This window comes from Lutibacter sp., from assembly GCF_030692605.1.
Classification (GTDB): Bacteria; Bacteroidota; Bacteroidia; order Flavobacteriales; family Flavobacteriaceae; genus Lutibacter.
Map to the genome: position 1 here is coordinate 1 of NZ_JAUYUD010000084.1, position 53,453 is coordinate 53,453.

The window sequence follows — 53,453 nt, forward strand, 5'->3', positions numbered from 1 at the left end:
TCTGCTTTGAAACTAATAAACATGAATAATGTTTCTCTAATACTAATTTTACACATTCAAGTTTAAATGTGTAATCATATTTCACTTTTCTTTCCATAAAAATACCCCCAAATAGTGTCTAACTTTTTGGGGGCAGTCTACTTGAGGTTGCTTTTTTTTATTGCTTATTAGTTTCTTTAATTGTACTCCCTTTTTTTATTGCTTTATGATTTTCATAGCAAAGTAGCACGGCTTCAATTAGTTGCAAATCGCTAGCTGCATTTATAAAATAGTCGGAGTAGTTGCATTCATTCAATAATTCATTCAGTTCATCAGGTGTCATATCTAAATATTCCATCATAATTTCCCGATTAAAATTAGTTTCTAACATGGTTCTTAAAGCTCCATCTTCTTTTAACTTTTTTAACTTTCTTAATTGTTGTGGCTTTTTTCCAAACAAATTATAAACATAGTCAATTGGTTGAAAAAGTGCCGCAATTGGCGAACTAAATTCTTTTCGTTTACTTGCTCCAACTTCGTATGTTTGAGGTAAACCATTGATATGAATTCTAGCATATTTGTCTTGAGGAACATTTTTGGCATCTATCTCTAAAACACCAATTAGTTTATGCGATTTAACAACAATTTCTCTAATTTGCTCTGCTTTCTCGTGCAAAGCAATCACTAATTCATTTCCTTTTAAGAGATCGTTCGTAATTTTTAATTTAATAGATTGAAATCCCAAATAGGATATATAAATGGTGTCATTTGCTTTTGTTGTTAATTCAAACCTCCCTTCATCATCAGTTACAGTACCTATTACTGAATTTAAATTGAACAAATGGGCACCCTTTAAGGTTTCATTTGTACCATGGTTAACAACTTGACCCTTTAAAAAAATAGCCAATTTAATGACCGTCTTTCCAGTATCTTTAACTTTAGTTTCTTGTGAAAAACTCTTGAATGAAATTAAAAATAAAACAATAATTAATAGTTTCTTTTGCATATGCAATTATAGGTATTTAATGCGAAAATAAAAGTTAAATAAATCAAAAGAAAGACGCTACATTCAAATTTTTTAAATTCATAATTTTATGTACATTTAAAAAAAATAAACAGAATGAAATTACTTACCTCTCTTTTGATTTTTGCAATTACACTTCAAATATCAGCCCAAACTATTTCAAAAACAGAAAAAAAGATTTTATCTACTGTTGAAAAAAATAATGCTGAAGCAATTTCTTTTTTAGAAACTGTTGTAAACATCAATAGTGGATCTTTAAATCCTGAGGGTGTTAAAAAAGTTGGAATGGTTTTTAAAGATGCTTTTCAATCTATTAATTTTAATACAAATTGGATTGAAATGCCCACAGAAATGAATAGATCAGGGCATTTATTTGCTGAAACTAGGGGAACTAAAGGCAAAAAACTGTTATTAATAGGCCATTTAGATACTGTTTTTGAAGAAGATAGTCCTTTTCAAAAGTATGAAAAATTGAATGACAGTATTGCAATTGGTCCTGGGGTAAATGATATGAAAGGTGGTAACATTATTATTTTATATGCCTTAAGAGCCTTGCAAGAAAATGGGTTACTCAAAAATGCACAAATAATTGTGGCTTATACAGGTGATGAAGAAAGCACTGGAGATCCAATTTCTATAAGTAGGAAAGAATTAATAGATGCGGCGAAAAGAAGTGATATTGCCTTGGGCTTTGAAACTTCAACTGGATTTAACTACGCTACAGTTGCCAGAAGGGGATCATCGGATTGGAAAGTTGAAGTTGAAGGAGTTCAAGCTCATTCTTCTGGTATTTTTAATGAACGGATTGGGGCCGGTGCAATATTTGAATTATCAAGGATTTTAAATGCGTTTTATACAGAAGTAAAAGGAGAAGAGTTTTTAACTTTTAACCCTGGTATTTTAGTTGGTGGTACTGTTGCAGAAATCGACTCTAAAACGAGTAATGCATTTGCTTCTGGAAAAGCAAATGTTGTGGCTCAAAAAGCAATGGTTGAAGGTGGATTGCGTTTTATTTCGGAAGAACAAAAGCAAAATGCTCGTATTAAAATGCGAGAAATCACTACTCAAAATTTACCACAAACAAGTGCTACTATTTCTTTTATGGATAGTTATCCAGCTATGGCGCCAACCGAAGGAAATTATCAATTGCTAAAAACATTGAATAAAGTTAGTTTAGATTTAAATCAGGGTGAAGTTATTGCGTATGATCCGGGAAAAAGAGGAGCGGCCGATACTTCTTTTGTTGCAGAATATGTTGATTGTTTGGATGGACTTGGAGCTATGGGAAATGGTGCGCATACACCAAAAGAAACAATTAATTTAAAAACGTTTGAGGCACTTACCAAAAGAACAGCTCTTTTTATTTACCGACTTATAAATCAATAAAGATTTTATTTAAAAAAAGGTTGTTCTAATTTTAAGTAACTTTGCAAAATGGTTAAAGAAATTCAAATTAGAGTAACACTTTTAGAAGAAAAAACTTCGGGAATTTTAAATTTAAAAGCTGCCGAGTTTTTAAACCTAAATTTGAATGAAATAAATGCTGTTAAAGTATTGAGAAAATCGTTAGATGCCAGAAAGGCAACTATTTATTTTAATTACAAACTTGCAGTTTATATTCAAGAAAATTTACCAGAATCTTCTACCTATAATTTTGATTATAAAGATGTTTCTCAGGCAAAACCTGTTCATATTATAGGTTTTGGACCTGCTGGAATGTTTGCTGCGCTACGCTGTTTAGAATTAGGTTTTAAGCCTATTATTTTAGAAAGAGGGAAAAACGTAAAGGATAGAAGACGTGATTTAAGAGCAATAAATCAATTTCATATTGTTGATGAAGATTCAAATTATTGTTTTGGTGAAGGAGGTGCGGGAACGTATTCTGACGGAAAATTATATACCCGAAGTTTAAAAAGAGGCGATGTGCGAAAAATATTTGAAAGTTTAGTGCATCATGGTGCCACAGAACAAATTTTAGTAGATGCTCATCCACACATTGGAACAAATAAACTACCAAAAGTGGTTCAAAATATTAGAGAAACTATTTTAAAATTTGGAGGTGAAATTCATTTTGAAAGCAGGGTGGTCGATTTTAAAATTAAAAGCAGTAAGTTAACTTCATTAGAATTGAAAAATGGTAATGAAATTCCTGTTGAAAAGGTAATTTTAGCAACAGGGCATTCAGCACGAGATATTTACTATTTATTACACCGTAAAAACATTGCGTTAGAAGCAAAATCTTATGCAATGGGGGTTCGAGTTGAACATCCGCAACATATCATAGATTCCATTCAATATCATTGTCAAGATCAAAGAAATGAGCTATTACCAGCGGCTTCTTATAGTTTGGTTCAACAGGTAAATAATAGAGGTGTCTATTCATTTTGCATGTGTCCAGGCGGGTTTATTGTTCCTTCAGCAACTGCCCCTGGAGAGGTTGTTGTAAACGGCATGTCTCCATCTAAAAGAAATAGCCTTTATGCTAATTCTGGAATTGTGGTTGAAATTAATGTAGAAGAGGATCTAAAAAATTACAATCATTTTGGAGTATTAAAAGGATTAGAGTTTCAAAAAGACATGGAAAAATTGGCTTTTAATTCAGGAGGTCGAAGTCAGGTTGCGCCCGCTCAGAGATTAACAGATTTTGTGGATGGAAAATTATCAAATACATTAAACTCAACATCGTATCAGCCAGGATTGAATTCTGCACCATTACATTCCTTACTGCCTAAAATTATAGGTGGAAGATTGCGAAAGGGTTTTGTTGCGTTTGGAGAAAAAATGAAAGGATATTATACAGAAGAAGCCAATGTGGTTGGAGTAGAGTCTCGTACTTCATCACCAGTTAAAATACCAAGAACATCGCATTTTCAACATCCTGAAATAATTGGATTGTTCCCATGTGGAGAAGGTGGAGGGTACGCTGGAGGAATTGTTTCGGCTGCTATGGATGGTGAACGTTGTGCTGAAGCTGCAATATTGAATTATTAATTTAAAATTAAATTAAAATGGGATTAAATAATAATGATATTTTTAAAAAATTGAGAGTTGCACATAAATTAAGAGATGAAGATATAGTAAATATATGTGCCTTGGTCGATTTTAAGATTTCTAAGAGTGAATTAAACGCTATGTTTAGAAGTGAAGATCATCCAAAATATATGGAATGTGGAGATCAAATGTTAAGAAATTTTTTAAATGGCTTAATAGTTCATTTAAGGGGACCAATGCCTCCAAAAAAGCAATAGCATTTTAAAGTTAAGATTTTATATTTTTTAACAATCTAAACTGTTGAAATTGAATCCAATTAAATTACTGTATATAAACTCATAATTTAATAGTTGTTTTAACTTTTTATTTGATATAATTTTATTTTCTCTACTTGAGTTTTTATTAAATATTGGAACTGGCAACTCTATATCAACACTTGCTTTTGTATAAAAATCTCGTCTAGTAGGATGCATATCAGCACAAGCATTAAAAGTTTCCCCCCAAACTCCATTTTTAATTATTTTTGAAATTATTACAATGCAATCGTCTCTATGAATCATATTTACAAATCCATCAGGATTTGGAATAGCATTTCCATTTTTAAAAAAGTTACCTGGTTTTCTATCGTAGCCAAATAATCCTGCAAAACGGATAATGGTTGTAGTAAAATTGGCGTTCACTATAAAAAGTTGTTCAATTAGTGCCAAATTAGAATTATTAGTTTGAAAATATTCAGTTATAATTTTAGTTGAATTGTTGTAAACCGAAGTTGAACTAATAAAAATGACCTTTTTTATGCTTGAATTTTCAATAATAGAAATAAGGTTTTTAAAACTTCCTATATTTTTTGATGGAATATTTATGATAAGGATTTCAGCTTTAAAAAAAGTGTAATCAATGTTTAAGTCGTTTTCAACATTAATTAAAAAAGGATTCCCAATTTTTTCAATTTCATTCAGTTTAGATGGAGTAGTGGTTGATGCATTAATTGCATAACCAACTGAATTTAAAAGTACAGCAAGAGGTTTTCCTACCCAACCATAACCAAGAATGCTTATTGTATGAGCCAAATTTTATTGTTTTTAGTATTAAAATTACACAGAACCTAAAATTACTTACTATTTAAATAAATTGGAAGTAACTTGTTAAGACCAAAATCTATTCTTGTTTGGCAATCTTTTAAATCACCTTCAAATTTAAATTTTTTAGGAACTCCTAAACAATAAATTCCTTTTCTGTTGGCCATTCTTTCCAATTTATAAAATGCTTTATCCGATAAATTGTTATATAAAGGATCTAAAACGACACATTGTTCGTTTGTTCCTTGTGCCTCATCCCATCGAACTGCTTCAATTCCAGTAATTTTTGAGGGTGAAAAATAGACATTTCTTAAGAATGGAAAAGTAGCTTCAAAAACTGAAAGAGACCCTTTTTGACCAAATAAAATGAGTTCTTTATTTCGAACTATGAAGATCTGAATAAACCTATTTTCTAATTTTGAAAATTGATCAATTGCAATTGCTGCAATTCCAATCCACTTTATATCATGTCCTTGTTTAAGACGTTCATTATCAAACCATACATAAAAATCTCTAATTTGGCTAACGGTACTATATTTTAAGAAGCCGTTTTCTTGAGATAAATTGAATTGATTTGCCCTATTCCATATTGTAGAATTATTAATTCTATCCTTTTTTAACCAACAACCTTGATCTAATATTATTTTGTTAGTTTCGTTTTGGTATGTTTTTAAATTTTTCCATTCTTGAGAAAAAACAAAAGAAAAATTTAAAACAATAAAAAAGACACTAATTTCAATTTTATTTTTTTTCAACAGAAGTTTTTTTTTGTGCGCGTGACTGGATTCGAACCAGCACATTCTAAGCGAACACCAGCCCCTCAAGCTGGCGCGTCTACCAATTCCGCCACACGCGCATAGGTGTGCAAACAAAAAAAGTTAAGCAATTTGCTCAACTTTCCTTAGTGACCGGGCTGGGGCTCGAACCCAGGACCACCTCCTTAAAAGGGAGGTGCTCTACCAACTGAGCTACCAGGTCATTTCTTTCTCTTAGCGAGTGCAAATATACTATCATATATTAAAAATACAAGTTTTTTTGTATTGTTTTTTGACCGATATTTGTATACTCTTTTAAAATAACAACCCTACAAATATGAAAATAGTTTTATTAGGTTATATGGCAAGCGGAAAATCGGTTGTTGGTGAGAAGTTAGCTCAAGCGTTAAAATTAGACTATATAGATTTGGATTCATTTATTGAAACTAATGAAGGAATGTCTATTTCTGAAATATTTAGCGAAAAAGGAGAAATTTATTTTAGAATTAGGGAGGGAGAATATTTACAAATATTATTAAACACAGTCAATAACACAGTGATATCTATCGGTGGGGGCACACCTTGTTATGGTAAAAATATTGAATTTATAAAAGAACAATCTTTATCATTTTACCTCAAAGCAAGTGTAAGCACTATATTTAATCGAGTAAAAAAAGAGATTTCAAAACGCCCTTTGATAGCTGATTTTACAGATCCTGAATTATTAAAAGAATATATCGCAAAACATTTATTTGAACGAAATAACTATTATCAAAAAGCAGATTTTACCGTTTCTGTTGATAAAAAAACTATTGATGAAATCTGTTTAGAAATAAAAGAACGTATACCTAATTAAGCTCTGCAAACGATTTCCCTTCGTGTAAAACAACATTAACGTGTTCTAAAAGAGATGTTGATAGAGAAATTCCTTTATAATCTGCTTTTACCGGATATTTTTTATGATTTCTATTTATCAAAACGGCTGTTTTAAATCGTTTTAATGGAACCTCTAAAAAATGTTTTATGCTGTAAATAAGTGTAGTCCCTGAATTTAGCACATCATCTACTAAAACCAACGATTTATTTTTATACTGAACATCTGAAAGACTTGTACTTACGGGTTTTAAAGGATTTTTTTTATCAATATATACTTCACATAAAACTACTTTTAAAGGAGAAATTTCTTCAAGAATCCTTGCTATTTTAGATGCAAAAATAAAACCATTACCATTAACGCCTGCAATAATAATCTCCCTTTCATTGTAATTATTTTCATACAATTGATATGCAATTCTTTTTGTTTTATTATTAATTTGTTCGTTGGTTAAAATAATTGATTGCTCCATATAAAATATATTTTTATCAAAGATAAAAAATCGATGATTGATTTTAGATAAGTTTAATTTTTAATTTCTTTTTGCAATTAAAAAAAGTTCATTTCCATCTCTAGGTTTAATTGAATTATAACATTTTTCAAACGTCAAAATTTTAAACTGGTTGTTAAATAGTTGAAGGTACTCAATTAAGCTTCCGCCAAACGGAGGCCCTTCATCTGTCAGCTTAAAATCAAAAAATAAACCAACCAATTTTCCTTTATTATTCAATAAATCAAATATTTTAGTCACATATTTTTCTCTAAATGAAGGGTTTAATGCACAAAAAAAAGTTTGTTCAATAATTAAATCGTATGTTTTATAATGTTCGAAAAAATCTTGTTGAATCAATTTCTTTTCAGGGAAATCTGGAGTTCTATCCCTGAAATTATCCAATGGTTGTTTGGCTATGTCAATTATAGTGACATTTTTAAATCCTTGTTGAAATAAATATTCAGCTTCATAACTATTTCCAGCACCTGGAATTAGTATTTCGATATCCTTATCGGTAAGTTGATCTATATATGCTTGCAGCGGCGTTGAAATTGCACCAATATCCCAACCCGCTTGACCTGATTCATATTTTTCTTCCCAATACCTTTTATTAAATGAATCCAACATAATTTAAATGGATTTTAAAAAACCACCATCAATTGGAATGTTTGCTCCTGTAATATAAGATGCCGCATTTGAGGCTAAAAACGAAGCTAAAAAGCCAAATTCTTTTGGTTCACCTAGCCTTTTCATAGGAATTTGATTGATAAGTTGAGCAAGTTGTTCTTCTGGGGTAATATTATTTTTAATAGCTTGAAATTCATTTAATTGTTGAATACGCTCTGTATCAAAAATTCCAGTAAATATATTGTTAACCGTTATTCCATATGGTGCAACTGCGCTAGATAATGTCTTAGCCCAAGCCACAACTGCTGCCCGTATAGTATTGCTTAAAACCAGATGAGCTAATGGTTCTTTTACGGATATTGAAGTTGCATTAATAATTCTACCATAATTAGTTAATTTCATTTGCTCAATAGCAAGCATAGTAGCAAAGCAAGTCGTTTTAAAAAGTAAATCAAATGCTTTTTGGTAATCTTCTATAGTTTTTTCTAAAGCTCCACCTGCATCTGGCCCATTGGTATTATTTACCAAAATATCAACTTTATTTGTTAAAAAATAGGTTGATAATGTATTCTGAAATGCCTCAAAATCATAAAAATCAACAACAAGGTACTTATGCTTTTGATTTTGCTGTATGTTCAGTTCTTTTAAGGTTTGACTAAGCTTTCCTTCATTTCTGGCCATTAACGTAACAGTAGCACCACACTCCGCCATTTGTAAAGCAATTGCTTTACCTAAACCTTGAGTGCTTCCCCCAATTAATACATTTTTAGTTGTTAAATCAATTTTCATCATCACTATATTCTTCTATATCTCTTCGATCTTTTTTGGTTGGTCTGCCACTTCCTTTTTTTCTATAAAAATCTTTAGAATATTTTAATAATTCCATTTTATCAAACTCTTCTTGTGGTGTTATATCTTTTCGGTACAAATCAACTAATTTAGCTCCAACTCGGCTACCAGGAAAGTCAATTATTTCAATGTGATAATTTATTTGATCTTTTCTTATAACAAGTTTTTCTCCTTTATTTACAGACTTAGATGGTTTTAAATTATCTCCATTCAGTTTAATATGTCCTTTTTTACAAGCTTCTGTAGCAATAGTTCTTGTTTTAAAATAACGAATGCACCACAAAAATTTATCAACTCTCATATAATAACGTTAAAATTCAATTTTTATCTTTTTTCAAAGGTAGTAAAATAGTATCTTGCGGCCTTAAAATTTAATTAAATGAAATTTAAGAATTTTGGATTATTAATATTGTTAGGTATCGCAATTTTTGCCTGTAAAAAAGATGATGTAAAAGTCAATTTTGATGCAGCACAGCAAGCAATTGAAGACGATGCTGCCTTAGTAAAATATTTAGAAACACACTATTTAAATGCTGTTGATGGAGGAATATGGACTATTAAAAATGGTGAGACTCCTTTAATGAGTCAAGTGCAAGTTCAAAATATTACAAAAGATGATATTGATTATAAATTATATTTTTTAAAACAAAGTGAAGGGGTTAGTTTTTCTCCAACCAGAGCGGATTCTGTATTAACAACTTATTCAGGAATGTTATTAGATAGCACCGTTTTCGACTCTAGTTCTAACAGATTATGGTTGTCTCTAACCAATGTAATTGATGGTTGGAGCTATGGTTTTGTTAACTTTAAGGGTGGAACAAAGGTTATAAGACCTGATGAATCATTTTATTATGAAAATTATGGAAAAGGAATTTTATTCATCCCTTCAGGATTGGCTTATGGAAATTCTTTTCAAAGTATAATCCCACAAAATTCGCCATTAATTTTTCAAATTACTTTGAGAGATGTAAATAAAGCTGATCACGATAATGATACCATTTTATCAATTTTAGAAGATAGAGATGGCGATGGAAATGTTAAAAATGATGATACCGACAAGGATGGAATTCCAAATTATTTAGACGCCGATGATGATGGAGATGGAAGGCTTACTAAAAATGAAGACGCCAATGGAGATGGAAATCTTGAAAATGACGACACCGATAATGATGGCATTCCAAACTATTTAGATAAAGATAATTAGCATAAAAAAACTCGCAATTTGCGAGTTTTTTTATGCTATAAATTTTGGTGATTCCTCCATCCAGATCCACTTCTATTTCGTTTTTCAGAACCATTTATTTTTAAAAGATTTATGTGCAAGCTTATGGATAATTGACTTGAATTATATTCAAGCAAATGAGCGACATTGGTACCATAAATCGATCTTACAATATCAACTCGTTGAAAATCAACGGGGCTAATACCATACTGATAGCGAAAATCAACACCAAATCTTCCAAAATCTACTAACAAACCTATTCCAACATCAAACGATGATTTATTAAAAACAATAGGGTATTCAACTCCTTCAAGTTCCATATCAGATACAACACTAAAAATTGGACCCGCATAAATCCATATCGGATCATATAGTCTAACACCCAATAATATAGGGATATCTACCTTTGAAGAATTCCAATTTGCAATTTTTTGAGACAATGGATAACTATTTTTTGCTGTTGTAAAATTCATTTCTGATCTGATAAAAATTTTATCAAATTTTATGTTTAAAAAAAGTCCAAAATGATTTCCTAAATCTTTATCTGCCTGATAATAAAAATCTTCAGTTGGAATAACATTATTACCACCACCATTAGCCGTGCCAATATGGTATAATTCACCAATAGCATTATAATTTATTCCACCTTTTAATCCAACAACAAATTCCTGTGCGGTTAATGAAATATGAAACAACAACAAACAACAAAATAATCCAGTAATTTTTTTCATAAGAATATTTTTTTGAATTTTAGCATGTTAAATATAAGAACTTTAAATTAAAATGAAACTAAAATGAATAATAGTAACATAAAAAATCCCTCACAAAGGAGGGATTTATATTGTTTTTTAAAAATAAAATCTATGATGCTTTCTTTTTGTTGGTAAAGCTATACGATAAACTAAAAATCAATTGTTCTGGTCTAGAGTCTAAAGTAAAGGTTCTATTCTGAATATTATTATCAATAAATTCTACTTCATTTGAGTTAAAAGATCGTTCATAACGTACATCAACTCCAAATTTACCAAAATCTAATGAAGCTCCTAAATTTAATCCTATTGTATAGTCACGCTCCATTTTATTAAATGTAAGTCCGTTAATATCATTATCTAAAATATATTGAAATGAAGGACCTGCGAATACTTTTAAAGGTCCTAACAAATTTATTCCAATCAAGACGGGAACATCAATTTTAGACATGTCATAATCTTCAACAGAAGTGCTATTTAACTCATATTCACTAGTGGTTTTTGTATATACAAATTCTGGTCTTAAATAGATGGAACCTAAATTTATTTTTCCATAAAAACCGATATTATAACCCGTTTTTTGACCACCTTTATTGTCAATAATAGTTTCAGTTGCATCCTTAAACTCACCATTCGAATTGTAGGTTAAACCAGCCTTAATTCCAAAATCGTTTTGAGAATTTGCATTTATAAAGGCGAGGGACAATACTAAACCTAAAAATAGATTTCTTAATTTCATTTTAATTTCATTTAAAGTTACTTTTAGATAACGCAGTATAAATATCTTTATTTTCTAGCAATAACTTTTTTAACAGCTTCAACAATTGCTTTATCGGTTAATCCATATTTTTCCATTAATTGTGCTGGTGTACCAGACTCTCCAAAGCTATCGTTTACGGCCACAAATTCTTGAGGGACTAATTTATTTTGAACTAAAGTTCGAGAAATACTTTCTCCTAAACCACCAATAATATTATGCTCTTCTGCAGTTACTACACAACCTGTTTTTGAAACTGATTTTAAAATTGCCTTTTCGTCTAAAGGTTTAATGGTATGAATATTAATTACCTCGGCGCTAATACCCATGGCTTCTAATTGTTCGCTTGCTTGCAATGCTTCCCATACTAAATGACCTGTAGCTACAATGGTAACATCGGTTCCTTCAGTTAATTGAATAGCTTTTCCAATTTTAAATTTTTCGTTCTCTGGCATAAATACAGGAACAACTGGTCTACCGAAACGTAAATAAACAGGTCCGTGATGTGCTGCAATAGCAATGGTTGCGGCTTTAGTTTGGTTATAATCACATGTATTAATTACGGTCATTCCAGGAAGCATTTTCATTAACCCAATATCTTCTAATATTTGATGTGTTGCACCATCTTCACCCAATGTTAAACCTGCGTGAGAAGCACATATTTTTACATTTTTATCAGAATAAGCAATAGATTGGCGAATTTGGTCATACACTCGTCCAGTTGAAAAGTTAGCAAATGTACCCGTAAACGGTATTTTTCCGCCTATTGTTAAACCTGCAGCTATTCCCATCATATTTGCTTCTGCAATTCCAATTTGGAAAAATCGTTCAGGGTGATTTTCAATAAATTTTTCCATTTTTAAAGATCCAATTAAATCAGCACACAAGGCAACCACATTTTCATTTGTATCCCCTAATTCTGCTAATCCAGCCCCAAAACCTGATCTTGTATCTTTTTTCTCTGTAAAGGTGTATTTTTTCATTTTTGTTATTTATTAAAAATCGTGTCAAAAGTAATGATAATAGCCGATAAGAGGTTATAATTTTAACAATTCTTCATACAATTTATGAACAGGTAATCCCATAACATTGTAATAACTTCCTTCAATACGTGTAACCCCTATATAGCCAATCCATTCTTGAATCCCGTAACCACCAGCTTTATCTAAGGTGTTGAATTTATCTACATAATATTCAATTTCAGTTGCAGAAAACTCCTTAAAAAAGACCAATGTTTCATCAAAAAAAACATTCTCAATTTTTTTAGTTTTAATACAAATGGACGTAAAAACTTGATGTGACTTTCCCGATAATTGTTGGAGCATTAATTTTGCATGTTCCTTATTAATTGGTTTCTCTAATGCACCATTATCAAACCACACAATGGTATCTGCTGTTATAATAATTTGATTTTCAGTTATTTCATTCTCAAATGCAATTGCTTTTTCTTTAGCCAAATAATTAGTAATTTCTTCTGCCTTTAAATTATTTGAATAATTTTCTTCAATAGATTTAATCTTAATTTTAAAAGGAATGTCTAAAGCTCTAAATAATTCTTGTCTTCTAGGGGAAGCAGTAGCTAATATTATTTCTTGGTTTTTAAATTTATCTTGAAGCATAGTTAAAATGATAAAGGCAATAATATAAGGGAATTGATTCCTAAAAACATAATTACTTTAAGTAAATTACTATAAAAACGAAAATCGGAATTTGTACGAGCAATTGGTAATTTATAACTAATATAAAGTAGAGGTAGCATACATGTACCAATCAAATAAAAACTCGCGGCCTTGTATATTAAGACATATTTATAAATAATAAACATTAAAGCAATAGAAAGAAATAAAGATAAAAAAGAAGCGATTTTTAAAGTTCTTTTTCTACCTATAATAATTGGTAACGTGTTCATATTTAACATATAATCACCTTTTATATCTTGAACATCTTTAACAATTTCTCGAACTAAGTTTATGAAAAAAGCAAAAAAAGCGAGCACACCTAAAATGAATAATTCAAAAACGGAATCGGAAATATAAATTGCTTGTTCCGGAATTAAAAATAGGGGAACTAGAATACTAAAACTTATTAAAAAAGAAATTGCAATATTACCAATAAGTGGAAGTTGTTTTAATTTTTTCGAATAAAAATAAAGAAGAAGTGCGGCTCCAATAAAAATTAATGCAACAGAAGGTTTTTTTAGTTGAAGAGCCAATAGAACACCAAATAAAATACCAATTGTATTTAATATTTTATATATAATTTGGGTGTTTTCGATGGTAAATAAAGTTGTAACTATTAATTTTTTTGGTTTATTAACGACATCCGTTTTAAAATCTTTAAAATCGTTATAAACATAACCTGCAGCCATTATTGATAAAAGTGAAATTATATATAAAACAAAAATTGATGAAGATATAAGGTGTGTGTTCGAAATAGCTTGAAAAAAGACAAAGTTTATAAGTAGCTGGGTGTACCCCATTATCGCCAGGTTTTTCAACCTAATTAGTTGTAAAAAACCAATTACTACTGCCATATTCTAAGCTTAATTGAAATTCTTTTTTATTCTATCTAACTGAACTTTAGACTCTCTCGTTTTAATTGCATCGCGTTTATCATAATTCTTTTTACCCTTACAGAGCGCAATATCTAGCTTTGCCCAACCCTTGTCCGATAAAAATAAACGTAATGGAATAATTGTTAATCCAACGTTTTGAACTTCTTTATATAATTTTTTTAATTCATTTTTATTCAACAAAAGTTTACGTTCGCTCTTAGTTTTGTGATTAAAGGCATGTCCATACAAATACTCTTCAATAGACATGTTAATTACAAATAATTCTCCTGTAGTGTTAAATTCACAAAAACTTTCGGTTATTCTGGCTTTGCTTTCTCTAATAGATTTGATTTCGGTACCCGTAAGTTTTATACCGGCAGTATATCTATCAAGAATTTCGTATTCAAAACGTGCTTTTTTATTTTGTATGTTAATTTTCTTTTGCATATATGTGCAAATGTACTACAAATTCAAAATATAAAATAACGGAATTGTGAATCTATTTTTAGAAGATTTAGTAGTCAATTGTTAATAAAATATCTGTTTTCGAACTTTTTGTAATTGTAATAATATACAAATTAGAATTGTTTAGATCATCTATTTCAGGATATTTTTCACTGCCTAAAATTGTATTTACAAATAGGGGAGTAGTATTGCTATGCCCAACAATAAGCACATTTTTACCTTCGGTTTTTACAATAAAATCCTGGTCATATAAAGAATTTGTATTGTAAAATTGTAGTTCTAAATTTTTACTTAACGCAGTTGGTGATGCTGTTTCAATAGTTCTATTATAATTTGTGGTATAAACCAAGTCAAAATCAACGTTTTTAAATATAGTACTCCATTTTTCTGCTCTAAGTTTTCCTTTATCAGTTAAATGGGGGTTTTTATCAGTTGGATCAGTTCGTTCTTTTTCAGCATGTCTAATAAGATAATAAGTAGTACTTTTAATGTCTTGAACTTGGGCTTGAATTTGTAAAGTTCCTAATACAAGTATACACAGTAAAATTATTTTCTTCATAATTTATGAGTTATAAATAACGAATATATAAAAAGTTTTATCCTTAGTGAGTAATTATTATTTATTTCTAAAAACAATCACATCATCAAAAGCATCTAGCAAAATAGAACTTGTTGCCGTTATTTTTCCTGCAAGAATTTCTTTTGAAAGCGCATTTATAATTTCTTTTTGGATAACTCTTTTTACTGGTCTTGCTCCAAATTGAGGATCGTATCCTTTTTCCGCTAACTTATGAACGGCATCTTCGGTATAATTTAATACTATTTCTTGTGTTTTGAGCAAAGTGATCATTTGTTTCAGCTGCAGTTTAACAATTTGTTTAATTTCCTCCATATTTAATGGGGTAAACATAATTATATCATCTATTCTGTTCAAGAATTCGGGTCTTATAGTTTGTCGTAATAATGCAATAACCTCATCTTTAGTACTTTCTGTAATAAGATCTCTATTTTTCATATTCATCTTTTCAAAACGGTCTTGAATTATATCCGAGCCCATATTCGAAGTCATAATAATAATGGTGTTTCTAAAATCAGCAGTTCTACCCTTATTATCGGTTAACCTTCCCTCGTCCAACACTTGTAGCAAAATATTAAAAGTATCTGGGTGCGCTTTTTCAATTTCATCCAAAAGAATTACAGAATATGGTTTCCTTCTAACTGCTTCGGTAAGCTGGCCGCCTTCATCATAACCTACATAACCAGGGGGAGCACCAATTAATCGACTTACAGAATGACGTTCTTGATACTCACTCATATCAATTCGAGTCAATGAATTTTCATCGTCAAATAGGTAAGTAGCAAGTGCTTTTGCTAACTCTGTTTTACCAACCCCAGTAGTGCCTAAAAACAAAAAGGTTCCTATTGGTTTTTTACCATCTTGAAGCCCTGCTCTGGAACGTCTTACGGCATCGGCAACAGCTTCAATAGCTTCTTGTTGACCAATTACAGTTTTGTGCAACTCATCTTCTAAATGTAATAGTTTTTCTCGATCGCTTTGCAGCATTTTTGTAACAGGTATTCCAGTCCACTTAGCTACAACTTCTGCAATATCTTCTCTTGTAACTTCTTCTTTAATCAATGCTGTAGCTGAATTTGAACTTAATTCTAACTGAAATTTCTCTAAAATTTCTTGTTCAGCCTTTATTTTACCGTAGCGTAATTCAGCAACTTTACCATAATCTCCATCTCGTTCTGCTCTTTCGGCTTCCATTTTATAATTTTCGATGATTTCTTTACTTTTTTGGATGGCATCTACCAATTCTTTTTCACTATTCCATTTTGCATGTATAGTATTTCGTTCATCCTTTAAATTTGCAACTTCTTTTTTAAGAAAGTTTAATTTTTTTTCATCGTTCTCACGCTTAATTGCCTCAATTTCTATTTCTAATTGCATTATTTTTCGATCCAAGACATCCAATTCTTCTGGTTTCGAATTTATTTCCATACGTAATTTAGCAGCAGCCTCATCCATTAAATCAATGGCTTTATCTGGCAAAAAACGATTTGTGATATAGCGTTGAGACAGTTCTACCGCAGCAATAATTGCATCGTCTTTAATTTGAACTTTATGATGATGTTCGTATTTATCTTTTATTCCACGTAAAATAGAAATGGCACTTTCTGTATCTGGCTCATCAACTAAAACTTTTTGAAACCGACGTTCCAATGCCTTGTCTTTTTCAAAATATTTTTGATATTCATCTAAGGTTGTTGCTCCAATAGCCCTCAGTTCACCGCGTGCAAGTGCTGGTTTTAGAATATTTGCAGCATCCATAGCTCCCTGACCGCCACCAGCACCAATTAACGTATGGATTTCATCAATAAATAGAACAATTTCACCATTGGCAGAAGTAACCTCTTTTATCACTGCTTTTAAACGTTCTTCAAATTCTCCTTTATACTTGGCTCCTGCAATAAGAGCTCCCATATCCAATGAAAAGATTTGCTTATCTCTTAAATTTTCAGGGATATCTCCTTTTATAATTCTATGCGCTAATCCTTCTGCAATAGCGGTTTTCCCAGTGCCAGGTTCTCCAACAAGCATTGGATTATTTTTTGTTCTACGCGATAATATTTGCAAAATTCTTCTTATTTCATCATCACGCCCAATTACAGGATCTAATTTGCCGTTTTTTGCCAACTGATTTAAATTACGGGCATATTTATTTAATGAATTATACGTTTCTTCAGGATTTTGAGAAGTAATAGTACTACCTTTTCTAAGCTCATCAATTGCTGCTTTTATACTTTTCTCAGTAACTCCAATATCTTTTAAAACTTGTGATGTAGTGTCTTTGTTATTAAAAATGCTTATAAGCATATGTTCAATTGAAACATATTCATCATTCATTTTTTTTGCTTCATTTTCAGCATTATTTAGCATTTTTGAAGCATTGCTTGATAACATTATTTCTCCTCCAGTAACTTTTGAATAACTATCTAAAGTTTTGTCATTTATTGCTTTTAGTAGGTCAAAATTAACCCCTAATTTTTTAAAAATAAAAGGAGCTACGTTTTCATCTACTTCAAAAATCCCTTTCAAAATATGTGAATTTTCTATTTGTTGATGACCATAACTTTGTGCAATTTGTTGTGCTTTCTGAATGGCTTCCTGCGATTTTATGGTAAATTTATTTAGATTCATTACGCTATTTTTTATAGTATTTATTAGTAAATTCGCAAAATGGATGCCAATTGACTTTTGGAAGAAAAGTCAGTCATTTTGACTTTAAAATTAGGGCTTTTTAGACATTTTGTCTTTAATTAATTAAATATCAACTACTTTATGGGAATTTTTAATCAATTTTTAAGTCGAAAATCTAAAGTGGAACAAATTGTTCTACCTTGGAATATTTTAAATGAATTAAATCAATTAGAGGAGATTATCAACATTTCACATTCTAAACCTGTTGCTATTTTTAAACATAGTACGCGTTGTGGAATAAGCAGAATGGTGCTTAGAAATTTTGAAAAATCATTTCATATTCCAACTGATATTCTGGAAATTTATTATTTGGATTTACTTGAGTACAGAGAAATATCGAATGCTGTCGCGGCTACTTTTCAAATAAGACATCAATCGCCACAACTACTTATTTTGAAAAATGGGGTAACGGTTTATACTGCCTCACACAATGATATTCAGGCGGCAGATTTGATGAATTTTGTTTAAAATTATTTAAATTTATTATTTTGAATAATGCTTTTAAGTTGTTGTTTTAAATCTTCTCCTGTGTCATAAATCATTTGTTCGTTTGAAGGAAAAGGAATAAATCTGTTATTAAGAAGTAAAATATGACTTTCCTCTAACGCATTTTTGTCACCTCTAAAAGTTCCATACGTGTTTTCAAAAATAAATTCACTTCTTAAAGGAAATGATTCTAATAATTGGTTTGACTCTAAATCTATAAATGATATTTTTCCTATTACTTGAGCAGTTTTAAATTGGGTGTTTTCGTAAAAAGTACTTTTTATTGTTTTAAAGTTATCAACTTTTATTTTATTTCCTAAACTGTCTTTTATGGTATTTCCTTTTTGGTCGAGCAAATATTTCCATCCATCTTTCACTTGTTTTTCCTGTACAACTATACGTTCTTTAATCTGCTCAGGAGACACGTTAATATCTTGAAAATCAATTAATAAATTGTAATCATGTTTAACATTTGTTTGCTCGTTTGAATGATAAACTGTCCAAAACGAATTTAATTTAAAGGTATCAATATTAAGCAAATCATCTTGGAGCTTTTGAGGTATAAATTTATTGGTACTATTTTTCAGTTCAACAATTATAAAATCGGTTCCTTTAAAATGAGCTTCGCTCATTAATTCCAGCACATTTTTGTAATTAGGTTTTAAGCCGTTTAAATAGTTTAAATCGGAATAGGCTTTCCTCAATTCTATTTTTTTGTTAGAATTCTTAACAATGTTTACAGAGTTTTGATATAAATAATTTGAAAGCTGTTCTTTACTTTGAATAATTTTAGTATCGTAATTACTAAAGCTAAATGGTATTTGTTTGTTGTTTTTTAGATTAATCAAAGGCAATAAAGGTCTTATTTTTTCTTGACGTATATTAAGATTGGCATACGTATTATAAATTTTTTCAAAATTAGCAGGATTTCCTTCTTTTTCTAAAAATGAAATTAAATTTAAATCAACTTCTTCAGCTTTATCAAAAGCTTCTTTTAGCATAAAAACAAATGGTTGATTATTTTTCTTCAGTTTATCATTTCGCAATTGCTTTAAAGCAGTTTCAATTGCTTCATTGTAGTTTCCAAAATTAATTGCTTTTTGAGTTTTTTTAACACTATTACAACTAACAGCAACAACTAGACAGATAATAAGAGCTAATAAAGTTTGTTTCATGATGTATGATTTAAATCAAAAAAAACTCTAATTTCTTAGAGTTTCAATTTTAGTTTTATTATTTTTTTCGATTAAATGTTGGTAAAATTTTAGTTGTACATTCTCCAAATCCAATAGAAGCTTCTTTATTTTGACAATATCCTCTAATAATAACCTTATCGTTATCATCAAAGAAAAGTCTAGTTGAACCATCTTTTAAAGTAATTGCATTTTTACTTCCCCAAGTTAACTCTAACATGGAGCCATAACTTTCCTTTGTTGGTCCAGAAATAGTGCCGCTACCCATTAAATCACCAGCTTTAACATTACATCCATTGCTTGTATGATGGGTTAATTGTTGACCCATTGTCCAATATAAATGTTTAAAGTTAGTCTCACTCAATAAATTAGCGTCCCCATTTTTAGTTTCTAAAAAGGCTTGCAATTTTATATCAAAACTATTGCCATTTTTTTTATGTTTTAAATAGGAAAGTGGTTCAGGAGTTTGCACTGGACCTTCACATTTAAAAGGTTCCAAAGCATCCATTGTAACAATCCAAGGAGAAATGGTGGAAGCAAAACTTTTACCTAAAAATGGTCCTAATGGTGCATATTCCCATTTTTGAATGTCTCTTGCGCTCCAATCATTAAATAGTACCATTCCAAAAATATATTCGTTTGCCTCTTCTATCGCAATAGGTTCGCCTAAATTATTTACATCAGTAGTAATAAAAGCCATTTCAATTTCCATATCTAGTTTTTGAGTTGGTCCAAAAACAGGACTCTCAGAGCTGCTATTCATCATTTGACCACTTGGTCTTCTAATAGAAGTTCCAGAAACAACAATGGAGGAAGCTCTTCCGTGGTATCCAATTGGCATATGTAACCAGTTAGGCATTAACGCATTATCTTTGCCTCTAAAAATTTCACCCACATTGGTTGCATGTTCTTTACTTGAATAAAAATCGGTGTAATCTCCTACATAAATAGGTAATAACATTTCAATTTCATTCATATCAAAAATGATAATTCCTCTATGAGCCATATTATCTCTTAAAATAGGATTTTCAGCATCAAAAACTTCGGAAATTCTGTTTCGAACTAATCTCCAGGTTTTTCTTCCATCAGAAATAAAATCATTTAAGGAATCCTGCATAAATATATCGTCAGTTAAAGGAATACCATTAAAATAACCTAACTGATGAAAAGCTCCAAGATCAATTGCATATTCTCCTATTCTTGTTCCAATTGTAATGATATCGTCTTTTGTAATAAAAACTCCAAAAGGAATGTTTTGAATTGGAAAATCACTTCCTTTATCAATATCCAACCAAGTTTTTTTACTAGGATTATTAGCTAAAATTTTCATTAACTTTTTTGTTTTTTACCGTTATTAAATATTCTTATCAAATATAGAAGTTTATTGCTAATTGCAAAATGAAATTACTATTTTTGAGCATAATTTAACTTTTAAATAATATTTTATAATGCAACGTGACCAAATTATTTTCGACTTAATTGAAGACGAGAGAGAAAGACAAACAAATGGGTTAGAATTAATAGCTTCAGAAAACTTTGTAAGTGACCAAGTAATGGAAGCAATGGGCTCTGTTTTAACCAATAAATATGCAGAAGGATATCCTAATAAAAGGTATTATGGAGGCTGTGAAATTGTTGATATTGTAGAACAAATAGCAATAGATAGGGCTAAAGAGCTTTTTGGTGCTGAATATGTAAATGTACAGCCACACTCAGGCTCCCAAGCAAACGCAGCTGTTTATCAGGCTGTTTTAAATCCTGGCGATAAAATATTAGGATTTGATTTATCACATGGGGGTCATTTAACACATGGTTCTCCCGTTAATTTTTCTGGAAAATTATATAAAACATCATTTTATGGTGTAGAAAAAGAAACAGGTGTTTTGAATTATGATAAAATTCAAGAAACAGCTACTCTTGAACAACCAAAATTAATTATTGCTGGGGCATCTGCGTATTCTAGAGATATCGATTTTGAGCGTTTCAGAAAAATTGCTGATTCGGTAGGTGCATTATTAATGGCAGATATTTCGCATCCTGCTGGTTTAATTGCTAAAGGAATTTTAAATGATCCAATTCCTCATTGTCATTTTGTGACAACTACAACACATAAAACATTAAGAGGTCCAAGAGGTGGAATTATTATGATTGGGAAAGATTTTGATAACCCATTTGGATTAACATTAAAAAATGGAAATTTAAAAAAGATGTCTTCATTAATAGATTCGGCAGTTTTTCCGGGAAATCAAGGCGGACCTTTAGAGCATGTAATTGCTGCTAAAGCTGTTGCTTTTGGCGAAGCTTTAACAGATAATTTTTTGCATTATCAAATCCAAGTGAAGAAAAATGCAGCCAAAATGGCTGAAGTTTTTGTTGAAAAGGGATATAAAATTATTTCTGATGGAACGGATAATCATTGCATGCTTATTGACTTACGGAATAAAAATATAAGTGGTAAAGATGCTGAAAATGCATTGGTAAAAGCTGATATTACTGTAAATAAAAATATGGTTCCTTTTGACGATAAATCTCCTTTTATTACTTCTGGAATACGAGTTGGAACCGCTGCTGTCACTACTCGGGGCCTCAAGGAAAAAGATATGATTACAATTGTTAATTTAATTGATGAAGTAATTAAAAACTATACCAACGAAGAAGTGTTAGCCTCTATTTCTGAAAAAGTTCATGAAATGATGAGCGATAGACCTTTATTTAAATGGTAGCTTAACTGAAATTAAAAGTGGTCTGAAAGTAAAAAAATCAGACCATTTTTTTTACTTAATCATCCTGTTCATCATCGTCATTTTCTCCTGCTCTTTCAACTATTTTTTGTGGGAGTATTTTTTTAGCTTTAGCGCCCATTTTTCTCAATTTTTCAACACTAACAATTAAATTACCTTTTCCTTCAAATAACTTGTTCATCGCGTTTTTATATTCGGATTTGGCATCATCCATTTTTTTACCAACATTTGTTAAATCGGTAATAAAACCTTCAAATTTATCGTACAAAGCACCAGCCTGACGTGCAATTTCAATGGCATTTCGTTGCTGTTTCTCATTATTCCACATACTGTCAATAGTACGTAAAGTAGCCAAAAGAGTAGTAGGTGTAACAATTACAATATTTTTTTCGAATGCTTTATTATATATTTGATTATCAATATTAATAGCTACTGCAAAAGCAGGTTCGATTGGAATAAAAAGCAACACAAAATCAGGCGATTTCATTTCATATAAATCTTCGTATTTCTTTTCACTAAGTTGTTCAATATGGCGTTTAAGCGAATTTACATGTTCTTTTAAAAAGCGTTCTTTAGCCAAATCATCTTCGGTATTTACAAATTGCTCATAAGCGGTTAATGAAACCTTAGAATCGATTACCATTTTTTTATCATCAGGTAAATGAATTACAATATCTGGTAATACTCTTTTACCTTCAGAAGTTGTAAAACTTTGTTGCACAAAGTATTCTCTATCTTTTTCTAGTCCAGATTTTTCCAAAACGCGTTCTAAAACCAATTCTCCCCAATTCCCTTGAGTTTTACTATCCCCTTTAAGAGCTTTTGTTAAATTAATGGTTTCTTTGCTCATTTGAATATTTAAATCTTTTAACCCAATAATTTGCTGACGTAAAGCGGCATGATAATCTATACTTTCTTTATGCGTTTCTTCAACTTTTTTCTCAAATGTTACAATTTTTTCTTGTAAAGGTGATAAAATAGATTTTAAATTTTCCTTATTTTGTTCTGTAAATTTATTCGATTTTTCTTCCAATATTTTACTTGCTAAAATTTCAAAATCTTTCGTGAATTTTTCTTGTAATTTTTCAACTTCAGCTTTGTTTTCATTTAATTTTTCTTCTAAATTAGAATAGGCCGAAATTTTTTGAGTCAGCCTTAAATCAATTTCGTGTTTTTCAGAAATAAGAAGACTTTTATCATCATTTAATACTTTAATATTGTTTAAGTTAAGTTCTTTTTCTTCAAGTAATAGTTTATTACGTGTTTCCAACTCAGAAGTTATTTTTTGATAACTGTTTTTAGTGATAGTTTTACCTAAAAACCAACCAATAATTGCAGTAATGCTTAAAATAATTCCATTCATAATATAGTGTTCCATAGCTAATTAAAATTTATAATATGATATCCGTTTTGTTGGTATTCAACCAATGTCGTTAATGCAGATAATGCTATTTTTACATCACCTGAAAGCTCTTTTATAGCAAAGTCACTTGCTAAAAATGATTGTCCACAAACAAATAATTCAACATTGTTTTTTTTAAGTTGTTGTAATAAATCCAAATTGGGATTCTCAATTTCAAATTTATCTACATACGCTTCATTGTTTAGTACATTTTTGGTTGCTGAACCATGCAATACAACAGCAACCTTCATATTTTTCAAAAAAATTCCTTGTTGTGCGTGCATATTTAAATATCGTGCAACTGTATTTAGTAAGGAATTTATTCCTTTCCCATTTGAATTGTCAGAATAAATATCGAAAATGACTTTATACTCAATATTTTTTTTCAAAAGTAAATCTGCATTTTCTACTTGATAAACTTTCCCGTAATTCATTAGAATCGGTCCCGCTACTGCTTTAGTTTCCTGAGCAAATAAAACCGATGAAACCAAGAAGACTATTATAAGAAGTAATTTATTCATTTTTAAAAGAATTGTGAGATGAATTTAATTTAATTTGAAAATATAAAATTAAGATAATTATATTTGTCTCCATAACCAGAGTAAATGAATTAAAACTGAGTTATTAACAACACTATGAGATTAATTGCACGATTTATACTTTACACTTTATTTGGATGGAAAGCAGTTGGTAGTTACCCTCGAAATATTAAAAAATTTGTGTTAATTGCTGCACCTCATACACATTGGCAAGATTTTCCGTTGGCAATGTTGTACAAATTTGCTGAAAGTATGCCGGCTAATTTTATTGGAAAAGCTTCGCTTTTTAAACCTCCATTTGGTTTTATATTTAAATGGCTTGGAGGTGAACCGGTTGACAGAAGTAAAAGCACTAATTTGGTACAGACAATTGTTGATGTTTATAACAATAAGGAAAATTTTATTTTGGGAATTTCACCGGAAGGAACCAGAGAAAAAGTTGATAAATGGAAAACTGGTTTTTATTTTATTGCAAAGGGGGCAAATGTGCCAATTGTAATGGCAACCTTAGATTTTAAAAATAAAGAAATTAAAATGTCCGAACCATTTTACCCAACTGATAATATGGAAGATGATTTTGAATTTATGCAAAATTTTTATGTTGGTGTATTGGGTAAAAAGCCAGAAAATTATTAATTATCCTTTATAAAAAGGTAATTTTACTACTGATGCTTTTAAATTTTTGTTTCTAACTTCAATATATATATCAGCACCAAGTTTTGAGTTTTCAATAGTAACATATCCCATTCCAATTGCTTCTTTTAAAGAAGGACTCATAGTGCCAGAGGTTACAACTCCAATTTCTTCATTTTGTAAATTTTTAATTTTATAATCATGCCTCGGAATTCCTTTGTCAATCATTTTAAATGCAATTAATTTTTTGGAAACGCCGTTTTCTTTTTGTTTTAGTAATTCTTCAGAATTGATAAAATCTTTATTAAATTTAGTAATCCAGCCTAAACCGGCTTCAATAGGTGAAGTAGTATCATTTATATCATTTCCATACAAACAGAATCCCATTTCTAAACGAAGTGTATCTCTAGCTGCTAAACCAATTGGTTTAATTCCATATGCTGAACCCGCTTTAAAAACAGCATCCCAAATTTTTTCTGCATCTGAATTATTAAAATAAATTTCAAATCCCCCCGAACCTGTATAACCAGTTGCTGAGACAATAACATTATCAACACCAGCAAAAGTACCTTTTTCAAAAGTATAATATGTCATATTAGCTAAATCTATGGTTGTTAGTGCTTGCAACGATTTAACGGCTAACGGACCCTGGATTGCTAATAAAGCTGTCTTATCAGAATTGTTTGTCATAGCTACTTCTAAATCGTTATGTTTAGAAATCCAATTCCAATCTTTTTCAATATTTGACGCATTTACAACAAGCATAAATTCATCTTCAGCCATTTTATAGACTAATAAATCATCAACTATTCCACCATCATAGTTTGGCATACAGCTATATTGAACTTTTCCAACAGTTAACATAGAAGCATCATTAGAAGTTATTTTTTGAACTAACGCTAACGCTTTTTCACCTTTTAGATAAAATTCTCCCATATGAGAAACGTCAAAAACACCAACAGCTGTTCTAACAGTTTCGTGTTCACTATTTATTCCTTCATATTGTACGGGCATGTTATAACCAGCAAATGGAACCATTTTAGCACCTAATTGTTCATGTATGTGAGTTAATGCAGTGTTTTTCATATAGGTATAAATTTGAAGTGCTAAAATACTAAATTCTCTATAAGTGAAATGGTATTAAGTTATCTTTTTAGTGTAATATATTTTTAATAGAAATCCATTTTCTTTTTTCTATATTTGAATTTCACAGAAGTATTAATTTTAAATTTATGTGTCACCAAATCCAATTTCTATTTTTATTTTGTTTTCTTTTTTTGAATAGTAATGCTCAAAATAAAGAGTTACCAAAAGACTATTTATCTAAAGAATTTCATAAAGGAAGACGTGAACAATTACGAAAAATAATGCCTGCTAAAAGTGTTTCTGTATTTTTTACAAACCCAGTTAGAAATAGAGCGAATGATGTTGATTTTCATTTTCACCAAGATCCAAATTTTTATTATTTAACAGGCTATAGAGAACCTAACTCGGTTTTAATAATATTTAAAAATGATCAAAAAATACAAGGAGAATTAATCAATGAAATTATTTTTGTACAAGAAAAAGATGCATTTGCAGAAATGTGGAATGGTAAAAGACTTGGAATTGAGGGAGTTAATAAAGAACTCGGATTTAATTATGTTTACAATGGTTTTGAATTTATAGATGCTAAAATTGACTTCTCTAATTTTGACCACATTTTAGTATCACCTTTTGAAAATGATGTTAGGGATACAGATAATGAAGCAGATTTATATGATTTAATTGCCACTTTTAAGCAACAAATTTCGATCAATTTGACTCAATCAAAAAAACAAAATTTTGATAAGAATCAAGCAAAATTTAGGAAAACGATTGATACCAAAACCTTCCAATCATTAATGGCAAGTTTGCGTGAAATTAAAACAAAAGAAGAACTATTATTAATAAAAAAAGCTGTAGAAATTTCTGCTATTGGCCAAATAGAAATTATGAAAGCAATGCATCCAGCAATGTCTGAATTAGAAATACAAGGGGTTCACGAATTTGTTTATAAAAAATATGGTGCTGAGTATGAAGGCTATCCATCAATTGTAGGAGCTGGAAATAACGGTTGCATTTTGCATTATGTAGATAATATTAAACCTGTTGTTGGGGATGGAAGTCTTGTTTTAATGGATTTAGGAGCTGAATATCACGGGTATACAGCAGATGTAACGCGTACAATACCTGCAAATGGGAAATTTACTGTAGAACAAAAATTAATTTATGATTTGGTTTTTAAAGCTCAAGAAGCCGGTATTGTATCAATGAAAATTGGGAATAATTTTAATCATCCAAATCAAATAACTAGAACAATAATTAATAATGGACTAGTAGAATTAGGAATTATTAATTCTCAAGATGAAGATCATCTGTATTATCCACATGGCAGTTCGCATCACATAGGTTTAGATGTGCACGATGCTAGTAATTTTGGTCCTTTTGAAGAAAATATGGTTATTACAGTGGAACCTGGAATTTATATTACTGAAGGTAGTAATTGCGATAAAAAATGGTGGGGAATTGCTGTTAGAATTGAAGATGATATATGGATTACCAAAAATGGCCCCATAAATTTATCCGCAATGGCTCCCAGAACTTCTGAGGATATTGAAAAAACAATGCTTTTGCCAAGTGCTTTGGATGCTTTTATTTTACCAAAACTAGATGAAGGTTTTTAAATAAGATCCTTTCTCGGAAGCAGTATTAAGATTCAAATTATGCAAATTCTTGTGTTAATCAGGGATATTATCAAACATCCTTAACCCTTTTCCCTTCCAACGCATAGCTCCAATCGTCAATTAAATCGTCAATATGTTCTATTCCAACTGAAATTCTTAGTAAATTAAAGGGAGTAGGACTCTCTTTTCCCTCAACAGATTTTCGATGTTCAACAAGGCTTTCAACACCACCTAAGCTTGTAGCAGTTGTAAAATATTTTAAATTAGTAGAAACTTTGATTGTTTCAGCTTCAGTTCCTTTAATTAAAACTGACAGCATTGCTCCAAAACCTTTTTGTTGCTTTTTTGCAATTTTATGTTGAGGATGACTTTTTAAACCTGGATAATTAACCTTTTCAATTTTAGGATGGTTTTCTAAAAATTGAGATAAAGCAAATGCATTTTCTGTTTGCTTGGTAATTCTTAAATGCAACGTTTGAATTCCGCGCGCAATCAACCAGCAATCGAATGGAGAAGGCACGGCTCCGTTTAATAATTGAATCGATTTTATTTTTTCAGCTAATTTTGAATTGTTTAATACCACACAACCTCCTAAAACATCGCTATGACCACCAAAATATTTTGTTGTTGAATGAATTACATAATCAGCACCTAAATCTAACGGATTTTGAAAAACAGGAGTTAACCAAGTATTATCAACAGCACATAAAACACTATTTTTATTAGCAATATTAACAATTGCACTAATATCGGTAATTTTTAGTTGAGGATTTGACGGAGATTCAACCCAAATTAACGAAGTGTTTGGTCTTATGGCCTTTTCAACTGCTTTTAAATCAGTCATATCCACTAAATCATAAGTTAAACCCCAAGCTTTAAAAACTTCATCCATTAATCTTTTTACAGCATAATAAATATCATCAGGCAGCAACACGTTATCGCCAGTTTTTAAACTTTGGAATATACTACTTATAGCAGCCATACCTGAAGAAAAAGCAAAAGCATAGTTTCCGTTTTCTAAAATAGCAATACTTTTTTCAACAATTCTTCGATTGGGGTTATCGTTTCTAGCATATAAAAAGTCACTATTATAACTTCCATCTTCATTTCGCTTATAGGTACTTGATAAATAGATCGGAGTACTTACTGAATTAATATCAATAAACTGATTTTCAGTGCTTTTAAGTGCAATTGTTTCAAATTTTGGTTTAAGTTTCATTATACTGTGTTATTACTGAATTAATTGAATATAATTTCCACACGTGTCATCAAAAATAGCTTCCATTCCCAAATCTTGTTTGGTAGAAGGTTTAATAAATTTAACTCCTAAATTTATCAATCGTTGATATTCATTTTCAATATTTTTAGTACTGAAAGTAATTATTGGTAATTTTTTAGCGTAAACTTTAGTTTGAAATGGTGCGTAAATTTCATTATCGACGGGCTCAAGTAAAATGGATGGTCCGTTAACTTCATCTTTTTTATAAATTATAGCTAAATAATGTTCAGGCATGTATAATTTTTTGTCAAAATTTAAAACTTTGGAATAAAAATCAAATGCTTTAGCTACATCCAATACTGGAATACTAGTCATAGAAAGTTTCATTTAATCATTTTTTATTTTAGTTTTATATTTAAACAATACTTCTTCTTCATTACCCAATTTATCTTTAAAAATAACATAAATATTTAATTCTGTATTTGAAATTTTTTCAAACGTAAAATCGTTGAAATAAACTTTAGTTGGCTCAACTTTAACTAATTGAAAAACTTCAGATTCATCTTTTTCTTCCCAACCACTTAAATTATTATTAAAGTGTTTAATTCTAAAAATCAATGTTTCATTTTCTTCAGAAATGGTCATTATTTCATAAAACTGTACTTTTCCATCAACGACTAGCTTAAAAACACCCATCATTGAATCTCCATGAGGAGGCATCCAAATTTCTTCTAAATTACCACCCAATTGTTGTCCTTCCCAATTGCCAGCAATCCAAGAAACATCATTTAAAGTAGTTTTTGGAGAACCAATTTCAGAATTATATTTTAGCGTATTTTGGGAATTACCAAAATTTATGGAAACAAATAATAAAAAAACTATAAAATTTTTCATTGAGTACCGATTGAAAATCGCATAGCTAATTTATTGTTTTTAATTGAAATTACAATTTAAGAAGTAAGTAAATGTTGCTTTAATTGGTTGTAATTGTCAATTTTAAAAGCAATTTTCTCTTTATCAATTACTTCCTTAATTTGTTTTGGCAATTCAATTTTTATATTTAATACGGGTTCTATTACATCCAAAAATTTAACAGGATGAGCCGTTTCTAAGAAAATGCCACATGTATTTTGACTAATTTCATATTTTTTTAAACCCAAATAGCCAACAGCTCCATGAGGGTCAGCAATATAGTTAGAGGTTTTCATAATTTCTTTCATTGCCTCAATGGTTTCATCATCTGTAAATGAATAGGAGGAAAGTTGTTTTCTTAATTCCACAATATTGTTATTAAATAATTCTAAAATACGCACAAAATTACTTGGATCACCAACATCCATAGCATTTGAAATAGTTTGTTTTGAAGGTTTAGCAATGTAATTACCTGTTTCTAAATAATTTGGAAAAACATCATTTACATTGGTTGAAGCTATAAATTGTTTAACCGGTAAACCTAATTTTTGAGCCATTAATCCAGCGCAAATATTCCCAAAATTTCCACTTGGAACAGAAAATACTATATTTAAATTATTATTTTTAAGCTGTTTATATGCGAAAAAGAAATAAAACATTTGTGGCAACCAGCGAGCAACATTTATTGAATTTGCCGAAGTTAAATTCAAAACTTTTGTAAGCTCATCATCTAAAAAAGCCGTTTTTACCATTGCCTGGCAATCGTCGAACGTACCGTTAACTTCTAAAGCTGTTATATTTTTCCCTAATGTGGTTAATTGTTTTTCTTGAACATCACTTACTTTACCACTTGGATATAAAATTACAACATCTACACCTTCAACATTTAAAAACCCGCTAGCCACAGCGCCACCTGTGTCACCCGAAGTAGCAACTAAAACAGTTACCTTTTGTGTATCATCTTGCTTATTAAAATAACCTAAACAACGCGCCATAAATCGTGCGCCAACATCTTTAAAAGCCATTGTAGGACCGTGGAAAAGTTCTAAAGTGAATATATTTTCATCAATATGGACTAATGGGAAATCAAAATTAATAGTTTCTTCAATTATCTTTTTTAAATCTTTTTCAGGTATTTCACCTTTTATAAACTGTTTTATTACTTCGTAAGCAATTTCCTCATTGGTAAAATAACCAATGTTCTTAAAAAAACCAATAGGCAATTTCTTAATTTTTGATGGAAAATAAAGGCCTTTATCAGGAGCCAAACCTTTTACAACGGCTTGTTTAAAGGATACTTTAGGTACTATTTTGTTAGTGCTGTAATATTTCATAACTATTTAATTATTTTTATTCCTTCTGAATTAATTTTTGAACTGTAAACATCAAAAGGAATTCCTGTTTTTTTGTAATTTTCTTTTAACGCTAACGCAACGGTTTTTGCGACATTTTCTCCTTTGCAAAGTGCAAAAATAGAAGGTCCCGATCCCGAAATTCCACAACCTAAAGCACCTGCATTTAATGCTGATTCTTTAACTTTATAATAATTTGGAATTAGCGTTGCTCTTATTGGTTCAACAATAAAATCTTCTAACGACCTGCCTATTAACTCATAATCTTCAGTATACAATCCGCTTATTAATCCACCTACGTTTCCCCATTGTTTTACAGCATCTTTTAATAAAACTGTCGGACTCAATATGGCCCTAGCATCTACCGTTTTTATTTCGATATGCGGATGAATAACTGTTACAAATAATTCTTTAGGAGTATTAATTTGTATAATATCTAAAGGATTATAACTTCTTACGAGCGTAAAACCACCAAAAAGGGCAGGAGCAACGTTATCTGCATGCAGCGTACCACTTGCTAATTTTTCACCTTCCATAGCAAATTTGACTAATTGAGTTTTGTTAAAAGGTTTTCCTAGTAACTCATTAATTCCCCAAACTGCTCCAGCTGCACTTGCAGCACTACTACCAATTCCACTACCTGGCTTAATGTTTTTATAGATTTCTATTTCAAAACCAAATGAAGTTTCCATCTCGTTTAAAAGAGCTAATGCAGCAACACCAGCAACATTTTTTGTAGTTTCTAAGGGTAATTTTTGACCTACAATTTTTGTTATTCGAACTCCTGGCTCATTAATTTTTTTAATGATCATTTCATCGCCAATATTGTCTAATGCCAATCCTAATACGTCAAAACCACATGAAATATTGGCAATAGTAGCAGGTGAAAATATTTTTATTGAGTTCATAATTAATTATTTCCAATTCTTATAATATCTGCAAATAATCCTGATGCTGTAACATCTGCTCCAGCACCTGCACCTTTAATAATTAAAGGTTGCTCATTATAGCGATTAGTGAAAAATAATACAATATTATCTTTTCCCTGTAGGTTATAAAACGGATGATCTGGCGAAACTTCTTGTAAACCTACTTTTGCTTTTCCATTTTCATATTGAGCTACGTATTTTAACTGACAATTATTTTTAATAGCTTTTGCATAAATAGCATTAAAATGTTTTGCCTCCAATTTAAGCGTTTCCAAAAAAGATGTAGGTGAATTTGCATTTTTACTAGATTCTGGTAAAAATGATTCATTTACAATACTTTCCAATTCAATTTTTTCTCCACTTTCTCTAGCTAAAATTAATATTTTTCGCATTACATCCAATCCACTTAGATCTATTCTTGGATCTGGTTCTGTATATCCTTCAATTCCCGCTTGGTTTACAACGTCATAAAAAGAGGTATCCGCATTAAAGTTATTAAAAATAAAGTTTAAACTCCCCGATAAAACTGCTTGTATTTTAGTAACCTTATCGCCCGAAGCAATTAAATTTTTTAAGGTATCGATAATAGGTAGTCCTGCACCCACATTGGTTTCAAATAAAAATGGGGCATTGTATTCTCTTGCTAATTTTTTTAATTTACTATAATGGCCATAATTAGAAGAACATGCAATTTTGTTACAAGTAACCACAGCAATGCTTTCTTTTAAATAATCGCCATATAAATTTGCAACAGCCTCATTTGCAGTATTATCTACAAAAACACTATTTATAAAATTAAGTGATGTTACTTTATTATGAAATAAATTAAAATCTAGATTTTCACCTTTTAACAAAGATTTTTTCCAACTTCTTAAATCAATTCCATCTTCATTAAAAATCATTTTTTTTGAATTGGTTAAAGCAATCACTTTTACTTGTAAATTAAAATTAGTCAATAAATAATCTTGTTGCTTAAATATTTGTTCAATTAATTTATTACCCACGTTACCAACACCAACAATAAATAAATTTAGTTGTTTTGTCTGATTTTCAAAAAATGCGGCGTGTAAACTATTTAGTGCTTTTTTAACATCTTTAGCAGCAATTACTGCTGAAATATTCCGCTCCGATGCACCCTGAGCAATGGCTCTAATGTTTACATTGTTTCGCCCTAAAGTACTAAACATTTTACCGCTTATGCCTTGATGACTTTTCATTTGATCGCCAATTAAGGCAATTATGGCGTTGTTTTTCTCAACTAAAAGCGGCTCAACTCTTTTTTTCTCTATTTCGTAACTAAACTCCGCATCCACTGCAATTTTTGCCTTTTCACTATCTTCATTGGTAACTGCCATGCATATAGAATGTTCGGATGAAGCTTGGGTAATAAGCGCTATATTTATATTTTGAACAGATAACGCCTCAAATAATCGTTTTGAAATTCCTGGAATACCAATCATTCCACTTCCTTCTAAGGTAATAAGTGCACTATTTTCTATATGACTTATTCCAATGATAGAATTTGACGATGCTACATTTTTATCAATGGTTGTTCCACTGTGGGTAGGATTGAAAGTATTCTTAATTTTAATTGGAATATTTTTATTGAAAACAGGCTGAATAGTAGGTGGATACAAAACTTTGGCGCCAAAATGAGATAGTTCCATGGCTTCTTGATACGAAATATTTTGTATAGGAAACGCCTGTTTAACAAGTTGTGGATTTGCGGTATACATTCCGTTTACATCGGTCCAAATTTCCAAAACAGATGCATTTAATGCCGCAGCCATAATCGCCGCAGAATAATCTGAGCCTCCACGACCTAAGGTTGTAATTTCACCTTCATCACTTTTAGAAACAAAACCGGGTAATAGTACAATTTGATTCTTGTTTTCTTTAAAAAAAGATTGAATAGAAGTATTTGTCTTTTTGAAATTAACCGTAGCTTTTGAATAATTATTATTAGTACTAATTAAATCTCTCGCATCTTTATAAACAGCATCTAAATTGCTAGAAATAAATGCTTCTGAAATAATATAAGCAGCTAAAAGTTCTCCGAAACTCACAATTTTAGCTGTGGTTTTTGCAGATAATTCGTTGACCAAATAAATTCCTTCTAATATTTTATCAAGTTCTTTTAAGCTGATACTGATTTCAATTAAAATTTCAACACCTCTTTTACTTGAAAACAATTCTTCAACAATTTGAACATGCCTTTTCTTAATTAATTTGAACACATTTTTATATTCTAAATCTGATTTTGAAGCAAGTTGTGCTGCATTTAGAAGCAAATCGGTAATACCACCAAAAGCAGAAACAATAATAACTACTTTATTTTTTGATGAATTTTCTTTAACAATTAATTGTACTTGCTTAATATTTTGAGCGGTGGCCACTGAAGAACCTCCAAATTTTAAAACTTTCATAATATTTACTTAGTAAAATGATTAAATAATAATGAACTGACTCGTAGTTCTCTAATTAAAGAATACGATATAACGAACGGATAATATAATAGCTAAAACCCCTAAAGGGTAATTGTAGAAGTTGTAAATGTAGTTGTGCCAAAAATCATACTCACATCATAATGAGATGATGTATTAATAAATCTAATATGATTTTTACCTTTTTGCATTGGACAAATTAACTATAAAAAAATAAGATTAAAAAATTAAAAATCATTAATTTGGTATTTTATCTAAATTATTAAATATATAACATTAAAAAATTAAAAATCTAATCATTAAAATCAATTAAGATTTGATTTTTTATTAAATCCTCAAAATTTTCTTGAGTTCTAACTAAATAATCGCCGCCATTATACACTAATACTTCTGCTGGTCTAAATCTTGAATTATAATTAGATGCCATTGAAAAACAATAAGCTCCAGCATTTTTAAAACGTAGAACATCGCCTTCTCTAATTTCACTTATTCTTCGGTTTGATGCAAAAGTATCTGTTTCACAGATATAACCAACCACGGAGTAATAGCGTTCTCTTCCTTCAGCGTTACTTATATTATCAATCTGATGATACGAATCGTAAAACATTGGTCTAATTAAATGATTAAACCCACTGTCAATACTTGCGAAAACCGTTGATGTTGTTTGTTTTACTACATTAACATGAGCTAAAAACTGACCCGATTCACTTACTAAAAACTTGCCTGGTTCAAACATTAATGTTAGCTCTTTGCCATATTCTTTACAAAATTCATTGAATCTTTCCGACAATTTTTCCCCTAATTCTTCAATGTTTGTGGAAATATCTCCTTCAGTATATGGAACTTTAAATCCGCTTCCAAAATCAATGAAATCTAAGTTTTCAAATTCCTTAGCAGCATTAAATAAAATTTCGGTTGCCGCTAAAAACACATCAATATCTAAAATATCAGAACCAGTGTGCATATGAACACCATTAATTCTCATCCCAGTATTTTGAACAATTCGTTTAATTAAAGGAACCTGATAAATTGAAATTCCGAATTTAGAATCGATATGCCCTACAGAAATTTTTCTATTTCCACCAGCCATTATGTGCGGATTTATTCTAACACACACAGGAACAGATGGGTATAGATGCCCAAATTGCTCCAAAATAGATATATTGTCAATATTAATTTGAACACCTAATTTCGAAACTTCTTCAATTTCTTTTAATGATACTCCATTTGGAGTAAAAATAATGGATGAAGGATCAAATCCGGCTTTTAAACCGAGTAGAACTTCTTGAATAGAAACTGTATCGATTCCAGATTTTAATTTTTTGAAAAATTTCAAAATACTTAAATTAGAATTTGCCTTTACAGCATAATTAATTTTTAAACTTTTAACAGTGGCAAAAGAATTTATAATTCTGTTGTATTGAGAGCTAATTTTTTCAGTATCATAAACATATAAAGGACTTCCGTATTTTTCGGTTAGTGAAACTAATAATTGATTATCCATTCATTTATTTTTTTTGAAGGTTCAAAAGTATAAAACCAAGATTGGTTTAAAAATATAATTGTTAATAATAACAAAATTTAACAGATTGTTATTTTTATGTTACTTAAAACTAATAAAAAGGAGGATAGTTACATATATTCTCCTTTATATTTCATAACATTAAAAAGATGCTATTTAGATTTTTCAGCCGTTAGAGAAGCAATTTTTACAATTACATCAGTTGCCAGTTGCAACGATTCTGCTGCAACATATTCATACCGTCCGTGAAAATTATGTCCGCCAGCAAATATATTTGGACAAGGTAATCCTTTGTACGACAGTTGTGATCCGTCAGTACCACCTCTAATTGCTTTAATAATAGGTTTTAAGCCAAGTTGTTTCATAGCTTCTTCAGCAATATCAACAATATGCATTACAGGCTCAATTTTTTCGCGCATATTATAATATTGATCTTTAATTTCAACTTCAATCAGGTTGCTACCAAACTTTAAATTTAAATTGTCAGCAATTTTTTGAAATAACACCTTTCTCTCTTCAAATAATTTTCTGTCGTGATCTCTTATAATATACTGAAGTTCTGTTTTTTCAACTTCACCCTTCATAGTGTGTATGTGATAAAAGCCTTCATAACCCTCAGTTTCTTGAGGAATTTCATGTTGAGGTAAATTTCTCATAAACTCATTGGCTATTAGCATTGAGTTGATCATTTTCCCTTTAGCGTATCCAGGATGTACAATTTTTCCATTTATAATAACTTTAGCACCTGCAGCATTAAAATTTTCATATTCTAATTCACCAACCTGACTTCCATCCATCGTATATGCCCATTCAGCTCCAAATTTTTCTACATCAAATTTGTGTGCTCCTTTACCAACTTCTTCATCGGGAGTAAAGCAAATTCTAATTTTACCGTGCTTAATTTCTGGATTATTTACTAAAAATTCCATTGCCGAAACAATTTCAGTAATTCCAGCTTTATCATCGGCTCCTAATAGGGTAGTGCCATCTGTTGTAATTAAAGTCTGACCTTTATAAAGTAATAAATCATCAAAATAACTAGGTGAAAGCACAATATTTTGTGCTGCGTTTAAAATAATATCTTCCCCGTTGTAATTTATATGAATCTGGGGTTTTACATCTGTTCCACTGTAATCAGGACTTGTATCAATATGGGCAATAAAACCAATAGTAGGTACTTTAAAATCTACATTAGAAGGCAAGGTTGCCATTACATAGCAATTTTCATCTAATGTAATATCTTCCATTCCAATTTCTTTTAAATCATCTACTAAAACATGAGCTAAATCCCATTGTTTTTGAGTGCTAGGAAAATCTGGATTCTCTGGATCAGATTGGGTGTCAATTGTAACGTATTTTACAAAACGATCTATAATTTGTTGCATTTTATTTATTTTTTATCAAAAGTAGTTATTCATAAAGGCTTAAGCAATTTCTTTTCAACAATTATTGTAAAAATTTAACTTGTTGGATTAAGGAAATTGACTCGCAAATTCGTTCATCAACATTTTTATTACCAAAAACCTCAGAATAGGCATTAAAAAATGAAGTAGAGCCTAGTAAAACAGTAATGTTAAATTTGTGATATACTAAATTATTTCTAGTACCTTGAGCAATATAAAAATAGGCGGGTTTATTTTGAAATGATATTTCTCCTGCTTTGATAATTTTTAGACTATTAACGTTTAAAATGGAATCGTTTTCTCTTTTAAAAATAGCATCAAATTGAATTGTTCCAAAATTATGGGAAGCACCTAAAATATAGGCGTCAGATAATTGCTTAGTGGTATCTGCACTAAATATTTCCGAAACATTTTTATCGAAATATAAATCTGTTTTCCAAGTAGTTGGAATATTTAATATAAAGTTTTTATTGAAATCTGTTTTGCTACTAACATTTTCAAATTTTGTTGTTTTGCATTTTAATATTTTTTCTAATTCTGTTTTTTTTGAGCACGAAAACAACAATAAGTACAGTGCAAATAATATAAAATTTTTCATTAAATTTAATTTAATATAAATTTTGCAATAACTTCGTTTCCAGAAAGCCAGCCAGTATTTTTTGATGACATGCGAACGGTATAAAACCCTTCATTGCTAATTTTAGCCCAATCTCTTCCAGCGTTTTTAGAATAAAAAATTCCACTTGTAGAAACCGCAATTACTTCTTTTCCTTTTGTGTTTGGTACATATTGCACGCAACTAACATAATGTGGTTCTTTATTTTCGCTTACTACTTCCCAATTTTTTCCACCATCTTTGGTAATTGCTTTATTAGCAGCATTACCAAATTTATCTGTAAAATCACCACCACAAATTATTCCTTGTTTTTTATTATAAAAATCAACTGTATATATACCTGCTGTACTTTTTCCTTGAATTACGGGTGTTTCATATACTTTCCAACTTTTACCCATACTTGAAGTATGAAAAACACGAGATTTATTACCCCCTGAAACCAACCATGCATTTTTGCCAAAAATCGCAATGTTGGTGTTACTGGCAGCAAAAGCAGCTTCACCTTCAACCGTTTTTGGTAAATTTTCACAAGGTATTTTAGTCCAAAAATTTCCGCCATTTGCAGTAATTAAAACAGATAAACAAGTATCGGTTGGGTCGCCCAATGCAATTCCATTCAAATTGTCAAAAAACTTCATAGAATCGTAAAAAACTTTTTCATGTTTTTCAGTATATACAATACTTAAATCTGATTTATTTAATTTATACAATAGGGCAGGATTCCCAACATTCAAGACAAAAATATTATTATTATTTATTGCCAATGCCCGAAAATGAGGAATAAGTGTATCTATTTTAATGGGTTTAAAATTTTTAATTTGACCAGAATTTGAAATAATTCCTACATCACCAATAGACCCAGCAAATACTACTGTAGAATCATTTAAAAGCTCAATGGCACGGATGCTTGAACCCTTAATCTCGATTTTTTCAATTGATATTATTTTTTCTTGGGCCAGCATATTTTGAGTGCCAAAAATAAAAAGGAATACTTTTAATACAAAAATGTTTGATTTCATAAAATATTCTAAATATTTTCAAATGTACTTATTTCAACACATAAAAAAAAGCGACCAATTGTCGCTTTAAACTATTCTTTTTTTAGAAAATTATCTGGAAATTTTTTATCAACATACATTCTGTTTTCTGTTTTTGAAACACCTTTAACATCGGTCAATTCATTTAATTTCAAACCTACATTAGATGAAGATGACTTACTTCCAGTAGTAATATGTGCAATTGCTCTAGCTAATAAAGGCTCTGTTTCTAACCCTAACTCTTGAAATTCGGCAACATACTCTATCTTTTCAACGGTTGGATCAAACCCATCTTTATCATTCGCTCCAATTTTATTAACTGTCTCTAATACAATAGGTTGTAAAGCCCATTTATGTCTTGGGTTTAGATTAGCGCCTGTTTTGCTAAAATTATCTGAATCATACAACGTTACAGAAGCTGTATATTTACCAGAAGTTTTTGTTCCAACTGTTATAACATTAATATATGGATTTAGGCCATTTATAATTAATTCACTCGCCGAGGCTGAACTACTAGTGGTTATTACATACAATTTTGTTAAATTTAAACTATTTATAGGGATTCTAACAGTTGAACCATTTTCTGTTTTTACAATTTCATTGGTAAAATTATCAACCAACCAAGTTGGTTGATTTTTTTCAAACCATTGTTGTAATTCATTATTCCATTTTTCTTTTAGAAATAATTGGCCGTTAAATTGACCTGTAATCATGCCAGCCAAATATGTGGCTGTAGTAACAGAACCACCACCATTATAACGTAAATCTAAAATAAGTTCGGTTACACCATCAGCCTTTAACTGACCGAAAGCTGTATTTAATTGTTGATCGTAAGAACTTGTAAAACTGTTATACATAATATAACCAATTTTTTTTCCTCCAATGTTAAAGGTTTTGGTAATGTAAACTGGATTTTCTTGATATTCACTTTTAGTAAGTGTTACCGATTTTCCATTTGAAATTGGGTTTCCTCCATTTAAATCAGCAAAATTCATTGTATACGTATCCAATGCTAAAAGTGCTTGGTAATTATCTGCAGTCATTGGTGTTCCATTTATTGCATTAAATACATACCCTCTTTTAACATCTTTTCCAACAGCATTTGAATTTGGCAATATGTAACGTACATATCCCAAAATTTTAGTGCTACTTCCAGTTTCATATGCCAATCTGTATTTTACACCATTGCTAGTGCTTATGCCTTGAAATGAATTTTCCAATGCTACATAATCATCTACAATCCAAGACCATTTATCGGTATTTTGTCTATCGTAAATTAAACTTTCAAAAAAATCATCAGGATCAGAATAAAAACTTAATAATTTGTAATAAGAAGCATTATCTTTATCTTTAGTATTATTTAAATTAGGAACATTATCTTTCCATAAATAATAAAAATTCATACCTTCCCATATAAAATCTTGAATTTCAACTTTTGAAAAATCCAAGGAGCCATTATTATCTGGTCTAATTTCATCATCATTTTTATTACATGCAAATACTAAACTTAGGAGAATTATACTAATAATAGAGTAGTAACTTATTTTTTTCATGCTTATTATTTTAAATTTACAAATTGAGTCGCAATATAATTATTTTTTACAACAAAAATTATACCTAAATGTAACAAAAAAATAAGTTATTCGTCATAACAATAAGAACCATAAAAATTAGTAGATCTAACCTAATTTAAAATGAACGAATCGGAGTTTTTAAAAACAGTAATGCCCTTTAAAGATAAGGTGTTTAGAGTAGCTAAAAGGCTATTAATTTCTGTAGAAGAGGCTGAAGATGCAACTCAAGAATTATTATTTAAATTATGGAAAAATAAATCGAAGTTAGTCGAATACAATAGTGTTGAAGCTTTTGCAATGACCATGACAAAGAATTATTGTTTTGATCGCTTAAAATCTAAACAAGCAGCTAATTTAAAATTGGTTCATAGTAATTATAAAGAAAATGGGATTTCATTACAGAATAAATTAGAATTAAATGACAGTGTAGATATAGTTCATCAACTAATTGAAAATTTACCAGAACAGCAAAAATTAATAATTCAATTAAGAGATATAGAGGAATATGAGTTTGATGAAATTGCAAAAATGCTTGATATGAAGCCTACTGCAATTAGAGTATCACTTTCTAGAGCAAGAAAAACAATTAAAGAACAATTATTAAAACAACATAAATATGGAATTAGCTAACATAGAAAAGTTGTTGGAAAAATATCTAAATGCGGAAACAAGCATTGCTGAAGAGAAAACACTTAAAAAATACTTTTCAAGCAACCAAATTGCACCACATTTAGTTGAATATCAAACGTTATTCAGTTATTTTACAACGAGTAAAAGCGAAAAGTTTACAAAAACCATCCAATTAAAAAGCAAAAAACGAAATTGGAAATGGATTTCTGTTGCTGCAACCGCATTATTAATTGTAAGTGTTTATACCGGTTATCAAAAAAACCAAGAGTATAAAGCTGAAAAACTATACACCGAAACGCGAGATGCATTAGGATTGCTGTCTGCAAACCTAAACAAAGGTTCCAATGCAATAGGACAATTGCAACATTTTGAAACCACAACAAATAAAGTATTTAAACAACCTAAATCAGTAAAAAAATGAAAAAAATAATAATTATAATCGTTATGGTAGCTGCACCATTTTTTGCTATCGCACAAAGCTCATTGTTTGATAAATTTGAAGACATGAATGATGTTTCAAGTGTAATAGTTAACAAAGAAGCATTTAAAATGTTGAGTAAATTTAAAGGGAGTGGGCCAGAAGTAAAAGAATATATGGATTTAGTTCAAAACATAGAATCTTTTAGAGTATTTACAACCGAAAATAGTGCTATTGCTAGTCAAATGAGCGTCACAATAGACAGTTACCTAAAATCTTCAAAATTAACTGAGTTAATGAGAATTAAAGATAAAGATGCCAATGTAAAAATTTACATAAGACAAGGAAAGGATGAAAATCATGTAAATGAACTTTTAATGTTTGTAAATGATATGAAAAACAAAACCAACCAACAAGCGGTTATTTTATCGCTAACTGGATCTATTGATTTAAATAAAATTTCAACATTAGTGGAACCTCATATTCCAAATAGCGGAAAACATTTGAAAAAACAATAATAATGAAAAAATTAAAAATTTCAATGTCGCTTTGGTCAGTTGTGCTTTTATTTATAGCTTGTGATTTAACACCGTCTTTGCAAAAATATATTGTAGAAAGTAAGGAAAACAACGAATATATTGCAATTGACTTGCCTGCGAGTATTATTTCTTTAAACGAAACTGAGGTGTCAGAAGAAATAAAAGCAACATTAGCTACCATTAAAAAAATGAATTTTATTGCTTTACAAATTACGGATACCAATAAAGCCTTATTTGAAAGTGAAAAGCAAAAAGTGAAAACAATTCTTAAAAATCCTGAATATAAAGAATTGATAAAAGTAAATAATAATGGAACTAATATAGTTGTTTGTTATTTAGGCAAAGAAGAAGCTATCAATGAGGTGGTTATATTTGGATCTGACAATAAAAAAGGATTGGCAGTTGTAAGAGTTTTAGGAGAAAATATGAATCCGGCCGATATATTTAAAATTTCTCAAGTTATAAATATCGATTCCAATTCTACTCAAGTTAAAGCGTTAAAAGGAATTTTAGGAGGCTTTAAATAGAAAAAAAATAATTAATCAATAAATAAAAAGCCATGCGTTATATTTCGTATGGCTTTTTAACGTTTGGTTAACTTGTAAAATGTTTTAAAATAGTATTTTTGACCCCTTATATACATTATTTTTTATGAAGAATTTTATATTATTATTAGTAGTTCTAGTTTCTTTTATCGGCCAAACCCAAACCACTTCTTATAGGCCAGAACGAACCAAAGAAAACAATTTGGTTCACACCAAATTAAAAATCGATTTTAACTTTGAAAAAAGTCAATTGAATGGTGAAGCCTGGATAACACTTTCTCCACATTTTTACACTACTAATAAAGTAGTATTAGATGCTAAATCTTTTTTAATTCATGAAATTAAAGTGAATAATGTAAAAACAAGTTATAACTATTCTAATAATCAGCTAACTATAGATTTAAACAAAGAGTTTAAAAGGGGTGAAGAATACAATGTTTATATAAAATATACAGCAAGACCCGAAGAAGTTACTCAAAAAGGAAGTGAAGCAATAAAAGACGCAAAAGGACTTTATTTTATTGATCCTAAAAACGAAGATCCAGAAAAACCAACTCAAGTTTGGACACAAGGAGAAACTGAGGGCAGTAGTTGTTGGTTTCCGACCATAGATGCTCCAAACCAAAAAACTTCACAAGAAATATTTATGACAGTGCCAGATAAATATGTGACTTTATCGAACGGAAAATTGGTTTCTCAAACAACAAATTCAAACAACACCAGAACAGATTACTGGAAATTTAATCAAAAACACGCACCTTATTTATTTTTTATAGGGGCAGGGGAGTTTAGCATTGTAAAAGATAGTTGGAACGGACTTGACGTTAATTATTACGTTGAAAAAGAATTTGAAAATGAAGCAAAATCTATTTTTGGAAATACTCCCGAAATGCTTTCATTTTTTTCAAAAATAACAGGAATACAATATCCTTGGGATAAATACAGCCAAATTGTTGTTAGAGATTTTGTAAGTGGCGCCATGGAAAATACCACTGCAGTTGTTCACGCTGAAAATGCTCATCAAAAAAAAGGACAATTAATTGATGAAAATTTATGGGAAGAAACAATTGCCCATGAAGCATTTCATCATTGGTTTGGTAATTTGGTGACTACTGAAAGCTGGTCTAACCTCACTGTTAATGAGTCTTTCGCTACCTATAGTGTCTATTTATGGTTTGAATATAAGTATGGAAAAGATAAAGCAAACGCTCACATGCAGAGCGATATTGAAACCTATTTAACAAGTGAAAGTGATAAAAAAGATTTAGTACGATTTTATTATGAAGATAAAGAGCATATGTTTGATGCTGTTAGCTATCACAAAGGAAATGCAATTCTACATATGTTGCGAAATTATTTGGGTGATGATGCTTTTTTTACAGGAATAAATCAATATTTAACAACGTATAAGTACGGTACCGCTGAAGCGCATCAATTAAGATTAATTTTTGAAAATGTTAGTGGTAAAGATTTAAATTGGTTTTTTAATCAATGGTATTTTGGAAATGGTCATATAAAAGCAACATTAAATTACGATTACAATACCATTAATAATACGGTAACTGTTACTATTATTCAACATGATAAAGCGTTTCAATTTCCGTTAGATATAGATATTTATGAAGAAACTATAAAAACAAGACATTCTGTTTGGGTTTCAAATAATCAGGAATCATTCACATTTCCGTTTACTAAATTACCTAAACTAATAAATATTGACCCAGAAAAGGTGCTTTTAGCCGAATTTACTGATAAAAAAACTATAGAAAATTATATTTTTCAGCTCAATAATGCACCTCATTATCTCGACAGAAAACAAGCTATTGAAGCCTTAAAAGAAAAACAGTTAGAAAACAGAAATGCTTTTAATGCCGTTTTTAAAGTATTTAACGATCCATACTATGAAATTAGAATTTTGGCATTAGAAAACATCGATCTTTTTCAAAAATATAACAAAAAAGAAGTGATTTTATTGATTGAAAAAATTGCTCAGAACGATCCAAAAACATTAGTAAGAGCCGCTGCAATAAAGGTTTTAGGTAAATTATTAGATATTAAATACAAACCTTTGTTTGAAGCAGGTATAAAAAATGAATCGTTTAGTATTATTAGTAGCTCATTAACATCACTGCATCAAATTGATAAAGCAGCGGCCGTGAACGAGATTTTAAAATTGAATAGTGAAACAAAAGAATATATGGCAGATGCGGTAACTACAATATTTATTAGAGAAAAAGATAAAACTCAATTAGCATTTATTGCTAAACATGTTTTAAAAGGAATGTTTTTAAATCAAGACGAAAGAAAACAGCAACTTTACGGTGAAGCATTTAAATGGATTGCCGAAAGTGATAATATAGAGGCAATAAGCAATCTTACAAACGATTTTGTTAAGTTAGGCTCCCAATATAAAAAGTACAATTTTGATAAGATGGCCATTAATATGTTAAACCAAATGGTTTCCTTACAGCAACAATCAAAAAATTCAAATAAACAAGAGTTGGTATTAGTAATAAGAACAGGTATTTCAAAACTTCTTCAATAAAAGAAATAAATTTATTATTATTTAAAAGCTTCCAACTTGGAAGCTTTTTTATGGCCTATAATTTTTAAAAGTTCCATTGGTATAAAAAATCACAATTCTTTCAATTTCTTCTATGGTGGTTGGTTGATTTTCATCCATCTTTAAAGAATTTCCGTTAGTATCTGATTTTAATGAAGAAGATGCAACACTTTTAAGTGAATTTGTTGTTAAATCTTCATTTTCACTGTATCCTTTCATCTCGTTTTCTGTAAATAGAGTAGAGGAATAGTTCTTATTACTTTTAATTACGGGAAAGGCTCCTTTATCTAAAATAAGCCAATTGAAATCAACCTCAGGAAACTCATTCATTATTTTCAAAACAAAATCTAAGCTTGGCTTATTCCTACCAGATAAAATATGTGATATGCTAGAACGTGGTACACCAATTTTATCGGCAAACGTTGCAGCTGTTAATTGATAATAATCAATTATTTTATTCAGCTTAATAGAAAAACCGTCTTGAACAGTCATAATTCACAAATGTAACTTAGTGTTATTGTAACAAATGTAATTCATTTTTGCAAAATATCCTATTTTAAACATTAAAGTTCCTAATATAATTTAAGATTATTAATTTAATCGTTTATATAACACTTACAATGACCTCAAATACAGTATATTATAATCAATGAATAAAATATTTCTATAGTACTTTAGAGAAACCACAATAGTTTAGAATTAAATCTAATTACAAGTTACAATTGTATAATAAATATCAAAAATTATTATTTACAATTGTGAATTACAATTGTAAATTATTCATTACGAAGATAATTTGATTCTATACTTAGCTTAACAAAGATTTATTTAACTTTGATAATTATAATTATTAAAAATGATTTCAGTTGAAAATTTAGAACAATGGTTCGCTTCCAATTACGAAAGGACTATTAGTGGTCGCTATATTTTGTACAATAATATCAAGTCGTTGATTGAAGAGCTTCCTTCTTGTTATAAGAATGAATTGCTTGGTTTTTCAACAAATGGAATTCCAATTCACAAAATTTCATTTGGTACAGGTCTGAAGAAAGTATTGATTTGGTCTCAAATGCACGGCAATGAGTGTACTGGTACAAAAGCACTTTTTGATTTGTTTAAATTTCTGACTCCTTCTAATACTATCTTTCGCGAAGTGATTGCAGAAATTTCAAAAAAATGCACCATTGAAATTATTCCAATGCTTAATCCTGATGGTGCAATTGCCTTTACTCGAGAAAACGCTGTAGGAATTGATTTAAACCGGGATGCCGTTAAAAAAGATGCGATTGAGAGTAATTTATTGCGCAATACGTTAGAGGAATTTAATCCTCAGTTTTGTTTTAACTTACATGACCAGCGGTCTATTTTTAATGTGGAAGATTCATCGAACCCTGCAACCATTTCGTTTTTAGCACCTTCCGAAGATGTAGAGCGAAATTTAACGGATGGAAGAATTGAAACTATGAGCGTTATTGTTGCTATGAATAACTTTTTACAAAAACTAATTCCAAATCAGATTGGCAGATATACTGATGAATTTTACCCAACCGCCACAGGAGATAACTTTCAAAAATTGGGACATAACACTATATTAATTGAAGCAGGCCATTATTTTGATGATTATGATCGAGAAATTACTCGCAAATATAATTTTTACGCCTTGTTAAGTGGGTTATTGTTTATTGCAACAAGCTCTGATTATAAAAATTATGAATCTTATATGTCTATTCCAAACAACAATACAAAATATTTAGATGTTATCTATAAAAACGTTTCAACTAAAATTAACGATAAAATTATAGTAGAGGATATAGGTATTCAATTCAAATTCAAAGTAATAGATGGTGAATTAGTTAAATACCAGCATATTGAAAATCGAGGAGATTTGTCAAATTACTACTCAAATACCATCATTAATGCGGAATATTTAAATTTTTCTGAATTACTATTATCAAATTCGTAAAAAAATTTAGTTATTTAATCTTTTTTTTAATAAATTTGCATATTATTTTTTAGTTAACAATATAATTATGAAAAAATTTGTACTAGATGAGATTGATCATCAAATATTAGATATTTTAATAGAAAATGCGAGAACGCCTTTTACAGATATTGCTAAAAAGTTAGTTGTCTCAGCAGGAACTATTCATGTGAGAGTTAAAAAAATGGAAGATGAGGGGATTATTAAAGGCTCTACATTAACCATAGATTACGAGAAAATGGGATATTCTTTTATTTCTCACGTAGGTATTTATTTAAATAAAACGTCAAAAACCAAACAAGTGGTAAATGACTTAAAGAAAATTCCAAACGTTACAATTGCGTATATTACTGCAGGAAAATACAATATTTTCTGTAAAATTAGGGCTCGTGACACGACACATGCCAAAGAAATAATTTTTGAAATTGATGATATTGATGGCGTTTCAAGAACTGAAACGATGATTTCTTTGGAAGAAAGTATCAATGATAAAACACGTTTAATGCATTCTATTTTTAGAGATTATTAAAATATTACAAATAAAACAAACAAAAATCCTTGTCATTTAATTGTCAAGGATTTTTTTTACACCAAATTTTCATAGGTTTTCTTTAACTTAGTCCACTTGTAATAAAATTCAATTTAATAATGCAATTTGACAGAAAAAATTATACCAACGAACAACTATTGGATTTTTATAAAGCCCTCTTAAAACCTCGGCTAATTGAAGAAAAAATGCTTATTTTACTTCGCCAGGGTAAAATTTCTAAATGGTTTTCTGGAATTGGGCAAGAAGCTATTTCTGTTGGAGTTACTTTAGCTCTGGAAAGTGATGAATATATACTTCCAATGCATCGCAATTTAGGCGTTTTTACTTCAAAAAATATTCCTTTGTATCGCTTATTTTCTCAATGGCAGGGAAAATCAAACGGCTTTACAAAAGGAAGAGATCGTTCCTTTCATTTTGGCACTCAAGAATATAAAATAATTGGAATGATTTCACATTTAGGTCCTCAATTAGGAATTGCTAATGGGATTGCCTTAGCACATTTATTAAAAAAAGAGGCAAAAGTAACTGCTGTTTTTTCAGGTGAAGGTGGTACTAGCGAAGGAGATTTTCATGAAGCATTAAATGTTGCAGCTGTTTGGAGTTTACCCGTTATTTTTTGTATTGAAAATAACGGATATGGACTTTCAACACCAGTAAATCAACAATTTAAATGCGAAAATATAGCCGATAAAGGTATTGGCTATGGTATGGAAAGCTACATCATAGACGGAAATAATATATTAGAAGTTTATTCAAAAATAGATGAAATTGCAAAAAGTGTTCGTGCTAATCCAAGACCTATATTAATTGAGTTTAAAACATTTAGAATGCGTGGTCATGAAGAGGCGAGTGGTATAAAATATGTTCCAACAGACTTAATTAAACAATGGGAGTTACAAGATCCTATTGAAAATTATAAATCATTTTTAACCGTCCAAGGAATTTTGTTTGAAAAAAATGATGCTCAGATTAGAAATAAAATTTCTGAAGAAATTAATGAGAATTGGCAAAAGGCAAATAAAGAATCACCGCTTGAGTCATCTACTGCAAATGAATTAAATGATGTTTATTATCCTCATTTTTATTCTGAAATAAAACCTTCAAGTAATACTTCAGACAAGAGGTTTATTGATTCTATTTCCAGCGCTTTAAAACAAAGCATGATGAAGTTTGATAATTTGATTTTAATGGGACAGGACATTGCCGAATATGGTGGTGCTTTTAAAATATATGAAGGCTTTTTAGCTGAATTTGGAGAAGAAAGAGTTAGAAATACACCAATTTGTGAATCATCAATTATTGAAGCAGGTTTTGGTTTATCTATAAAGGGGTTTAAATCCGTAATAGAAATGCAATTTGCTGATTTTGTTACTTCAGGTTTCAATCCTGTAGTTAATTTATTAGCAAAATCCAATTATAGATGGGGTCAAAAAGCAGATGTAGTTGTAAGAATGCCTTGTGGCGCAGGGGTTGGTGCAGGTCCATTCCATAGCCAAACAAATGAAGCTTGGTTTACAAAAACACCTGGATTAAAGGTTGTATATCCAGCCTTTCCGTATGATGCAAAAGGATTATTAGCAACTGCCATTGAAGATGAAAATCCAGTATTATTTTTTGAGCATAAAGCACTTTATCGAACTATTTCACAAGAAGTTCCAGATGATTACTACACCTTACCCTTAGGAAAAGCCACCTTGGTTTATGAAGGTATGGAAATTTCTATAATAGCCTATGGTGCGGCTGTACATTGGGCATTGAATGATGTAATAAGCAATTCTATTTCTGCCGATATTATAGATTTACGAACATTACAGCCTTTGGATACTGAATGTATTTATAACTCCGTTAAAAAAACTGGCCGTGCTTTAATAGTTCAAGAAGATACGTTGTTCGGTGGCATAGCCTCCGATATTTCAGCTCTAATTATGGAAAATTGTTTTACTTATTTGGATGCACCAGTAAAAAGAGTAGGTAGTATAGAAACACCTATTCCGTTCGAAAAAACATTAGAATCACACTATTTACCCAAAGAACGGCTACTAAGTGAAATTAACGCATTATTAGCATACTAGTATTAAACTTAGGAACTGATTTAAATCATATAAATTAGGTTCAATAAGCGCTAAATTTAACATTAATCATTTACTTATAATGATGTTAACTGTTAAAAAAGCGTTCTATAAAGTTTGTTTTGACTCAATGAAAGTGGGTATTCTAGTATTTGATAAATCTCAAGAAATAGTACTAGCCAATGAACCTTTTTATGAATTGATTGGTTATCATAAAAATGAATTAATTGAGAAAAATATTTCGAGTTTATTTAAAAATAATCAAATTCTTATAAATTTAATAAATGATTCGTTAAAACTAAACTTCAATCCAATCCTTGAAACTATTATAATTTCTAAACAAAAGGATGAAATTCCTGTTGAAGTCATATTTGGTACTATTTTATATAAAAATCAAACATATTATAAAATATTAATCACAAATATATCTTTTAGAAAAAAGCAAGAACAAAAAATTTCCAAAAGGAATTACAAATTAGAAAAAGAACTTGCAAAGCGTAATTTTGAATTAGAACAAGCTATTGCAAAGCTTCAAAATTTATTACAAAAAGAAGTAGAACTCAATCAATTAAAAACAAAATTCATTTCATTAACAACACATGAATTTAAAACTCCATTGAGTGGCATTTTGTCTTCGGCTGAATTATTACTGAAATATGCCAATTTAAATAATCATTTAAAACAAAACGAACATGCTCTTAAAATAAAGGCATTGGTTACAAGGCTCAATACTATTTTAGATGATTTATTAACACTTGAGAACATTGAATCTGGCAATATTAATACGACTTATTCTCAATTTAACCTTACTGATTTATGTTATGAATGCATTGAAAATTTAACACCACTTTTAAAGAAAAATCAAGTTATTAGAATTAATAGTGATGTTACCATCTTGTTCCATGATGCAAAAATACTAACTATTATAATTACCAATTTACTTTATAATGCAATTAAATATTCCAATGAAAATAGATTAATTAAGCTTAAAATAAGAGAGCTCAAAAAAAGCATTATTTTTTATGTAATTGATCAGGGCATTGGTATTCCCCTTGATGAACAGAATTGGGTGTTTAACAGATTTTTCAGAGCAAAAAATGCAATTTTTTATCCAGGGACAGGAATTGGTTTAAACATTGTAAAAGGGTATGTGACTAAATTAAAAGGAAATATTTCTTTTAAAAGTGTTGAAAATGAAGGTACTACATTTAAAATAAAGTTACCAAAATTAATATCAAAATGAAAAAAATACTAATAATTGAGGATGATAAAATTGTTTGCGAAAACACATGTGAAATATTAGAACTTGCAAATTACATAGTGAAAACAGCAAATAATGGTAAAAAAGGTGTTTTATTAGCAAATGAGTTTAAGCCAGACCTCATTCTTTGCGATATTTTAATGCCAGAATTAGATGGATTTGGTGTTTTACAAATAATTTCTAAAACTCCTGAATTAGAGTCTGTTCCATTCATTTTTTTAACTGCAAAAACTCATTATGAAGATCTAAGAAGGGGTATGGATTTAGGCGCTGATGATTATTTAACAAAACCAATTGAAGAATCTGAATTATTAAGGGCAATTGATAGTAGATTAAAAAGGGTGGAAGTATTTGAGCAAAAAATTTCTTCAAAAACGAGTTTAATTCCAAAAAACAGATTATCCTTGGAAACTGCTTCAGATTTCAAGATTTTTTTAAAAGACAAAGAATTATTTACCTTTAAAAAGGGTGATACCATTTTTTACAATGGAAATATAAGTGAATATATATTTGTTATAAAAAAAGGATTGGTAAAAACTTATAAATCCAATGACTTTGGGAAGGAATTAATTACAGGCTTATATACTGATAATCAGATATTTGGATTTGTATCTTTCACCTTACATATTCCATATCAAGAAAATGCAAAAACCTTGAGTGCAACAACATTGTACAAAATAAATAAAAAGGAAATTTACAATCTTCTTAAAAATAAATCTCAAGTTATATATAGTTTTATTGATGTGTTAGCACAAAATTTACTGAAAGCAAATGAAAAACAACTATCGTTAGCATATGCATCAGTACGAAAAAAAACTGCTGATACATTATTACAATTATTAGAAAAGTACCCAAAAGAATTTACTCATGAAATTTTGTTTAAACGAGCAGACTTGGCTAGTTTAATAGGTATTGCAAAGGAAACCCTAATTAGAACATTACATGATTTTAAACAAGAGAAACTAATAAATATTAACCAAACTGGCATTGAAGTTATTGATGAACAGAGGTTGCTTAAAATTCAATAATTCAGAAATATATGATAACAATCATCCGATAATATGATTTAACTCATTGATTTTCTTTTTAAATAGCAGTAATTTAGAGGGTGCAAAAGAATAAATCTAACTAAGAAGATTAATGCAAAATATAAGAATTGTGTTCTGAGAGTATAATTAGAAAAAATGGATATTTTGAAAAATGCAGCACACAATAAATTAATTGAAATTGCATAATCTTCTTAAGGAATCCGAGAAGAGTTTGTCTTCTCGGATTCTTATAAAATAAAAACCTATGAGAAATATTATCTTAAACCAACAAGAACCTCAGGCATTTTTAAGTATGAGTTTCGACCAATTACATAAGGAATCCCAAAATTGGATTTCTGAAATTGAATTTATTAAAGTCGAACAATTTTTTTTGCAAGAATTGTTGTCAGAACATATTATGGGAATTTGCAATACCCATAATTTTAAAAATGCAAAATTTTTTTTAAACAGCATCAATAACGAAAAAATACTTGGTCTTAAATTAATTGAATCAATAAAAGAACATAAAATAAATTTGGCTCTATTAATAGAACGTATTTATTTAAAAAAGGAAGATTCCTTTAGAAAAAATCATAAATTACTTGAATTAGATCTCAAAAATTATGTTCAAAATTTCAAATACATAAAGGAACAAGTTTTTGAATTAATTCTGGTTATTATGAGAAATGAAAAGAATTTAAAATTACAACTTAATAAATAATAATAAAAATACCGTTTTCAAATTTTAGAACTTCGTAATGTTTAAAAGCACTAAAATGTAATTCGCTATGAACGTGATAGTTAATAAATTACATTTTAAAGAAATCAAATGAACTGGATGGTTAATTTAATTTGGGGTGTTAAATTAACTCCTAATTGTTTGAACATATAAACAAAAAGAATTAAATGGAAGAACTAAGAATTGAAAACGGTTGTTTTGTATTTATAATTTAGTTTTATTAAAATTAATTGTAATAGCAGCAATTACTGTATATTTGTATTATAATGTTAGCGTGGGGCCCGTCCTGAGCTTTTGGCCGAAGGGTTACTTTGCTTTGCTCACTTCCTTGTTATTTTATAAATAGGAGTTTGCGAATTCCGTAAACTCCATTTGGCTAAAAGCAAAGTTTAACTTTTCATATCTTGAAAAGTTTTATACCAAAAAGTTACTTCTACAATGTTAATGAAATCGACTATTGGAGATTCACGAGCTCTTATTTGTAAAATAAAAGAGTAGCGAGTAAACACTTATTATGCTGACTGACGAAAGGAGGGAAGTGTAATGTGTGTGGAATGGGATAAGTGTTAAAAACTTTTCATTAACTATGATTTTCCGTAATAAGTAATGGTTAAAATTTAATGTCGTATTTAATGCCAAAATTATTCAGCACTAAATTTAATTGTTCTTTGAGGTTTTTAAAGCATTTATAAGCATCGAAATCTAGCCATTGATATTTTATTCTTCGCCACAGTATTTCT

Annotated in this window: 52 protein-coding genes and 2 tRNA genes; 20 read left to right on the forward strand and 34 right to left on the reverse strand. The window is 29.7% G+C overall.

Translation table 11 applies throughout. From position 1 onward, the window contains the following. Positions 1 to 157 precede the first annotated feature (157 nt). On the reverse strand, positions 158 to 985 hold the full coding sequence (locus Q8S45_RS07645; protein ID WP_305603190.1) for a carboxypeptidase-like regulatory domain-containing protein: 828 nt from the start codon (positions 983 to 985) through the stop codon (positions 158 to 160). Positions 986 to 1,099: 114 nt separating this feature from the next. On the opposite strand from Q8S45_RS07645, the gene Q8S45_RS07650 reads away from it, so the two are divergent. The 3 genes from Q8S45_RS07650 to Q8S45_RS07660 are packed head-to-tail and all read left to right on the forward strand — an operon-like array spanning position 1,100 to position 4,251. Continuing rightward, positions 1,100 to 2,389, forward strand: coding sequence for a M20/M25/M40 family metallo-hydrolase (locus Q8S45_RS07650; RefSeq protein ID WP_305603192.1), 1,290 nt, complete (start codon positions 1,100 to 1,102; stop codon positions 2,387 to 2,389). A gap of 48 nt (positions 2,390 to 2,437) precedes the next feature. Next, positions 2,438 to 3,994, forward strand: coding sequence for an NAD(P)/FAD-dependent oxidoreductase (locus tag Q8S45_RS07655; RefSeq protein WP_305603195.1), 1,557 nt, complete (start codon positions 2,438 to 2,440; stop codon positions 3,992 to 3,994). Between the two features lie 17 nt (positions 3,995 to 4,011). Next, on the forward strand, positions 4,012 to 4,251 hold the full coding sequence (locus Q8S45_RS07660) for a DUF1456 family protein (protein ID WP_305603198.1): 240 nt from the start codon (positions 4,012 to 4,014) through the stop codon (positions 4,249 to 4,251). A 27-nt stretch (positions 4,252 to 4,278) separates the two neighbouring features. Here Q8S45_RS07660 and Q8S45_RS07665 read toward each other — a convergent pair whose 3' ends face one another. The 4 genes from Q8S45_RS07665 to Q8S45_RS07680 all read right to left on the reverse strand — a co-directional run bounded on the left by Q8S45_RS07665 (position 4,279) and on the right by Q8S45_RS07680 (position 6,051). Further along, positions 4,279 to 5,064 carry a dTDP-glucose 4,6-dehydratase gene (locus Q8S45_RS07665; protein ID WP_305603200.1) on the reverse strand — a complete coding sequence of 262 codons (786 nt, stop codon included), beginning with the start codon at positions 5,062 to 5,064 and terminating at the stop codon, positions 4,279 to 4,281. A 41-nt stretch (positions 5,065 to 5,105) separates the two neighbouring features. Further along, positions 5,106 to 5,828, reverse strand: coding sequence for a hypothetical protein (locus tag Q8S45_RS07670; protein WP_305603202.1), 723 nt, complete (start codon positions 5,826 to 5,828; stop codon positions 5,106 to 5,108). A gap of 16 nt (positions 5,829 to 5,844) precedes the next feature. After that, positions 5,845 to 5,929: transfer RNA gene (locus tag Q8S45_RS07675), tRNA-Leu, on the reverse strand. Between the two features lie 49 nt (positions 5,930 to 5,978). Continuing rightward, positions 5,979 to 6,051, reverse strand: a tRNA-Lys gene (locus Q8S45_RS07680). A 114-nt stretch (positions 6,052 to 6,165) separates the two neighbouring features. Here Q8S45_RS07680 and Q8S45_RS07685 point away from each other — a divergent pair. Next, a complete protein-coding gene (locus Q8S45_RS07685) occupies positions 6,166 to 6,684 on the forward strand; it encodes a shikimate kinase (protein ID WP_305603204.1) in 519 nt (172 codons plus the stop codon). Here the strand turns inward: Q8S45_RS07685 and Q8S45_RS07690 are convergent. Genes Q8S45_RS07690 through Q8S45_RS07705 form a run of 4 tightly spaced genes read right to left on the reverse strand, consistent with a single transcriptional unit; the run spans position 6,677 to position 8,972 of the window. Continuing rightward, positions 6,677 to 7,174: a phosphoribosyltransferase domain-containing protein gene (locus Q8S45_RS07690; protein WP_305603207.1), complete on the reverse strand. Its 498-nt coding sequence runs from the start codon at positions 7,172 to 7,174 to the stop codon at positions 6,677 to 6,679. The genes Q8S45_RS07685 and Q8S45_RS07690 overlap by 8 nt on opposite strands. A 60-nt stretch (positions 7,175 to 7,234) precedes the next feature. Further along, a complete protein-coding gene (locus tag Q8S45_RS07695; protein WP_305603210.1) occupies positions 7,235 to 7,822 on the reverse strand; it encodes a methyltransferase domain-containing protein in 588 nt (195 codons plus the stop codon). Positions 7,823 to 7,825: 3 nt separating this feature from the next. Next, the gene (locus Q8S45_RS07700) at positions 7,826 to 8,614 is read right to left on the reverse strand and encodes an SDR family oxidoreductase (protein ID WP_371132997.1); all 789 of its coding nucleotides are present in this window, start codon (positions 8,612 to 8,614) and stop codon (positions 7,826 to 7,828) included. After that, complete coding sequence (locus Q8S45_RS07705) at positions 8,601 to 8,972, reverse strand: RNA-binding S4 domain-containing protein (protein WP_305603212.1); 372 nt, start codon at positions 8,970 to 8,972, stop codon at positions 8,601 to 8,603. The genes Q8S45_RS07700 and Q8S45_RS07705 overlap by 14 nt, the downstream gene beginning before the upstream one ends. 78 nt (positions 8,973 to 9,050) lie before the next feature. Here Q8S45_RS07705 and Q8S45_RS07710 point away from each other — a divergent pair, with 78 nt between their 5' ends. Continuing rightward, entirely contained in the window at positions 9,051 to 9,875 is an 825-nt protein-coding gene (locus tag Q8S45_RS07710) for an FKBP-type peptidyl-prolyl cis-trans isomerase (RefSeq protein WP_305603214.1), read from the forward strand. 35 nt (positions 9,876 to 9,910) lie between these two features. Here the strand turns inward: Q8S45_RS07710 and Q8S45_RS07715 are convergent, their stop codons facing one another. The 8 genes from Q8S45_RS07715 to clpB all read right to left on the reverse strand — a co-directional run bounded on the left by Q8S45_RS07715 (position 9,911) and on the right by clpB (position 17,623). Next, positions 9,911 to 10,624, reverse strand: coding sequence for an outer membrane beta-barrel protein (locus Q8S45_RS07715; RefSeq protein ID WP_305603217.1), 714 nt, complete (start codon positions 10,622 to 10,624; stop codon positions 9,911 to 9,913). A 130-nt stretch (positions 10,625 to 10,754) separates the two neighbouring features. Next, positions 10,755 to 11,381 carry an outer membrane beta-barrel protein gene (locus Q8S45_RS07720; protein ID WP_305603220.1) on the reverse strand — a complete coding sequence of 209 codons (627 nt, stop codon included), beginning with the start codon at positions 11,379 to 11,381 and terminating at the stop codon, positions 10,755 to 10,757. Between the two features lie 47 nt (positions 11,382 to 11,428). Then, positions 11,429 to 12,382, reverse strand: a complete 954-nt coding sequence (locus Q8S45_RS07725; RefSeq protein WP_305603223.1) for a transketolase family protein — start codon at positions 12,380 to 12,382, stop codon at positions 11,429 to 11,431. A gap of 54 nt (positions 12,383 to 12,436) precedes the next feature. Further along, positions 12,437 to 13,018, reverse strand: a complete 582-nt coding sequence (locus Q8S45_RS07730; protein WP_305603226.1) for a Maf family nucleotide pyrophosphatase — start codon at positions 13,016 to 13,018, stop codon at positions 12,437 to 12,439. A gap of 2 nt (positions 13,019 to 13,020) precedes the next feature. Continuing rightward, positions 13,021 to 13,878, reverse strand: a complete 858-nt coding sequence (locus Q8S45_RS07735; RefSeq protein ID WP_305603229.1) for a UbiA family prenyltransferase — start codon at positions 13,876 to 13,878, stop codon at positions 13,021 to 13,023. Positions 13,879 to 13,941: 63 nt separating this feature from the next. Then, positions 13,942 to 14,400, reverse strand: a complete 459-nt coding sequence (gene smpB, locus Q8S45_RS07740) for an SsrA-binding protein SmpB (RefSeq protein WP_305603232.1) — start codon at positions 14,398 to 14,400, stop codon at positions 13,942 to 13,944. A gap of 67 nt (positions 14,401 to 14,467) precedes the next feature. Beyond that, the gene (locus Q8S45_RS07745; RefSeq protein WP_305603235.1) at positions 14,468 to 14,977 is read right to left on the reverse strand and encodes a histidine phosphatase family protein; all 510 of its coding nucleotides are present in this window, start codon (positions 14,975 to 14,977) and stop codon (positions 14,468 to 14,470) included. Between the two features lie 57 nt (positions 14,978 to 15,034). Continuing rightward, on the reverse strand, positions 15,035 to 17,623 hold the full coding sequence (gene clpB, locus Q8S45_RS07750) for an ATP-dependent chaperone ClpB (protein WP_305603238.1): 2,589 nt from the start codon (positions 17,621 to 17,623) through the stop codon (positions 15,035 to 15,037). Positions 17,624 to 17,764: 141 nt separating this feature from the next. Between clpB and ytxJ the strand changes: the two genes are divergently transcribed. Then, positions 17,765 to 18,151, forward strand: a complete 387-nt coding sequence (gene ytxJ / locus Q8S45_RS07755) for a bacillithiol system redox-active protein YtxJ (RefSeq protein WP_305603240.1) — start codon at positions 17,765 to 17,767, stop codon at positions 18,149 to 18,151. Between the two features lie 2 nt (positions 18,152 to 18,153). Here ytxJ and Q8S45_RS07760 read toward each other — a convergent pair whose 3' ends face one another. Both Q8S45_RS07760 and fahA read right to left on the reverse strand, forming a co-directional pair. Further along, positions 18,154 to 19,344 (reverse strand): hypothetical protein, encoded by a 1,191-nt coding sequence (locus Q8S45_RS07760; RefSeq protein ID WP_305603243.1) that lies wholly within the window; start codon positions 19,342 to 19,344, stop codon positions 18,154 to 18,156. Between the two features lie 58 nt (positions 19,345 to 19,402). Next, entirely contained in the window at positions 19,403 to 20,692 is a 1,290-nt protein-coding gene (fahA, locus tag Q8S45_RS07765) for a fumarylacetoacetase (protein ID WP_305603246.1), read from the reverse strand. Between the two features lie 118 nt (positions 20,693 to 20,810). Here fahA and glyA point away from each other — a divergent pair, with 118 nt between their 5' ends. Then, the gene (gene glyA / locus Q8S45_RS07770) at positions 20,811 to 22,085 is read left to right on the forward strand and encodes a serine hydroxymethyltransferase (RefSeq protein ID WP_305603249.1); all 1,275 of its coding nucleotides are present in this window, start codon (positions 20,811 to 20,813) and stop codon (positions 22,083 to 22,085) included. A 55-nt stretch (positions 22,086 to 22,140) separates the two neighbouring features. Here the strand turns inward: glyA and Q8S45_RS07775 are convergent, their stop codons facing one another. Further along, positions 22,141 to 23,481 carry a DNA recombination protein RmuC gene (locus tag Q8S45_RS07775; protein ID WP_305603251.1) on the reverse strand — a complete coding sequence of 447 codons (1,341 nt, stop codon included), beginning with the start codon at positions 23,479 to 23,481 and terminating at the stop codon, positions 22,141 to 22,143. Between the two features lie 2 nt (positions 23,482 to 23,483). After that, on the reverse strand, positions 23,484 to 24,026 hold the full coding sequence (locus Q8S45_RS07780; protein ID WP_305603253.1) for a DsrE family protein: 543 nt from the start codon (positions 24,024 to 24,026) through the stop codon (positions 23,484 to 23,486). Between the two features lie 114 nt (positions 24,027 to 24,140). Here Q8S45_RS07780 and Q8S45_RS07785 point away from each other — a divergent pair, with 114 nt between their 5' ends. Next, positions 24,141 to 24,680: a 1-acyl-sn-glycerol-3-phosphate acyltransferase gene (locus Q8S45_RS07785; RefSeq protein WP_305603255.1), complete on the forward strand. Its 540-nt coding sequence runs from the start codon at positions 24,141 to 24,143 to the stop codon at positions 24,678 to 24,680. Here Q8S45_RS07785 and gcvT read toward each other — a convergent pair whose 3' ends face one another. Continuing rightward, a complete protein-coding gene (gcvT, locus tag Q8S45_RS07790) occupies positions 24,681 to 25,763 on the reverse strand; it encodes a glycine cleavage system aminomethyltransferase GcvT (RefSeq protein WP_305603258.1) in 1,083 nt (360 codons plus the stop codon). 191 nt (positions 25,764 to 25,954) lie between these two features. Here gcvT and Q8S45_RS07795 point away from each other — a divergent pair, with 191 nt between their 5' ends. After that, positions 25,955 to 27,382: an aminopeptidase P N-terminal domain-containing protein gene (locus Q8S45_RS07795; protein ID WP_305603261.1), complete on the forward strand. Its 1,428-nt coding sequence runs from the start codon at positions 25,955 to 25,957 to the stop codon at positions 27,380 to 27,382. Positions 27,383 to 27,452: 70 nt separating this feature from the next. On the opposite strand, the gene Q8S45_RS07800 is transcribed toward Q8S45_RS07795, so the two are convergent. The 11 genes from Q8S45_RS07800 to Q8S45_RS07850 all read right to left on the reverse strand — a co-directional run bounded on the left by Q8S45_RS07800 (position 27,453) and on the right by Q8S45_RS07850 (position 40,369). After that, positions 27,453 to 28,601 (reverse strand): PLP-dependent aspartate aminotransferase family protein, encoded by a 1,149-nt coding sequence (locus tag Q8S45_RS07800; protein ID WP_305603263.1) that lies wholly within the window; start codon positions 28,599 to 28,601, stop codon positions 27,453 to 27,455. Between the two features lie 12 nt (positions 28,602 to 28,613). Continuing rightward, positions 28,614 to 28,988 (reverse strand): VOC family protein, encoded by a 375-nt coding sequence (locus Q8S45_RS07805; protein ID WP_305603266.1) that lies wholly within the window; start codon positions 28,986 to 28,988, stop codon positions 28,614 to 28,616. Further along, on the reverse strand, positions 28,989 to 29,495 hold the full coding sequence (locus Q8S45_RS07810; RefSeq protein WP_305603269.1) for a DUF6265 family protein: 507 nt from the start codon (positions 29,493 to 29,495) through the stop codon (positions 28,989 to 28,991). A gap of 56 nt (positions 29,496 to 29,551) precedes the next feature. Further along, the gene (gene thrC, locus Q8S45_RS07815; protein WP_305603272.1) at positions 29,552 to 30,847 is read right to left on the reverse strand and encodes a threonine synthase; all 1,296 of its coding nucleotides are present in this window, start codon (positions 30,845 to 30,847) and stop codon (positions 29,552 to 29,554) included. 2 nt (positions 30,848 to 30,849) lie between these two features. Then, positions 30,850 to 31,773 carry a homoserine kinase gene (locus tag Q8S45_RS07820; protein ID WP_305603275.1) on the reverse strand — a complete coding sequence of 308 codons (924 nt, stop codon included), beginning with the start codon at positions 31,771 to 31,773 and terminating at the stop codon, positions 30,850 to 30,852. Between the two features lie 2 nt (positions 31,774 to 31,775). Further along, the gene (gene thrA, locus Q8S45_RS07825; protein ID WP_305603278.1) at positions 31,776 to 34,220 is read right to left on the reverse strand and encodes a bifunctional aspartate kinase/homoserine dehydrogenase I; all 2,445 of its coding nucleotides are present in this window, start codon (positions 34,218 to 34,220) and stop codon (positions 31,776 to 31,778) included. Between the two features lie 310 nt (positions 34,221 to 34,530). Then, a complete protein-coding gene (lysA, locus tag Q8S45_RS07830; protein ID WP_305603281.1) occupies positions 34,531 to 35,742 on the reverse strand; it encodes a diaminopimelate decarboxylase in 1,212 nt (403 codons plus the stop codon). A 170-nt stretch (positions 35,743 to 35,912) separates the two neighbouring features. Beyond that, a complete protein-coding gene (pepT, locus tag Q8S45_RS07835) occupies positions 35,913 to 37,145 on the reverse strand; it encodes a peptidase T (RefSeq protein WP_305603284.1) in 1,233 nt (410 codons plus the stop codon). 61 nt (positions 37,146 to 37,206) lie between these two features. Beyond that, positions 37,207 to 37,761 (reverse strand): hypothetical protein, encoded by a 555-nt coding sequence (locus Q8S45_RS07840; RefSeq protein ID WP_305603286.1) that lies wholly within the window; start codon positions 37,759 to 37,761, stop codon positions 37,207 to 37,209. Between the two features lie 5 nt (positions 37,762 to 37,766). Beyond that, entirely contained in the window at positions 37,767 to 38,798 is a 1,032-nt protein-coding gene (locus tag Q8S45_RS07845; RefSeq protein ID WP_305603289.1) for an oxidoreductase, read from the reverse strand. 71 nt (positions 38,799 to 38,869) lie between these two features. After that, entirely contained in the window at positions 38,870 to 40,369 is a 1,500-nt protein-coding gene (locus Q8S45_RS07850; RefSeq protein WP_305603292.1) for a S41 family peptidase, read from the reverse strand. A 141-nt stretch (positions 40,370 to 40,510) separates the two neighbouring features. On the opposite strand from Q8S45_RS07850, the gene Q8S45_RS07855 reads away from it, so the two are divergent. From Q8S45_RS07855 to Q8S45_RS07875, 5 genes are all read left to right on the forward strand, one after another. Then, entirely contained in the window at positions 40,511 to 41,020 is a 510-nt protein-coding gene (locus Q8S45_RS07855) for an RNA polymerase sigma factor (RefSeq protein WP_305603294.1), read from the forward strand. Next, positions 41,007 to 41,441: a hypothetical protein gene (locus Q8S45_RS07860; RefSeq protein ID WP_305603297.1), complete on the forward strand. Its 435-nt coding sequence runs from the start codon at positions 41,007 to 41,009 to the stop codon at positions 41,439 to 41,441. Before Q8S45_RS07855 ends, Q8S45_RS07860 begins: the two co-directional genes overlap by 14 nt. Then, the gene (locus Q8S45_RS07865; RefSeq protein ID WP_305603307.1) at positions 41,438 to 41,956 is read left to right on the forward strand and encodes a DUF4252 domain-containing protein; all 519 of its coding nucleotides are present in this window, start codon (positions 41,438 to 41,440) and stop codon (positions 41,954 to 41,956) included. The genes Q8S45_RS07860 and Q8S45_RS07865 overlap by 4 nt, the downstream gene beginning before the upstream one ends. A 2-nt stretch (positions 41,957 to 41,958) precedes the next feature. Next, a complete protein-coding gene (locus Q8S45_RS07870; RefSeq protein WP_305603312.1) occupies positions 41,959 to 42,504 on the forward strand; it encodes a DUF4252 domain-containing protein in 546 nt (181 codons plus the stop codon). 124 nt (positions 42,505 to 42,628) lie between these two features. Further along, entirely contained in the window at positions 42,629 to 45,067 is a 2,439-nt protein-coding gene (locus Q8S45_RS07875) for a M1 family metallopeptidase (protein ID WP_305603315.1), read from the forward strand. A 48-nt stretch (positions 45,068 to 45,115) separates the two neighbouring features. Here the strand turns inward: Q8S45_RS07875 and Q8S45_RS07880 are convergent, their stop codons facing one another. Further along, positions 45,116 to 45,577 (reverse strand): helix-turn-helix transcriptional regulator, encoded by a 462-nt coding sequence (locus tag Q8S45_RS07880; RefSeq protein ID WP_305603318.1) that lies wholly within the window; start codon positions 45,575 to 45,577, stop codon positions 45,116 to 45,118. Positions 45,578 to 45,941: 364 nt separating this feature from the next. Here Q8S45_RS07880 and Q8S45_RS07885 point away from each other — a divergent pair, with 364 nt between their 5' ends. The 6 genes from Q8S45_RS07885 (at position 45,942) to Q8S45_RS07910 (ending at position 52,695) form a co-directional block, all read left to right on the forward strand. Next, the gene (locus Q8S45_RS07885) at positions 45,942 to 47,048 is read left to right on the forward strand and encodes a M14 family zinc carboxypeptidase (RefSeq protein WP_305603320.1); all 1,107 of its coding nucleotides are present in this window, start codon (positions 45,942 to 45,944) and stop codon (positions 47,046 to 47,048) included. 67 nt (positions 47,049 to 47,115) lie between these two features. Further along, a complete protein-coding gene (locus tag Q8S45_RS07890) occupies positions 47,116 to 47,595 on the forward strand; it encodes an Lrp/AsnC family transcriptional regulator (protein WP_305603322.1) in 480 nt (159 codons plus the stop codon). A 119-nt stretch (positions 47,596 to 47,714) separates the two neighbouring features. Continuing rightward, a complete protein-coding gene (locus tag Q8S45_RS07895) occupies positions 47,715 to 49,688 on the forward strand; it encodes a dehydrogenase E1 component subunit alpha/beta (RefSeq protein ID WP_305603325.1) in 1,974 nt (657 codons plus the stop codon). A gap of 79 nt (positions 49,689 to 49,767) precedes the next feature. Next, entirely contained in the window at positions 49,768 to 50,928 is a 1,161-nt protein-coding gene (locus Q8S45_RS07900; RefSeq protein ID WP_305603327.1) for a PAS domain-containing sensor histidine kinase, read from the forward strand. Then, a complete protein-coding gene (locus Q8S45_RS07905; protein WP_305603330.1) occupies positions 50,925 to 51,974 on the forward strand; it encodes a response regulator in 1,050 nt (349 codons plus the stop codon). The genes Q8S45_RS07900 and Q8S45_RS07905 overlap by 4 nt, the downstream gene beginning before the upstream one ends. Before the next feature lie 265 nt (positions 51,975 to 52,239). Further along, positions 52,240 to 52,695 carry a hypothetical protein gene (locus Q8S45_RS07910; protein WP_305603333.1) on the forward strand — a complete coding sequence of 152 codons (456 nt, stop codon included), beginning with the start codon at positions 52,240 to 52,242 and terminating at the stop codon, positions 52,693 to 52,695. Positions 52,696 to 53,453: the final 758 nt, after the last annotated feature.

Excerpts from the sequence above, each read along its gene's own strand:
- Q8S45_RS07725 (WP_305603223.1), bottom strand. The coding sequence starts at position 12,382 with ATGAAAAAATACACCTTTACAGAGAAAAAAGATACAAGATCAGGTTTT.
- fahA (WP_305603246.1), bottom strand. The coding sequence starts at position 20,692 with ATGAAAATTTTAGCTAATAATCCTAGTAAAAAAACTTGGTTGGATATT.
- Q8S45_RS07730 (WP_305603226.1), bottom strand. The coding sequence starts at position 13,018 with ATGCTTCAAGATAAATTTAAAAACCAAGAAATAATATTAGCTACTGCT.
- Q8S45_RS07800 (WP_305603263.1), bottom strand. The coding sequence starts at position 28,601 with ATGAAACTTAAACCAAAATTTGAAACAATTGCACTTAAAAGCACTGAA.
- Q8S45_RS07850 (WP_305603292.1), bottom strand. The coding sequence starts at position 40,369 with ATGAAAAAAATAAGTTACTACTCTATTATTAGTATAATTCTCCTAAGT.
- Q8S45_RS07895 (WP_305603325.1), top strand. The coding sequence starts at position 47,715 with ATGCAATTTGACAGAAAAAATTATACCAACGAACAACTATTGGATTTT.
- Q8S45_RS07760 (WP_305603243.1), bottom strand. The coding sequence starts at position 19,344 with ATGAAACAAACTTTATTAGCTCTTATTATCTGTCTAGTTGTTGCTGTT.
- Q8S45_RS07810 (WP_305603269.1), bottom strand. The coding sequence starts at position 29,495 with ATGAAAAATTTTATAGTTTTTTTATTATTTGTTTCCATAAATTTTGGT.
- clpB (WP_305603238.1), bottom strand. The coding sequence starts at position 17,623 with ATGAATCTAAATAAATTTACCATAAAATCGCAGGAAGCCATTCAGAAA.
- Q8S45_RS07705 (WP_305603212.1), bottom strand. The coding sequence starts at position 8,972 with ATGAGAGTTGATAAATTTTTGTGGTGCATTCGTTATTTTAAAACAAGA.
- smpB (WP_305603232.1), bottom strand. The coding sequence starts at position 14,400 with ATGCAAAAGAAAATTAACATACAAAATAAAAAAGCACGTTTTGAATAC.
- Q8S45_RS07900 (WP_305603327.1), top strand. The coding sequence starts at position 49,768 with ATGATGTTAACTGTTAAAAAAGCGTTCTATAAAGTTTGTTTTGACTCA.
- Q8S45_RS07905 (WP_305603330.1), top strand. The coding sequence starts at position 50,925 with ATGAAAAAAATACTAATAATTGAGGATGATAAAATTGTTTGCGAAAAC.
- Q8S45_RS07885 (WP_305603320.1), top strand. The coding sequence starts at position 45,942 with ATGATTTCAGTTGAAAATTTAGAACAATGGTTCGCTTCCAATTACGAA.
- Q8S45_RS07805 (WP_305603266.1), bottom strand. The coding sequence starts at position 28,988 with ATGAAACTTTCTATGACTAGTATTCCAGTATTGGATGTAGCTAAAGCA.
- Q8S45_RS07880 (WP_305603318.1), bottom strand. The coding sequence starts at position 45,577 with ATGACTGTTCAAGACGGTTTTTCTATTAAGCTGAATAAAATAATTGAT.
- Q8S45_RS07715 (WP_305603217.1), bottom strand. The coding sequence starts at position 10,624 with ATGAAAAAAATTACTGGATTATTTTGTTGTTTGTTGTTGTTTCATATT.
- Q8S45_RS07910 (WP_305603333.1), top strand. The coding sequence starts at position 52,240 with ATGAGAAATATTATCTTAAACCAACAAGAACCTCAGGCATTTTTAAGT.
- Q8S45_RS07890 (WP_305603322.1), top strand. The coding sequence starts at position 47,116 with ATGAAAAAATTTGTACTAGATGAGATTGATCATCAAATATTAGATATT.
- thrA (WP_305603278.1), bottom strand. The coding sequence starts at position 34,220 with ATGAAAGTTTTAAAATTTGGAGGTTCTTCAGTGGCCACCGCTCAAAAT.
- Q8S45_RS07700 (WP_371132997.1), bottom strand. The coding sequence starts at position 8,614 with ATGATGAAAATTGATTTAACAACTAAAAATGTATTAATTGGGGGAAGC.
- Q8S45_RS07855 (WP_305603294.1), top strand. The coding sequence starts at position 40,511 with ATGAACGAATCGGAGTTTTTAAAAACAGTAATGCCCTTTAAAGATAAG.
- Q8S45_RS07735 (WP_305603229.1), bottom strand. The coding sequence starts at position 13,878 with ATGGGGTACACCCAGCTACTTATAAACTTTGTCTTTTTTCAAGCTATT.
- Q8S45_RS07860 (WP_305603297.1), top strand. The coding sequence starts at position 41,007 with ATGGAATTAGCTAACATAGAAAAGTTGTTGGAAAAATATCTAAATGCG.
- Q8S45_RS07820 (WP_305603275.1), bottom strand. The coding sequence starts at position 31,773 with ATGAACTCAATAAAAATATTTTCACCTGCTACTATTGCCAATATTTCA.
- Q8S45_RS07720 (WP_305603220.1), bottom strand. The coding sequence starts at position 11,381 with ATGAAATTAAGAAATCTATTTTTAGGTTTAGTATTGTCCCTCGCCTTT.
- Q8S45_RS07785 (WP_305603255.1), top strand. The coding sequence starts at position 24,141 with ATGAGATTAATTGCACGATTTATACTTTACACTTTATTTGGATGGAAA.
- Q8S45_RS07840 (WP_305603286.1), bottom strand. The coding sequence starts at position 37,761 with ATGAAAAATTTTATATTATTTGCACTGTACTTATTGTTGTTTTCGTGC.
- Q8S45_RS07780 (WP_305603253.1), bottom strand. The coding sequence starts at position 24,026 with ATGAATAAATTACTTCTTATAATAGTCTTCTTGGTTTCATCGGTTTTA.
- Q8S45_RS07710 (WP_305603214.1), top strand. The coding sequence starts at position 9,051 with ATGAAATTTAAGAATTTTGGATTATTAATATTGTTAGGTATCGCAATT.
- Q8S45_RS07660 (WP_305603198.1), top strand. The coding sequence starts at position 4,012 with ATGGGATTAAATAATAATGATATTTTTAAAAAATTGAGAGTTGCACAT.
- gcvT (WP_305603258.1), bottom strand. The coding sequence starts at position 25,763 with ATGAAAAACACTGCATTAACTCACATACATGAACAATTAGGTGCTAAA.
- glyA (WP_305603249.1), top strand. The coding sequence starts at position 20,811 with ATGCAACGTGACCAAATTATTTTCGACTTAATTGAAGACGAGAGAGAA.
- Q8S45_RS07650 (WP_305603192.1), top strand. The coding sequence starts at position 1,100 with ATGAAATTACTTACCTCTCTTTTGATTTTTGCAATTACACTTCAAATA.
- Q8S45_RS07655 (WP_305603195.1), top strand. The coding sequence starts at position 2,438 with ATGGTTAAAGAAATTCAAATTAGAGTAACACTTTTAGAAGAAAAAACT.
- Q8S45_RS07870 (WP_305603312.1), top strand. The coding sequence starts at position 41,959 with ATGAAAAAATTAAAAATTTCAATGTCGCTTTGGTCAGTTGTGCTTTTA.
- pepT (WP_305603284.1), bottom strand. The coding sequence starts at position 37,145 with ATGCAACAAATTATAGATCGTTTTGTAAAATACGTTACAATTGACACC.
- Q8S45_RS07695 (WP_305603210.1), bottom strand. The coding sequence starts at position 7,822 with ATGTTGGATTCATTTAATAAAAGGTATTGGGAAGAAAAATATGAATCA.
- Q8S45_RS07865 (WP_305603307.1), top strand. The coding sequence starts at position 41,438 with ATGAAAAAAATAATAATTATAATCGTTATGGTAGCTGCACCATTTTTT.
- Q8S45_RS07645 (WP_305603190.1), bottom strand. The coding sequence starts at position 985 with ATGCAAAAGAAACTATTAATTATTGTTTTATTTTTAATTTCATTCAAG.
- Q8S45_RS07845 (WP_305603289.1), bottom strand. The coding sequence starts at position 38,798 with ATGAAATCAAACATTTTTGTATTAAAAGTATTCCTTTTTATTTTTGGC.
- ytxJ (WP_305603240.1), top strand. The coding sequence starts at position 17,765 with ATGGGAATTTTTAATCAATTTTTAAGTCGAAAATCTAAAGTGGAACAA.
- lysA (WP_305603281.1), bottom strand. The coding sequence starts at position 35,742 with ATGGATAATCAATTATTAGTTTCACTAACCGAAAAATACGGAAGTCCT.
- thrC (WP_305603272.1), bottom strand. The coding sequence starts at position 30,847 with ATGAAATATTACAGCACTAACAAAATAGTACCTAAAGTATCCTTTAAA.
- Q8S45_RS07690 (WP_305603207.1), bottom strand. The coding sequence starts at position 7,174 with ATGGAGCAATCAATTATTTTAACCAACGAACAAATTAATAATAAAACA.
- Q8S45_RS07775 (WP_305603251.1), bottom strand. The coding sequence starts at position 23,481 with ATGGAACACTATATTATGAATGGAATTATTTTAAGCATTACTGCAATT.
- Q8S45_RS07875 (WP_305603315.1), top strand. The coding sequence starts at position 42,629 with ATGAAGAATTTTATATTATTATTAGTAGTTCTAGTTTCTTTTATCGGC.
- Q8S45_RS07685 (WP_305603204.1), top strand. The coding sequence starts at position 6,166 with ATGAAAATAGTTTTATTAGGTTATATGGCAAGCGGAAAATCGGTTGTT.
- Q8S45_RS07745 (WP_305603235.1), bottom strand. The coding sequence starts at position 14,977 with ATGAAGAAAATAATTTTACTGTGTATACTTGTATTAGGAACTTTACAA.